This is a genomic window from Kitasatospora sp. NPDC051705 (assembly GCF_044453265.1).
Taxonomy (GTDB): domain Bacteria; phylum Actinomycetota; class Actinomycetes; order Streptomycetales; family Streptomycetaceae; genus Kitasatospora.
In genome coordinates, this window is the sequence record NZ_JBITCO010000041.1 from 1 (window position 1) to 49,417 (window position 49,417).

Consider the following 49,417-nt stretch of genomic DNA (forward strand, 5'->3'; position numbering starts at 1 on the left):
GGCCAACCCCCCCGCGCGCGCGGTGGGCGCCCCCCCCCCCCCGGCGCGGGGCGGCGGGGGGGGCCCCCGCCCGCCGCCCCCCGCGGGGGGCCCGCGGGGGGGGGGGGGGGCCCCGCGGCCGCGCCCCCCCCCCACCGCCGTTGTGCGCGGCGGCTCTCCGCGCGGTTCCTCCTGAAGGACGGCCTTGCCCGCCAGGAGGAACCCTGGGAACCGGACGGGCCTCCAGCCGATCGGCCCGGGAACGTGCAGGGCGCTCATCACGTGCCGGACGCGGACACGTCGCTCGCCCGTCCGGGCACGAGGCGGGGGCACAGCGGCAGGCGGCGACCTACCGGGCACTCCGCCGCGCGCATGATCGATAGCCTGCCGGAGGATCGCCGGGAAGCGGCAGGCTCCTCCACCCGCTCCGCACGAGGCCGTCGTCGAGGCGGAACGCGTCATCGGATCCGCCTTCCCCTCCCGTTTCTGCTGCCGAGGGCGGCTGCTGGCCGCAGGGGATCGATCTCGCCCAGTGGCTGGTGGCCGCGACGGACGGGGAACTGCGCTTCGCCTGAACCCTGGTGGCGTGCTCCAGAAGGCGGCCAGCGCCCGTCCCACCGACCTGCCGGCGGGATCCGTGCGAAGCCGGGCACGGGCCTCTCGCGCTCCGGACCGTCCGGGTCCCAGACCTTCCCGGCTCCGCCAGCGGGCAGGTCCCGGGATGGGTCCCGCGTAGGCACGCCCCGCACCAGAGCGATGCCATGACGCTCAGGGAAGGCGACCGTGGAGCGGTGAAGGCCGGATGGAGGCCGACCCGTCCGCACTCCGGGCACACGCACGCTGCCGGTGCGGGCTCGTTGAGCCGGCCCTTCCGGTGGACGTCGAGCCACGTCGGGATCCTCGTCGGACTGTTTTCGGGTCGCTGCTGTAAGGCCGGCTGGGATGCTCAGAGGATCCGGGCCGGCGATTTTCCGCGGAAAATTCTGTGGCTCCGGACGGTCGGCAGCACCGGTGTCCGGCTCGTCGACTCGGCCAGCCGAGGGGCGGAAGCCGCACTCAGCCCGATCCCCCGGTCGCCGGTTCGGCCGGCCGCCCCGCCGGTGGCGTCGGGTCGCGGCGGAGCCGAATGCGGGGAGAGCAGCCGGGTCAGGAATTCGGATGTCCTGCCGGTGAGGCCGTGCGAGCATCGGCGGGTGATCGACGATGAGGAGTTGTTCGGCGCCGACCTGATCGGGAGGCGACTGCTGAAGGTGACCACGGCCTGGCACCACTACGCGGACGACGATCCGTCGCTGCTGCACCTGTGGCTCCACCTGGAGGGGCTGGGCCCGGTCCTGTTCCGCACGCCCTCGACGGGCTTGTCGCTGCGGGCCTCCCAGCCGTATGAGCCGTACTCGATGGACGAGTACGGAAGCGTCTCGGTGAGCGAGTACGGTTCGCCGGACGTTGCGGTGACCCGCTTCATCGGGCAGTCAATCCGCTCGGTCCGGGAGATCGATTACGACGACGGCCGGGTCCGCTTCACCGCCGGCCTCACGCTCCAGTTCCAGGACGGGAGTGTCCGCCTGCTCGGCCTCGTCGACGAGCTCCTCATCGCGCACGACCAGTACCTCGGCCCGGTCGAGGCCCATCTGCACTAGGACGTGACCATCGCGCGAGTGGTGCGGGCCTGCAGGAGCGGCCCTTCGCAGTGGGACGCCTGGACGACCACGGGCCAGTACCTGTACCTGCGGTACCGGCACGGCGAGGGAAGTGTCGAGCGGCATCCGGACCAGTCCACCGGCACCTGGGACGGCGAGGAGTCGATCCTCTGGGCCAGGTGGGACGACGGAACCGACGGCGACTCGATCGCACTCACCGACTTCCTCGCCATGGCCGGCCTGCGGCTGGCCCCGGACGCCGAGGTCCACACCACACCGCCGATCGACCCGAAGGCCTGAGAACGATGGCCACGAGCCCCAGTCGCGATTACGCGATCACCGCGATGTACTCCGTACCTGACGACGCGTGGTATCTGGAACTGGACCTCGTCCGGGAGCAACGGGCCGTGGTGACCGCGGTCATCCCCGACGAGGATCCGGCATGCGAGCCGACGGTGTGCTTCGATCCCCAAGGACGGCACCTCGACATCCCGTACGAGGTCATGCGTTGGTTCATGGACCAGGTCGCGGAGGAGATCCGGACGGCCCGCGCCTGGATGCGGCTGCGGCCCGAGCTGGTGGAGGTCGTCCACCGCCTGCGTCAGGAGTATCTGGGCTGCGTCGATGACACCGACTTCCCCGATGTCCTGGCGGAGGTACGCGCGGCTGTCCCCGATGCGGATCTCCCCGCTGTCCTCGCGGCCGCCTTCGGGCGAGAGCCCGACGGCTCCTTCATGGACGGCACACAGGTGTTCCAGCTTGTCGATGCGATGGCGGCGGGAAGCGATCACCGCCCCGCCGCTCCCTCATCCGGGGTCGATGTCTCGTGTCAGGCCGGGTGAGTACCCGTTGGCCGGTGGCCCGCCACGCCACGGGTGCTCGTTCCTCCGGTCGACCGGCCAGGGTGACGACCTCGTTCGAGGTCGGTGATGCGGTGGCCACGCTCCAGGGCGTCGGCCGTGGCGTCCTGGAGCGACCCTGGATCCGGCACATGTCGGAGCCGGCTCCGCCTTTCTCCCGGGCCTCTTCGACCTGAACCCGCAGGACCCGGACGTGCCGCCTGCCTCCGGGGCGGGCCGTCGCTGAGCGGGGATCACCGGTATGGCTGAGCAGCGGAGGTACAGCACCGCCGATCCGGCCGGGCGGAGGTGCCAGTGCGCGCTGGCCGGCTGGCTCGCGATTTTCTGCGGAAAATTCATGGCGCGGAGATCCGTGGACGGTGGAGCGTGCCTGAAGTCCGCCGGGTCCCATTGCCGAGGCGTTGCCGGGCTCACCGTGAGCCGCTCGTTCGGCAGTCCTCGCAGACGGTCGGCCGACCTCTCGTCGGCGGTAGCATTCGTCGGACCAGTGATCTGCCCGCAAAGGTTCACCGGGTGCGCTGCACCCCTGGCGGGGAGTACTCCTTGCGCTGGCTCTCGATCTCGGCAGACAGCACGACCATGTCGTGCAGATGCTTGTAGTACTTGGCCGCGTACTCGTCGTCGATCGCCGGAAGGACCTTCCCGAACGCCGACGTCAGCCGCGTCAGGCGCGCGTGGGCCGGCTCGCTGAGCAGGTCTTCGTAGACGCAGGCGGCGTAGGCATAGGCGTCCGAGTCGAGCATCACCATGTCCCGACCCTCGATGTCCAGGCCGCGGAAGCCGGGCGGGAACGGCCTGGCCATGTGCTCTGCCATCATCTGCGCAAGCGCGTCGAGCTTCTCATCCAGCATGGGGAGATCCTGCCAGGCAACCCGGCGAACCTTTGCGGTCACAGCACTGGAGAGCCAGAAACGCCTCGACCTCGCGTGCCAGGGCGGGCGGTATGTCGGCCAGCCCCGAGATGGCCAGGCGGACATCCCGCCTGAGGTCGGGACGCTCGCTCCAGACCTCGGCACTCCTGGTGAGAACGGCGGCCAGGAGATCGCCCTCGTACATGTCACCCTCCGCCAGCGGGCCGACCCGGAGGGCCTCGACCGCCAGGGGGAGGACGTAGGCGAGGCCCACGTCCTGTCTGATCAGCAACCGCATGTCCTCGACCGTCAGGCTGCCGATCGGCTTGCGCCGAAGTTCGCGCACGGTCGCCGTCAGCCGGGTCTCGCCGGCCGATGGGGCCGCCCAGCGGTCGCGCTCAAGATCCTCGAGAGAGCGGTCACGGTTCACGTGTCGTAGCACCGCCCGATAGTTTCACGCCGGATCCCGCACGCGGTCCCGGTACTGCCGACCGTGCGCCGTCGCGCGCCCTCCGGTGCCCGTCCTCGGAGGCGGTTTCCCGGGGCCCGGATTTTCCGCGGAAAATCGAAGCCCGGTGTCTGGGGGTCGCCGGGCGGTGATCCCGGGGCCTGCCGGCTCTCCCTCACCGGCGACCTCGCGGGGCGGAGATCTGCTGTGGGCCGGCCTCCGGCGGGCCCGGATTTTCCGCAGAAGATCCTCTGCGGGGCCGCGGTCAGTCCCGGCAGACCTGAGCCGGCACCGGAGGCACGCCAGCTGCTCCGGCTTCTCCTCGTAGTCCACGGGTGTGTCGCCGAGGTGGTGGGCGCCCTCCGCACGCGCGTCGATGGTGAAGAAGCCACTCCGGTCGTAGTAGCCGACGAAGACGTTCTCGGCGACACTGCCGGGGCAGGTGGTCGGGGGCGTGAGCTTCAGCCGGACGCCGTCGTGGACGTCGTGGAAGCCGACTGTCCAGCCCTGCCCGGTCGGGGATCGGCGGGCCCGCTCCGTCGCCTCGGCGGCCTGTTCGTGGGTGAGCCCGGTGAGCGTGAAGGCGGCGCTGACCGCCGCCGTGCCGGGTTCGTGCGGAGGGGTTGTCCCCCAGGTTGCCGACGAAGTGGGCGAGCCCCCGTCGGTGGCAGTCGGAGGTGTCGGACTGGACACCGGGGTTGTGCAGCAACTCGATCGGCAGCCCGTCGGACAGGCCGAGCGCGTCGTAGACGGCCAGCGTCGGGCCGTTCAGGTGCTCGGCGGTGGCGGCCGGATCGGCGACCGGGAAGAGCTTCCCCCTCCCAGACCCCGGTGACCCTCACCCCGCCGAACACCACCGCACCCGCCGCCGCGTAGCCCGCGAGCATGAGGGCCGCCCTGCGTGTCCGACTGCCCCGCCGACAGCCGATTCCCATGGTTCGTATCGTGTCCCGCGAGGTCCGGCCGTTTCATGAGTACCCGTACTCGACCCGGCGTCCTGTCCTCAGCTCCGCCCTTCCCGCCCACTCCCCCGCAGGCTCCGGTGTCTCCCGGCGGCGTCAGGCGAGCATCCGGAGGGCCGTCTCGCGGAGCTGTTCGTCCAGGTGCCGCTCCTCGACGGGGAACCACGGGTCGTACTCGCGCAGCAGGCGGCGCTCACTGGTCCCGTAGTGCGGCAGGCGCGGTGCCAGGTCTGACGGGTAGGGCGGTCCGATCCGGTGAAGTGCCTGCAGGGCTCGTACCCCCACCGGGAGAGACGGGTCGACCAACGCGGTCAGGACGGGAACCGCGAGAGACGGGTCGCCGGTGATGTGCCAGTGGGCCTCCGCGGAGTGCAACCGGGTCCAGTCCGAGCCGTCGTCGAGATGCCGCTCGATCAGGGGCAGCAGGGGAGCGGCGGCTTCACCCAGGCGGCCCGCCTCCACGATCTGGCGTGCGCTGTCCGCCAGCCCGTGCTCCAGCAGCCGCAGGGCGGCGTCCGGATCGCCGCCGAGGCAGGCGGCGGTGACCGTCGCGGCGGTGGCGAGGCTGTCGTCGCCGGTGGTGCGGGCGAGGGTTTCCAGTCGGTCGAGGAGTTCGGCGTCCCGGATCGCCCAGTCGGCGAAGCGGTGGACGAGGGCCCGGGTGGGATGCCGCAGCAGCAGGCGCGTGAGGTCGGGCAGATGGGCGAGGGCTTCCTCGGGGGAGAGGCCGGCGTAGAGGCCGTCCAGTCCGGTGCCGTCAGGGTGCCGCAGGGCGAGGCGCTGGTGCTCGGGGCTGCGGGTCCGGACGGCGAGTGCGGCCAATGCCTCCGGGCTCGGGTCGGGAACCTCGGTGAGCAGGCGTGGATCACCGAGCTGACCGAGGACCGTCTGGGCCATGCGGGCGGCGAGGAAGTCGCTGCGGGTGTGGGGGAGGAGGCCGTCGGCGAGCGCCGGGTCGGGGTGGCGGACGTAGGGCAGCCACCGGGAGACGGCGCCGATCAGGATGCCGAGGTCCCAGGGGGAGTGCTCGTGCGGCAGGGCGGCGCCGAGCAGGCCGACGGTCTCGTCCTCGCGGTCGCGCCACAGCTCGGACAGCTGACGGGCGCGGCGTATGCCTCGGCCCTGGTGGTCTCCTCGGGCGATCCAACCGCGGGCCACCGCCGCGAGGGCGTCCGCGTCCTCGGTCAGGATCCAGGCGCGTTCGTCGGTGCTTCCGATCCCCGGAACGAACTCGTCGGTGTCGGCGTCGAGCGCGCCTGCTCCCGGTCGTCGGAGTAGAGGGCGCGTGTCCAGCCGGGGACGTCGCCGCCGTCGCCGTAGGCGTGGCCGAGGGACGGCCAGTCGATGGTGTCCAGTTCTTCAGGTGGTCTCACGTTCGCGAACTCTAGGCGCCGGTGCCGACACGCGGGCCGGACGTGAACGTGCTCCCCGGCCAGGCGTCATCCGGCCCGCGCCCTGCCGATCGATTTTCCGCGGAAAATCCCACCGGCCCTGGTGCCTGCGACCGGGCCGGTGACACGGGCGCCGAACGCGAGCGGCGATCCAGGCGGTGCTGAGGCATCGCCTCGCCAGGTCGGACGGGTCACTGCGGGCCGTGAATTTTCTGCGGAAAATTCCGTAGCACGGACTCAGCCGGGCCTCCGTGCGGAGCGTGACCGGTGGGGACAGCTGTCACTCGGAGCGGGCTCAGGCCTGGTTCTTTCAGAAGACTCTGATCGTCGTCGGCACCATCTGGTCGATCGATCTGTCACCGGCGCCGGGCTTCTCGCTGCGTCGTCACCGTGATCAGCTCTCACCTTGGAACGGGATACCGGCCGCCGTGGACCCACCCGGTGCCGAATCCCGTAGCCACCTTTGCGTTCGGTCTCCACAGTCACCGCATGGCCACCGAGGACGAGCAGGCAGGTCAGCCAGACATCTCCGCGATGCTCGGATGATCGAATGTCAAACGTACGGACGCACCGGCTCTGGACCACTGCGGAAGCGCGTCCTGCTGGCCCCGTGACCGTGCCTCGGCCGATCTCGCCTACCGGAGCGCAGAAGACGTGGACCAGCTGGGTAAGGACATGGTCCACTGCGTGCATGAGCTTGTCGGTAGACGTGTTCACCGCTGATGAGAACGGTGAGTCCCGCTTTCTTGACGTCCCCGAAGGGTCGTCTGATCTTGCCGGCTTCGAGAGCTGGCGCACCACGGTGTGGGGATCGGAAACCGTCCGCTCACTCGGTGCGCGGTTCTTCCCTCAGCTGGCTGGAGACGATCTCCGTGTTCCCCCGGAGGACGTTCCGGAGTTCATCGAGGAAGTCCTCCTGCTCCAGGGAAACGTCGAGTCCATCGCCGCTCGCATGGACTCGTCCAAGCCCGTCGCCCAGCGCGTCGGCGAGATCGCCGGTCGGCTGAACAACATCCTCGACGCCGCCCACCGGGCCTCGCGGATCCGCGGCGGAGTCCAGATCTGGTAGGCAACGCGCAGGATTCCGTGAGGCGGCCGATCACTCGCCGCGGACCGACCACAACGGTGCGACCGGAATCGAAATCGGTGAACAAGCCAATCGGCAGCCGATCGTCGTCGACACACCTGAACCACACAGTCCAGCGACCTGCCGAATCCACCGGCTCGTGGAACCGGTGCCGCTGACGGATTCCGGCGGGCTGGTGGCATCCCGCTCGACCAGCCACACGCAGTCGCGTCCACGTCCACGGGCGGGGTGGGATGTCAGTGCCATCGGGGATGCTCGGTGGCTGACGACCTCACGACAGAGGGCCTTCAGGTGTCGATCAATACTGCCAGCCGTCGCCGTGCAACGTCGTCGCTGACCGCCGCGTTCCCCGGTGCGGAGATCATCGACGTGACCTCCAAGGCACCGGACCCGTGGGTGCGGCTGAGCCCGTTCTACCCGCACGGCGGCATTCCCGTCCCGTACAGCGACGGTGTGACCGGTGAATCGGTGGAGGGGATCTGGCAGGCCCTCAAGGTCTTCCAGGACTCCGACGTCGACCCCGCGAAGCTCGGCGTCACCACGATGAAAGGCCTGAAACGGACGGTCCGTCGACACGGCCCCGTCCGGGGACACCGAGCCGGCCTGCACGGCGACCGGCTGCTGTCCTACGAGACGGCCCGCCGTCGGATCTATCTGCCGGCCTACCGCTGGATCCTGGAGCACCGCGCCGCCGATCTGGTCGAGCTGATCGGGAGCAAGGACGACGTCGTACTCCTCGACTACACCACCAACGGGGACGTCACCGACCTCACCAGCCCGCTCTCGCACGCGGCGCTCATCCAGCTCTACATCGAGGGGCGCTGGTCCGACGAGGAGGGGATCGAGGAGTCCGGCGGGATCGCCGGGCGAATGCCATGAGTGCCGCCGGGACGGGGCGCGACGGGTGGGCCGGGGTCCGCGGATGCTCGGTTGTCGCTGGGCGGGATCGGACCCGCTGATTTTCCGCGGAAAATTCCGAAGGACCCCGGAGCACCGACCCAGGGCCGGGATCCGCCTCACGGGGCACCCGGTCCGTGCCGCCAGGATCGGTGCCGCCAGGGTTCATGTCGACCGACTTCCCTCCGTCTCGAATTTTCCGCGGAAAATTCCCGAGGCTGATCCAGGAGCCGTCCGGAGTGTGCTCGGTCCGGGACGGCGCCTCAGGCCTCAGACATCACGGCGCCAGCGATCGCCGGCGAAGCGGGACAACGCGGCCTCCAGGGCCAGCGGCACCACCTCGGTGGAGCCCAGCTCCCACACCCTGACCCAGCCTTGCGAGTCGGTGAGGTGGCGCGGGGTCGCCAGCCCGGTCACCGGCCTCATCACGAGACAGTAGGAGACGTTCACACCGGGGGCGCCGTCCTCCGCGTTCCGGCTGAACCGGATCCGGCGCACCCGGACCTCCGTCACCTGGTCCCACCGCAGCCGCAGGCGGCGGCCCTCGTTGAGCTGCACGCCCTCGCCGTCGATGCGAAGCCGCGTCGCCACCATCCGCAAGGCCAGTCCTCCCAGGACGAGGACGCCGAGCACCGCCGCCAGCAGAGGCCACCAGCGCGCCAGCAGGAGCCAGCTCTGGTGCAGATCGGCACGGAAGTCCGGCCCCGAGGCCATCGGGGAGACCACCAGAAGGAAGACGGCGGTCAGCGCCGACAGGTCGGACGTCAGCGCCCGCAGGGCCCTGACGGTGCCCACGCTGCTCCTGAGGACCACCTCGCGTGGAGCCTCGGCGCTGTCGGCCGTCCCGCCCGGCGCCGCACCCGCAAGCCTGTCCCTGAGCGCGGCGTGCCGGAACTGGTAGACCGTGCCGACCCGCCGGAGCACGCCCAGCCGGCGGCCCTCCTCGAGGAAGCCCAGGACATCCCGTGGCAGACGTCGCCGTCCCGCAAGGAAGAGGCGTGTGGCGTACCAGCGGCCCCATCGGCTGAGAGCCATCAGCACCGCGGCCGAGCACGACCAGGCGATGGCGAGCCCGCCGACGATGAGAAGCGGATCACCGTAGAGCCAGTGGAAGAACGCCACGGACGTCCCTGCGACGGCCGGAGCGACCACCACGGCCTCCACCCGGGCGACCCTGCGCTCGCCGCGCAGCAACTGCGCCGGTCTGGCCGCCAGATCGGACTCGGACGAACGGGTCAGCAGCACACCGGACACCAGGGGGAGGACGAACACGCACAGGTACGCCGATGTGCTGCCGGGCAGGGCGACGCCGACGGCCGCGGTGGTCAGCGCCGACCCTGCCAGTAGCAGCTGTCCACTGGTTCCGGGCGCGGGCCGGCGCGGGCGGTCGTCGAAGCCGCTGAACAGGTGCCTCGTCAGGATCCTCCCGAACGCCGTGGTGACGATGGCGACCGAGGCGACGGCCCCGAGTGCCTGGCCCACTCCCGCGATCCCGAGCCCGGGGCATGGGGGAGAGGCCCCGAGGAGGGCGGCGAGCCCCGCGAACGCGTAGCTCGCCGACGTGCCGCAGACGGCTGCGGCGACGATGACGACGGCGCCCCAGACGCCCGGTTCGGTCGGCAGGCTCCGCAGCTTCCACCACGCGATGGTGTGGGTGCGCCGACGGTGGAGCTCGGCGGCGAGGAAGGCGAAGTAGGCGGGCGCCCTGCTGGGCCTCCAGCGGCGTACCGGTCCGGGGAGGTAGGACGGCCGTGGCCCCTGCGCGCAGACGGCGGGGATCACCCCGTCCAGGAGATGGCCCTCGACGTCGGCCCGCGTGGGCAGCCGCTTCGCGTCGAGCAGCTCACGCGGGTCGGCCTCCTTCGGCGTGTACACCGTCGCCGCGAGCCCGAGCATCAGGGGTGAGGAGAGGGCCTGGGCGACCGGGCCCTCGGGATCGCTCTCCATCGTCTCGAAGACCTGGCGCCAGGATCCGAGGCGTTCTTGATCGCACAGCTGGTCGAGGTAGGTCCGTCCGGCCTCGGGCGGAACCGGCAGGACACGCAGCACCGGAACACCCCGAAGGAGGGGCACCTCGTCGACGGCGTCCTGGTAGGCCTCTGGTCTGGACGTCAGGACCAGCGACTCTCCCGTATCGAACAGAAGGGTGAGCGCTTTGGCGGCATCCCCGCGGGCGAGCGGCAGCAGCTCGTCGAAGCCGTCCAGTACCGGAACGATCCGCCGGTTCTGCACCAGCGCCTTCACCGTGTACGGATCGAGGCCTTTGACGCGCTCCTCGTAGTCCTCGCTCACCCGCCTGACGACCCAGTCCCAGAGGTTGACCTCCGGGTTCCAGTCCGACAGTGACAGGATGACGGGAACGGCCTCCCCGGAGTCCGGCTCCCTGCCCTTCAGCAGTCCGAGGACGAGAAGGACGGCGATGGAGGACTTGCCCGCTCCGGGTGCCCCGGTGATCACCAGTTGGTGCGGCGAGAGCGCGGCGGCACGTGCGACCAGAGCCTCGAGCCCGACCGGCTCAGGGCGCCTCTCGTCCGGCTCGTTTCCGTGCCCCTGCTCCAGCTCGCAGGGAATCCTCATCGGAACGCGCCTCCGCAGGCCGCGAACGCCGGCCTCATCCCGCCATTGATCCAGGACCTCGCGGGCCAGCCCGTCCAACGCATCGCTCTCGGCGTCGGCGGAGGCGGAGCGTGCGCGATGGGAGCCGGGGGAGGAGCCCACGTAGATGTCGCGGGCGCTCCCGGTCTGGATCAAGTTCCGGACCGGACCCTCGTTGCGGTTGTGTACCTCTTCAGTCACCTCGACATGCTGTCAGGCGGGACGGCGGTGGCGAGGGGCTTCGATGGACTGCGCGGGCAGTGCCGCTCTGGCTGACGCGGCTTGATGGAGCTGAGGTCTTCAGCGGAACATCGGAGTCCTGTTCAATCAAGATCTGTGCTCATGCCTTTGAACATAAAAGACATGGATAAACATGTTCCAGTTGTAAGCGATCAAGTCCCAGCCCGGCTCGTCCATCGGATGACCTTCACGATCACCGTCCGACTGGCCTTGGTCACGGTGATGCAGAACCCAAGCAAGCTGGCTGGCGCGAAAGGCATCAGCGGGTACTGCCTCACGCCGACGAATGGTGCTGTCTGGCAAGCCAGCGCGGGCCCAGCTGCTGACACAGGGCTTGTACATGACGGCCTGTCCGCAGTCTCACCGGCGGCCAACGGCTTGCCCCACGGGTGCGGGGCGGACCCTGCCCTCGGGATCGACCTCATGCGGGTTGGCCTCGGAGGAAGGCGTGGCCGGCCTCGTGGAGGGTGTACTCGTGTCGTGGTGTGGCGTGGCCGGTGGGTCCGGCACTCCAGAGCAGCCGTCCGCTCTCGGGGGCGACCGGGGGCGCGCCGATGAGGCCTGCGGCTCGGGTGGTGGCGGTGACGCGTACGTGGGCGCAGACGACGGAGCCTTCGTACTGGTCGCTGGAGAGGACCAGGCACAGGGGCGGTCGGTTGACCGGGTCGTGGATGAGACCGGCCGTGCGGACCATGAGTTGCTCGATTTCGTCCGGGCCGGCCGCGCGGATGGTGAGGGGCCCGAAGCTCTCCAGCAGGTCGACGGCCCTGACCCCGTCGAACCAAACGTCGAGCGTTTCCTGCCCTTCGTGCCAGGCGGCGCTGCGCAGCAGCAGCGTCATGTGGCCAATGCCGTAGCGCCAGATACGAAAACGCCGCCCCGTCGGGAAGCTTGATGATGCCACGTCGAGGGCTCGATCGTTCATCGCTCCATGATCGCCGACCCGGCCGGTCGGCGGAAGCCTCACCGCGGACCTCCGCCGCCTCCGATTGCTGCATCCTGGCCAGCCGTCAGACCTCCCGATGCGGCGGGGACCGGCTCGGGGCGAGCATCGGTGGCCTGTTCGTGCCTGCTCGTCCGGACTCCAGCCGGGTCCGGGTGCCAGCGCAGGTGATGGTCGACGCCGTCGCGCTGCTCCATGATCCGGGCGGCGCGTCCCGTCGGTCGGCCCGCGGCCGCCGGTTGCCGGTCCGCCGTTCCGTCCCGCTGCCGTTCAGTCCCGTCTGCCGCCGGCGGGACGGTGTTGCTGGTGCTGGGTCGCGGCCTGCCGTCCTGCCGTCCGTCGTGGTGCCGTGCTTCCCGCCCGCTATCGGGCCTCGCGGTCCTGGTTGGCTGCCGGGCCCGGTCTGGGGCGGTGTCGAGGACGTGTTCGTCCGCTCGTCGGGCGGCCGCCTGTCGGTCGGTGCCGCTGGCTTTGTTCACGAGTTGCGGTTCTGGCTCAACTTCCGGATGCCGTTGGTGATCTTCATGAGCGACGGGTTCGAGTCCCGTCGCTCAGTTGTTGGCACAGGTGCTGGAAGCGGGTGATCTGGCCTCGTTGGGGGTCGGTTGATCCGCTGTCGTTGCGGTGCTGACTGAGGCGGATGATGTTGGTTCCGGCTGCAGTGAGAACGTGCTGGACGTGGGTCTTCGCTGTGCCGCGGTAGCGGCAGTTGCGCAGGCCATGGGCGTGTACCGTCTCGGAGACGGTGGCCTCGCAGCCCGCTCTCATGGCGTATCGGTCCTGCCAGGCCCTGGTCTTCTGCTCTTTCCTGACACGGTTCTGGATCTCCTGCAGAGGCTGTGGCAGAAGCAGGACGTGGCGGCCTTTGCCGTCGACGTTTCCGGTGCACTTCGGGCGGTCGTCGCAGGCCCGGCAGACAGCGCGTGGGAAGAGAACCGAGAGGCGTGGCTGTCCATCGGCGAGGGTCGGTTTCCAGGGTGGGCTGGTGGCGCCGTTGGGACAAGTAAGCGTTCTTTCCTCCCAGTTGGGATGGAAGTCTTCCTTGTCGAAGCCGGGGAGTGCCCGCGACCTGGGTGGGAGCCGAACGGGGCCGACCAGGTCGATTCCGTACTCGGTCTTGGCCCGGTGGATGGTGGCGGGGCTGGTGTATCCGCCGTCGACCAGGTGCTCGGCCGGCGCCAGATCGCGTGCGGCGAGGTCGGAGTGGATCCGTTCCAGAGTGTCGATGTCCTGCTCAGGTGCCGGGGTGGTGGCGACGTGCACGATCACGTTCGGCAGGCCGGTGTCGCAGGTCTCGGTCCGGTGGTCCTTGTAGCCGACCCACTCGGCCTTGCCGGGCTTGTGACTGAAGCGGGCCTGCGGATCGTGGGGAGAAACGATCTCCACCGACGACCATGGCACCCGGGCAAAGGCGGGGTCGGGTCGTCCGTCGGATGCCTCCGCGGACGTTGAGCGCCGCGGACTGTGGCGTCGGCTCAGTCGGTCGCGGGTCTGCTTGGGCCCGCGCCAGCACAGGTCACCGTGTTCGTCCTACCAGTACTGCTGGACCCAGACCTGCCGCATCACCTCGACCTTGGGCAGCCACCGTAGCCGGGCCGGAGCGTCAGGGGAGAGGAGGGCTTGGAACAGGCGCATGCCGTCCGCACCGACCGTGAGCGCGTACCGCCTGCGCTCGCTCGTCTCCTTGGGCAGTCGGTCGTAGCGGACCGGCCTGCCTAACGCCTGGCCCACCCGTCCGTCATCAGGGCGGATATCCAGTTCTCGTCAGCTGCGGCCAGTTCCTCCAAGGCCGCGCGCAGGGTCTCGCCGACCAGCTCGATCCGGCCCAGACGCCGCACCGCCGCCAGGACGTGCGTGGAGTCGGTCCGCTGTCGCCGGCGCCGTTTGACCAGCCCCGCCTCCGCCAGCCGTTCCACCGTCAACGTCAGCAACCGGTCCGCTCGATCGCCCTCGGCCATCCGGTCACGGAACTCGCTGAGCACCGAGAAATCGAAGCCCGGATCATCCAACTCCAGTCCCAGGCAGTAATTTCCAGTCCAGACGACACCTGACGGCCTCGGCAGCCTGACGGTCGGTGAGGTTCTGCGCGTATTGCAGCACTGACACCAGCGCCAGTCGCGCCGGTGACAGACCACGGCGTCCGTCAGCGGGATACCACTCGGCGAAGTCATCGTCCGTGAATAGCCCGTCCAGATGATCCCGCACCCACATCGCAGCCGTGCCCCGAGGATTGCTCGCTCGTGCCATCCGCGCAGTCAGCGGCGGGATCTCCCGCCCGGACCATGAACCCATCGCGACCGTAGCCCACCCCTCTGACCAGACCGACTTCCAGGGCCAGGACAGCAGACAGACATGGGAACACTCAGCCGAAAGAAAGCTATATCACTCTCGCCAGTGAAGATCACCAACAGCATCAGGAAGTTGAGTCAGAACCGAAACTCGTGAACAGAGCCACGGCTGACCCCCGCGGCTGCGGGGAGAAGATGCGGGAGTCGGGCAGCGTGCCCCTTGCGTACGGCTGACCCCCTCCGGTGCGGGGTGTCCACGAACAGTGGTCTGTCCGGGTGGGCGGACAGCTCGTGGTCCTGGCTGGCGGACAGCTCATCTCCCGTTGCTGTATGACTTTCTTCGCCCAGGTAGGCGTATGTGTAGGAGCGGGTCTTACGATCAAGCCCATGACGAGCACTCCGGAGTCATGGACCATTCGGCACTTCTCCCGGGCCAAACCTGCCGGTCCGGGTTGCGACAGCATGCCGGCGCTGTTGCGGAGGCTGGCCGATTCGATCGAAGAGTTGGGCCCGGTTGAGGTTCAGGACGTCGTCATCGAGTCGGAGATGACCGAGCACGGACCTTGGCGGTCGGGGACGGTCTACTTCCACCTGCCCGAAGACGACTGAGCGCCGTGGTCGGGACGGGCGAGGTCGACGCGGCTTTCGGACTCGCAGCGGCGGCACGCAGGTCACGCGGATGCGGGTCAAGATGGCGGCAGCGGTCGAGCTGGCCGGTCCTGCGGATGGTCGCGGTAGTGTTCGGGCCGGATCAACGGCTTGTCGGCCAGCGAGAGCCGGTGCCTGGCGACCTCCGTCAGCCCGGCCGGACCCTGCAGCCACTCGGGCCGATGCGGCAGCCGGGCCAGATCCACGACAACGACAAGCTCGTCGACGTCCGCGTGCACGAACGCCTCCTGCCCGACCAGGCCGGGAGCTGCCACGGCTGACCCCCGCGGGTGCGGGGAGGAGGGACGGGACCAACTCCCGCGAGGGCGAGCGGACGGCTGACCCCCGCGGGTGCGGGGAGGAGGCGGCCTGCGAGGGCAGTGACACCGATCTGTTCGGCTGACCCCCGCGGGTGCGGGGAGGAGACATCGACACCCCCCCGAGGGGGAGGCAAGACCCGGCTGACCCCCGCGGGTGCGGGGAGGAGTCCTCACTGGCGACAGCGTCCTGCGCGGTCCGCGGCTGACCCCCGCGGGTGCGGGGAGGAGGGGTCGCACACCTTCTGCTTCAGTCGGCGGTGCGGCTGACCCCCGCGGGTGCGGGGAGGAGAGACCTCGCCCCGCCCGGCTCGACCGGCGGGGCGGCTGACCCCCGCGGGTGCGGGGAGGAGTCCGGCAACCACATCCCCCAGGGCATCACCGACGGCTGACCCCCGCGGGTGCGGGGAGGAGGGTCTCCACCGCTTTCCGGTGTTCGGCGCGGGCGGCTGACCCCCGCGGGTGCGGGGAGGAGACTTTGTGACCTGCGGCGTTGTGGAGGCTTTGCGACTTCTTGACCATGCGAGCGGTGCGTCTGATGCCCAGTATCGAGGTGTCAAGGAGCGCTCACATGATGCCACGGGTGCCGGTGACAGGCGGCGGCCCCCCGCAGAGTAGGGGGCCGACCTGATCGCCGGAGGCTCGCCGCTCTCGTGTCGGACCCGCGAGTGGCCAAAAGCTCCAACTTAAAGGGTGCTTGGGGCTGGCTGGAGGTGCCTGAATCGTTACACGAACTACGCCGAACGCTCCTCGGGTCCCAGTGACTTCGGACGATGCGTCGAGGGCCCGTCGGCCAGGCTTTCGCCTGCCCTTGAATCCGATGTGAGGGCCATCAGCATTGTCAGTGACGACTGATAGACCCTCAGGTATGAACGAGAGCCAGCCCGTTGGTGGATTCGAGCCGGTCGATCCCGACTCCCGCCTGTGGGGCAAGAGTGCCGGCCTGCCTGGTCCGTACCCCGTGATCTGCCACCTCCTGGACACCGCCGCGGTCGCAGGCGCGCTGTGGGATGCGGTCCCTAGCGAGCGCGTGCGGGCGCGGGTCGCTGGGGCCGTTGGCGTCAGCGAGTCCGAGGCCCGGGCGATGGTGATGCTGTGGGCTGGGCTCCACGACGTCGGGAAGATCTCACTGCACTTCCAGCAGCAGGTCGCCGGGGAGTTCGCGAAGCTGGTGGGGGACCCGGCGTACGCGGAGGACAATCCGGCGGCGAGGCGTAGCGGAAACCTGAGGCACGAGACGGCCACGCACTGGGGGCTGGTGGAGTTCTTCAAGCAGTGCGGCTACCCGCTCCACAAGCCGGTCAGGAAGTCGCCGGCCCACCAGATCGCCCAGTTGCTCGGCGGGCACCACGGATGCTTCGCCCCCACGCTGCAGGTGAAGGAGATCAATAACCCGTCTGGCTACCAGCCCGCTCTCGGCACCGCCGAGGGCTGGCGGGAGCAACGGCTCGCGCACGCCCACGCGGTCAGGCGGACGGTTGGGGCCGAGAAGCCGCTGGGGTCCGTGCTGCCCGGTGAGCTGGCGGTGGTCGTCGCCGGGCTGGTCGTGGTGGCCGACTGGCTGGTCAGCCAGGTCGACGTCATCGGGCCGCGGATGCCCGGGGAGGGCTGGAAGACCGGGGACTCGGAGCTCGCCGAGCACTTCGATGTGGCAGCCAAGGCCGCGCCGAGGTGGGTGCGGGAGGCGGGCCTCGGGCGGGCGGCGTTTCCGGGGAAGGCGTTCTCCCAGCAGTTCCCGTTTCCCCCGAACATGCTGCAGGCCGACGTCGCGGAGCACCTTCCCGCAGTGGTGGAGGGGCCGGGGCTGCTGCTGGTCACGGCCCCGACCGGGGACGGCAAGACGGAGACCGCCCTGCACGCGGCCTCCGTGATCGCGCGGGCTTCGGGTGCCTCCGGGCTCTATTTCGCGCTGCCGACGATGGCCACGGCGGACGCGATGTTCACCCGCGTCCGCCGGTTCGCGAAGAAGAACGTCGAGGGCGATCGCGCGCTCACGCTGCTGCACAGCATGGCCTGGCTGGGCCCGGACTACGCCCCCGGGCAAGGGGCGACGGACGGGTCGGCGGTCCTCGCGGACACCGAGGCCGGCCAGTGGCTGCGCACGGGGCGGCGGGGCCTGCTGGCGCCGCTCGCCAACGGCACCGTCGACCAGGCACTCACCGGGGTGCTGCCGGTCCGCTACGGCTTCCTGCGGCTGTTCGGCCTGTCGGACAAGGTGCTGGTGGTGGACGAGGCGCACGCCTACGGCCCGTGGATGCACAGCCTGCTGGTGCGGCTGCTGGAGTGGCTCGGCGCGCTCGGCGCCCCGGTCGTGCTGCTGTCGGCGACCCTGACCGGCAGGGCGGCCTCGTCGCTCGTCGACGCCTACCGGCGCGGTGCGGGGTTCCGCGAGCCCTCCGCGGTGGAGCCCCGCTACCCGGGGTGGCTGTTCGTGGACGCGGGCAGCGGGGAGGTGTCCACGCCGCGCCAGGTGGGCAGCAGCCGCACCAGGACCCTGTGTATCGAGACCCGCCGGGTGCACTGGGACGTCCGGGACGAGGAGGTCACCGGGGAGCCCAGACGGCAGGGGCGCCGGGATGCCCTGCGCGAGATCCTCGAACCGGTGACCACCGAGGGCGGCTGCGTCCTCGTCTGCTGTACCACCGTGGACGAGGCCCAGCGCACCTACCGCTACCTGGCGTCGGTCCTGCCCGACCTCGCCGCGCGCGAGGGCGGCCTGCGGCTGCTGCACTCCCGCTATCCCGCCCACGAGCGCCGGCGTATCACCACCGAGTGCGAGGCCGCGTACGGGACGCCCGCGAGCGACACGGCGGCGGCGGCCCCGCGCCAGGGATCGATCCTGGTGGCCACCCAGATCGTCGAACAGTCCCTCGACCTCGACTTCGACCTGATCGTCTCGGACCTCGCCCCGCTCGCGCAGCTCCTGCAGCGCGCCGGCCGTGCCAAGCGCCACGAGCGCGCCGACCGTCCCGCCTGGACCGGTCCGGTGGCCGAGCCGCGCATGGTCGTGCTGGAGCCGACCGACGGGAAGGGCCGCGTGGCCGCACCCCGCTCCTGGGGCACCGTCTACGACGCATCGCTGCTGCGCCGCACCAGCCTGCTGCTCGCCCGGCAGTCCGGCGGCGTCGTCGAGGTGCCGGGCGATGTCCAGCGGCTCGTGGACGAGGTCTACGCGGACGACTTCGGCGCCGACCTGGAGAAGGCCGCCTCGGCCGAGCTCCAGCGTATGGACGTCGAGCGCATCGCCTCGGAGGCCGCCGAGGAACAGCTGGCGGAGGTCACCGTGATCCCGTCACCGGACGACGTGGTCGACGACCTCTCCAAGCTCAGCGAGCGCGGCTTCGCCGTCTCGGAGGATCTGCTGACCACCCGACTCGGGGCGGACAGCGGCCGCGCCGTATGTCTCTTCGAACGGGGGACCGGATGGAGCCTCGATCCCGACCGCGACGTTCCGCTGCCCACGGGTGCGGCGAACCGGGACGAGATCGGGCTGATCATGCGGCACACCGTGCCGCTGCCCGGGCGGTGGACAGCCGGTCGCACGGAGGAGAACGCCGTACCGAAGGCGTGGGGTGACCGGCCCCTGCTCGCCGACCTGGCACTGCTGCGCATGCGCCCTGACGGTGACCGGTGGACGGCCCGGCTGGGGGAGCGGCGACTCATGTACTCGAACGTGGGAATTTCCGAGAACTAGCGTCATAGGCACCGCACTTGACGCTACGTTGGCTATGCCGGTCCCCGAGCGGGATCGTCGTCCGTCAGGGACCGGCGTGACCCCCGCGCGCGCGGGGACAGGTCTGCCGACACGGGCCGTTTCCTAGGCACCGCACGGCTCACCCCCGCTCGCTCGCGGGGACCGCGCAGAGCCTACCCATCCTGTGACCACCCGCACCCGCCTCGCCGGAGGCCGCATGCCATCCGCACCACCTGCCTACGACCTCCTCGACGAACCGTGGATCCCCGTCCGCTGGATCGCCGTCCAGGGGACGAACGACACGGCGGTCTCCGCCACCGTCCGCCCGCCCAGGGTCGGCCTGCGGGAACTCCTCCTGCGCGCCCACGAGATCGCGCAGATCGCGATCGCCGACCCACCGGCGCTCTCCGCCCTGTACCGCGTCCTGTACGCGATCACCGCCCGTGTGGCCGAGCTCGACGAGGCCGGTCCCGGCGACTGGTCCGCGCGCCGGGACGACCTGATCACCGAGGGGCGGTTCGGCGATGAGCGGGTCGACCGGTACCTGACGCCGGTGCGCGGCCGCTTCGACCTCTTCGACCCCGTGCGTCCGTTCCTGCAGGACCCCCGGCTCGCCGAGCAGTGCGACCCCGCGAACACCGCCGGTGTCGACAAGCTCATCACCACCCGCCCCTCGGGCAACAACCACTCCTGGTTCCAGCACGTCAACAGTGCCGCCCCCGAGCTGCCGACCTCGGACCAGGCCGTACTGCACCTGCTCGTCTGGCACTACTACGGCCCCTCCGGACGCTGCTCCAGCCGTACCGTCGGCGGCGTCAAGGCGGCGAGCAGCAAGGCCGGACCGCTGCGAAGCACGCTCTCCTACCACCCGGAGGGCGAGACCCTGTTCGAGACCCTCCTGGCCGGACTGCCCGAGCCCGGCAAGGGCGTCACCCGCGAAGGCGACCTGTGCCCGTGGGAGCGTGCGGAACTGCCCGACCCCGCAGACGCTCCACCGCCGCTGGAAGGGCCGTGCTCCGCCCTCACGGCCCGCTCCCAGCACGCGCTGCTGCTGGTGCCCGACGCCACGGGCCGGTACGTGCGCGACGCGTTCATCACATGGGCGAACCAACTGAAGATCCCCCGTGAGGGCGACCCGTACCTGATCTGGCAGACCAGCAAAGAGGGCAACCTCTACCCCCGCCCCGCCGACTCCCAGCGTGCTCTGTGGCGCGACCTGGACGCCCTGCTGCTCGAGAACCCCGCAGGCAGCACCCGCCCACGGCGCCCCGAGGTGTTCCGTACCGCACTGGACGTCTCGGAAGTCCTGAGGGTCCGCGCGCTGGGATTCGAACAGGACGGCCAGGCCAAGGACATCCAGTTCGTCGACGCGCTCACCCCGCCGGTACTCGGCCTCGCAGAGGGCAAGGAGCCCGCGGTCGCGGTCGCGGTCGAGATCGGCCGTCTGCGCGTCCTGGGGGAGCGGTACGGCAACCGGCTCGACCGGGCCGTCAAGAAGGCGTGGGCGGCCTTCACCTCCGCTCCCAAGATCCGCGACTGCACCTGGGCCGTCGAAGCCGCGGCCCGCTACTGGCCCGCTGCCGAGGCCGAGTTCTGGAAGCGCCTGAACGAACGCGACTTCGACGGAGCGGCCGCGGCGTTCCGCGTCCTCGCCGAGCAGGCCTACGACACCGTCACCTACGGCGCGCTGGGCACCATGCGCGGGGCCAGGGCCTGCACCACCGCCCGCATCGAGCTGTACGGCGGGCCGGTGAAGCGCCCCGCCAAGACCGGCGCGGCCGGCGCTACCGGCCGCAGCGACACCAGTACGGAGGACGCATGAGCACGACCGGCACCATTCCGGGGCCCGCCACACCGGTGGACGACGCGGTCGGCACGCCGAAGGGGCCCTCCCTCATCCCCTCGCTGGGGCGGGCGCGTGCCTTCACCGCCAGGATCGACAAGCGCAGTCACGAGGATCCCGGCGTCCGCGCGGCCCTGCGCCGCGGCGTCGGCAAGGACCTGGACGCGGTGCCCTTCATGCACCGCTACGTGGCGTCCTGGCTCACCGAGGAGCAGACGCGCAGCCGCGACGTCCAGCGCGCCTTCTACACCGTCGCCTCCCTGATCGCCGCGCAGCGCCGCGACCAGTACGCCGCCGCGAAGGCCGAGGCGTCGAAGGAGAGCGGGCCGAAGGGCGAGGAGGCGGCCGACGCGGCCGGCCACCAGGCGGACCGTCCGGAGGACGAGGAGACCGCGACGGCCAGGCGGATCCCGTCGCGCAGCCTCGGCCACGCCTTCGCCGACGGTGTCATCAAGGGCGGCCAGACCGGCGGTCTGCGCGAGAGCTCGGCCGAGACCCGCCTGAACCTGCTGAGCCGGCAGAGCGTCGACGGACTGCACCGTCACCTGCCCGGCGCGGTCCGCCAGCTCCGCGGCTGCGACGTGGAGGTCGACTGGGCCCAGCTCCTCGTCGACCTCTGCCAGTGGCGGCGCCGCTCCGGCACCGTCAAGCGGATCTGGCTCCAGGACTACCACCGGGCCCTGCAGAGCGACGGAGAGCGCCGGGCCCGCGAGCACGACGACCAGAACGACACGACGGAAGCCGCCGACGCCGACACCACGGACGCCGCCGCCCCCGGGGCCTGAGCACTCCGGCCACCGACGGACCGCCACCCGCACCCACTCCAAGGAGCAGAGCATGCCCGGCCCCGACCGCACCACCGCCCGCTTCCTCGACATCCACGTCCTCCAGAGCGTCCCCTTCGCCAACCTCAACCGCGACGACAACAACTCGGTCAAGACCGTCCGCTACGGCGACACCGAGCGCACCCGCGTCAGCAGCCAGTCCTGGAAGCGCGCCGTCCGCGAGTACTTCCAGGACAGCTTCGGCGAACGGGCCCTGCGCACCCGCCGCATCGGCGCCCGCGTCACCCGCCTCCTCGAGGAGCAGCACGGCTGGCCCGCCGAACTCGCCCAGCGCGCCGGGCAGCACGTCGCCGCGGGCAGCAGCATCAAGTTCGAGACCGCGAAGGACTCACCCGTCATCACCACCAACGCCATGGTGTACGTGCCCGAGACCGCCGTCGCCGAACTCGCCGCCCTGGCCGAGGAGCACCGCGCCGAGCTCGAGAGCGCCAAGGACATCAAGAAGGCCGGCGACAAGAGCGTCCTGCCCAGGGACGCCGTCGACGCCGTCCTGCGCGGCCGCAACGGCGTCATCAACCTCTTCGGCCGCATGCTCGCCGAGGTCGACGACGCCGGGGTCGACGGCGCGGTGCAGGTCGCCCACGCCCTGACCACCCACGGTACGGATATCGAATTGGATTACTTTTCGGCGGTCGACGACGTCACCTCCGCCTGGGGGGACACGACCGGCAGCGCCCACATGGGACACGCCGAGTTCAGCGCCGGCGTCTTCTACCGCTACGCCACCGTCGACCTCGCCGACCTGGAGGCCAACCTCGGCGGCGACCGCGAGGCCGCCCGCGAACTCGCCGCCGGGTTCGCCGAGGCGTTCATCCTCTCCCTCCCGCGCGCCAAGAAGACCGCCACCGCCCCGCACACCATCCCCGACCTCGTCCACATCGCCGTCCGCAGCGACCGCCCGCTCTCCTACGCCGCCGCCTTCGAACAGCCCGTCGCCTCCCACGAGAACGGCGGCTACGGCCCCGCCTCCCGCGCCGCCCTCGCCCGCTACGCCGTGGCCGCCAACAGGCTCCTCGGCAGGCGCGGCACCCTCGCCGCCGCCTGGGCCAGCATGGAGGACAAGGACCTCGAGGGCCTCGGCACCCGCGTCGACTCCTTCCCCCAGCTCATCGACACCGCCATCGCCGAGGCCTTCACCGCCGGCCGCGCCGGGGCCGCCGCGTCCGTCACCGCCGGAGCCGGCGCATGAGCACCCCCGCCCCCACCCGAGGACTTCTGCTGCGCCTGGCCGCGCCACTGCAGTCCTGGGGCGAGACCGGTCAGTTCAACGAGCGCGACACCGCGCTCTTCCCAACCCGCTCCGGCGTCATCGGCCTGCTCGCCTCGGCCCTCGGCCGCAAACGGGGCGAGGACATCAACGACCTCGCCGCTCTCTCGCTGACCGTCCGCACCGACCGTCCGGGCGTCATCCTGCGCGACCTGCACACCGTCGGCGGCGGCCTGCCCGCACCCCGCACGGTCACCACCGCCGAGGGCAGGAAGCGAAGCGGCGCCACCGCGACCCTGCTCTCCCACCGCTACTACCTCGCCGACGCCGCCTTCACCGCCGTCGTCACCGCGCCCCCCGACCGCCTCGACGAGTGGGCCCAGGCGCTGCGCGACCCGCACTGGCCCCCCTACCTGGGACGCCGATCCTGCCCGCCCGAAGGCCCCCTGCTGCTCGGCCTCGTCGACGAACCGCTGCACCACCTCGTCCACCTGCCGATCGCCCGACGGGCCCGCGCGGGCACCACGACCGTCGACGTCGTCTTCCACGGCGACCAGCCGCTCGACCGCCTCGGCGACCACCCCCAGCCCGGGGACGACGACGGCAGCACACCCGCCGGCGAGGTCACCGACGACCCGGTCGACTTCCACCCCCGGCGCCGGGCCTACCGCGCCCGCCCCCGCTACCAGCGCACCCTCACCCTGCCCGCCGACCGCTGCAAGGGCCTCGCCGCCGGCTACCTGACCGCCCTCGGCGACCACCTGGCCCGGCACACCACCCGCCCGGAAAGCATCCCCGCATGACCCTGTGGCTCACCCGCATCATCCCCGACCCGCGCAGCCGCGAGGCCCGCCGCGACACCGCCGGCGCCGTCGACCTGCACCACCGCATGATGTCGCTCTTCCCCGACCACGTAGCCACTGATGAACCGCGCCGCCGGCTCGGCGTGCTCTTCCGCACCGAATCCACGCCCGCCGGCGACCAGATCCTCCTCCAGAGCGCCGAACGGCCCGACCTCGACCGCCTTCCCACCAGCTACGGGCAGGCGGTGACCAAGACCCTCACCCCGCTCCTGGACGCCCTGCGGCCCGGCCTCCACATCCGCTACCGCATCGCCGCCAACCCCATCCGCAAGCCCGGCCGCGCCACCCGCGAGCTCTACCGGCTCAAAGCCGTCGTCCCCCTCCAGGGCACGGCCGCCGACGAATGGTGGGCCCGCCAGGCCCGGTCCTGCGGCCTCGACCTCGCCACCCTCCACTCCAGCCCCCTCGACGCCGCCACGGGCCACCGCCGCAGCGACCAGCGCCGCATCAAGCACGACCGCGTCCTGTTCGAAGGCACCGCCGCCATCACCGACGCCGACCTCCTGCGCACCCGCCTCACCGACGGCATCGGCAAGGGCAAGGCCTACGGCTGCGGCCTGCTCAGCATCGCCCCCCACCGGGGGCCCCAGTGACCGCCCGCCGCCCCGACCCCGGCAGCGCCCGGCGCAGACTCGCCGCCCCCACCGTCGCCATGCTGCCCCGCATCGCCGACTCCCTCTCCTTCCTCTACCTCGACATCGTCCGCATCGTCCAGGACGACACCGGCGTCTGCGCCGAGGTCACCAGCCCCCACCGCGGCACCGAAACCGTCTACCTCCCCACCGCAGCCCTCAGCTGCGTCCTCCTCGGCCCCGGCACCTCCATCACCGCCCGCGCCCTGTCCACCCTCGCCCGCCACGGCACCACCGTCGTCATCGCCGGATCCGGCGGCGTCCGCTGCTACGCCGCCACCGTCCCCGAGTCCCTCAGCACCACCTGGCTCGAACGCCAGGCCCGGGCCTGGGCCGACGACACCACCCGCCTGGCCGTCGCCACCGCGATGTACGAACAGCGCTTCGGCCCCGGCACCGCACCGGCCGGCAGCGGCCTCACCCAGCTCCGCGGACTCGAAGGCCAGAGGGTCAAGGCCCACTACCGCCTCCTCGCCCAGCAGCACCGCATCGGCCGCTTCCGCCGCAACTACGACCCCAACTCCTGGGACACGCAGGACCCCGTCAACCTCGCCCTCTCCTCCGCCAACACCTGCCTCTACGGCATCGTCCACGCGGCCGTCCTCGCCCTCGGCTGCTCACCCGCCCTCGGCTTCGTCCACAGCGGCAACCAGCAGGCCTTCGTCTACGACGTCGCCGACCTGTACAAGGCCGAACTGACCATCCCGCTCGCCTTCTCCCTCCACGCCTCCCCGCAGCCCGAAGCCGACGCCCGCCGCGGCTTCCGCGACGGCCTGCGCCTGTTCCGCCTGCTGCCGCGCATCGTCACCGACATCCAGCGCCTCCTCGCCCCGGACCAGGACATCGCCCTCCCGGACCCGGAGGAGCAGCTCGTCGACCTGTGGGACCCGGTCTCCGGCCCGATCCCGGGCGGGGTCAACTACGCGGGGGAGGAACTGCTGTGAGGGCCCGCAGGCCGGCGCGCCGTCGCGGGGGCGGGAGGTACCCGTGGCAGCCATGACCGTCCTGTCCGCCACGGCGGTCCCCGACCACCTCCGCGGCGCCCTCACCCGCTGGCTCATCGAGGTCACGCCCCAGCTCTACGTCGGCACCGTCTCCGCCAAGGTGCGCGAGGAACTCTGGCAGGCCGTCAGCGCCTGCGTCGGCGACGGCGTGGCGGTGCTCATCCACACAGCGGCCAACGAGCAGGGCTTCGAACTGCGGACTGCCGGCGAGCAGCGCCGCCAGCCCGTGGACTTCGACGGGCTGACTCTGGTCGCGATGAGGGGTATCCAGTCCATGAACGGTCGCGCCATGGTCGAAACGTAGGGACGATGCTGTCCGAACGGATCGATCCGGCATCATCGCCGGTCTTCCTTGTGCCAAGGGTGCAGCCGAGCAGTGGCGGCTGCACCTGGTCAAGGCCTTCTGACTTACCGGCGGTGCTGTCGCAGGCCAATCAGACAGCACCGGGACAAGGATCCTCGAGCGACCCCCGACGCTCGTCCAAGTCGTCGCCAGCGCATCGCAGCTGAAGGAACACGGTCGAACGCTCTCGTGGGCTTGACGACATGGACCGTTGAGAGCTTCTGCTTGCTCGCACGTATTGTCCAGCGCCTACTCCTGCTGTGGGGGCGGATTGCCAGGACCACCGAGCCGGACGTGATCAGGCCCGTGTCGACCCTTCAGCGCTTTACACGGCGGCTTCCGCAGCAGAGCCGCCGTTCACGTTCGGAGCCCTTCTGCGGCGGGCGCGTGCGGCCCGCTGGTCGGCGGATTCCTGTACGACCGCGGCCTTGAAATCGGCTCCCGGCGCGAGGCCGGCCCTGCTGCCGTGATTTGCGGTCCTGCAGGCGCCGGATGAGAGCTCCGAGCGCCTTGGCGATGAGAGCCGAGAGCAGGCTCGCCATGAACTTCTCCAGTGACCATGGAAGCGATACGTGGTTGGCGTGCACCTATTTTCCTTTAAATGAGAAAAAAGATTATCGGAAAATTACTGCGGGTCATCGTGGGCGTGAATTGGACCTGCAGTGGTTCGGCGGCGATCCTAGCGCAGGCGTGCCGTTCGCCGCTCACGGGAGGTCGAGTTATGCATCACCGTCTCTCCTCAAGGTCCCAGCCAGAGGCTTAGATGGAGCGCGTTGAGTGTGGGGTATTGAGGAACGCTCCAGTGAAGAGTGGCATTGGTGATATTGATACTTCTAAAGTGCTTGTGACTATTAAAGATTTTTCTCTGGAATCGGCGCCTGGTACTCTCGCACTGGTGCGCCCCTGCTATTCCCCGGAGTCCGGGGGTCAGCCGCCTCTCGCCGGCACCTTGGAGAGTCGATGTGCACCCTCCCCGCACCCGCGGGGGTCTATCCAGATCTGACCGGCATTCACGCGGCCGTGACAGTTGCCAAGCGGATGTCGCGCATGTCGGTCGCCTTCGAGGACAGGTACATAACCTCCCGCCAGGGGGGGCGCCTGGCTCTGTGAGTTGGCTGAGGACGGCGTTGCCGTCGTAGGCCTGCTGAGCCCCGTTGGTATGTGGGGAAGTACGCAGCCGGCTGACGCAGCAGCCGCTCTCGGGGCGACCCTGCGGGTGCGGGGGAGGACCTCTTGAACTCGGTGGTGCGGTGGCGTCGGTGCAGGGAGCCGATGACGTTGACGGTGGCCGCGTGGCCGGGGGCCGCGGCGCGTCGCTGACCTCAGCCCCGAAGCTCCCCGCGCAGCGCCGGGTAGCGCAGCTCCAGGCCGAGGACGGCGGCCGGGGGCCGCTGGTGGTAGCGGACCCAGAACGGTGCCGCGCCCTGTTCCGCCTGGGGGCGGCAGCGGTGGCAGAGCAGGCCGCGGGTGAGACCGGTCTGCGGGTCGTGGTCCTCGGTGTGGGCGGGGCGCCCGGCGCCGGGGAGCGAGCCGCAAACGGCGCAGCGGCCGCGGTGGTAGGCGAGGAGGCGTTCGGCGGGGCGCTGGCGGTGGTCGTAGGGCGGCAGGGGCCAGGCGAGGTAGGCCGGGTCGGAGGTGTTCCAGCGTTCCTCCCACCGCGCCCAGAGCCGACGGCGGACGCCGCAGCGCTCGCAGTCGGCCGGGCAGCCGCCGGAGGCCGGCGGGCAGAGCGGGGCGGTGTCGAGGGCGTGGCGCAGGTCGAGGCGCAGGCGTTCGAGGGGCGGGGCGTCGGGTGGGGCCCAGCCGTCGGGGGCGGGCGCGGGGAGCGGGTGGTCGAGGAGGATGGCGGGGGCCATGGCGAGACGGTCGGGGGTGACGGTGTTGGGCTCGAAGATGAGCTCGGGCACCCGCGCGGCGACGGCTTTGACGATGCGTCCGGGCATGGTGTTGGAGTCCAGGCGCCGGCCGTTGCGGCTGGTCAGCAGCGGTCGGCGGCCGGTGTCCGGGTCGCGGCCGTCCACGCGGTGCGGCAGGTAGCCGGCGATGGCCTGCCAGACCTCGCGGGAGGGCTGGTGGGTGATGGTGCCGTCGCCCTTGGGCGCGGGGCAGGAGAGGGTGCGGATCCGGCGGTGGGGGTCCTCCTCGTGCAGGTCCTCCAGGTCGATGCCGACGGCCTGCCGGGGGCGCAGGCCGTCCAGGAGGAGGTGGACGAGGAGGCGGTCGCGGTGCGGGGCGGTGTCGTAGGGGCCTCGCCGGTGGCGCCCGGGCAGGAGGTCGTCGGCCGCGTACTGCATCGCGGCGGCCTGTTCGAGGGTGAGCGGCGCGGTGCGGGGCAGCGCGCTGGGGGCGGGGCGCAGCGCGGCGGCGTTGAACGGGGGCTCGGGGATGTGGCCGGCGCCGGCGGCGTAGGCGTAGAACGCGGCGAGGGCGGCCAGGCGGCGGGCGGGGTTGTGGAGGGAGACGCGCGGCGCGAGCGGGCGGCGCGAGGGCCGGTCGGGGTTGGGGCGGCGCAGCGCGGGGGCGTAGGCCCAGGTGGTGGCGGTCGACGCGTCGGCGTTCCAGGCGCCGATGCCGGTGGTCTCCTCGGTGAAGTACAGCCAGTCCCGCAGGTCGGCCTCGTAGCGGGTGGGCGTGGTGCCCTGCAGGGCGCGGCCGTGCTTGCCGAGGCCGGCAGCGAGCCACTGGGCGAGGACGTCGTACGGGTCGGGCCTGGTCACCCGGAAACTCTATGCGCGGGGCGGCCGGGGACGGGCGGGTCCCCGGACGCCGGTCCCGCCGGACCCCGGCCGACCGGGCCGTGGTGCGCGGGGGACGGGCGGCTCCGGCCGGGCCGACGGCCCTCTTTTCGCCTACGCACGGGACGGACGGGCGACCTCGAGTAGTCTCTGCGAATCGGATTGCGAACATCGCACGAAAGCCGCCGCGAACGGGGATCAGGGGTGGACCGTCAGGCACTGGTGGTCGGCGTGGTGGGGACGGCCGGGAGCCTCGAGGACGAGTCGCCGCCGAAGTGGCAGCCCCTCCCGTACGCGGCCCCGTACGCGCAACGCCTGCGCGAGGTTCTGGGCGAGCAGTACTCCTTCGTCCTGCTCGACCCCGATCCGGACCCCGCGTCCACCGCGGCCGCGCTCGGTGACGCGCTGACCGGAGCCGTCGAGGCGGGTGCCGCGTTCACCGTCGTCCACCTGCTCGGCCATGGGGAGCCCACCCGCAACAGTCACGGCCTGCAGGCCGTGGGAGGGGACGGCCGGCTCACCGAGGCCCTCTCCCGCTGGGTCGACATGGCCGAGAACCTGGCCACGGAGGGAGACCGAGAACCGGCCGTCCTGCTCGTGCTCGACCTCTGCCACTCAGGTGCCGTCGTTACCGAGCACCTGCGGTCGCTGATCCGTCCGGAGCGTCGGCGGGTGTGGGTGCTGGCGGCCTGTCAGTCGGACCAGTCCGCCTACGACGGCCGTCTGAGCCTGGCGGTCGACGACGTGCTCCGCGGCTTCGCCTCCGGCGCGCTGCGGCTCGACGAGTCGCACGAGTACATCCCGATCGACCGCTTCTGCCGCGAGGTGGCCCTCAACCTCGAGAGCCGAAGCGCGGGTTCCTACCCGCAGACCGTGGAACGTCCGCTCGTCGCCCTCGGCACCGATCTGTCGCACCTGCGCTTCTTCCCCAACCCGCGCCACGATCCGAGCAGGCTGAGCCTGCCCGGCGGGCCGGGCGGCCGCGCCGGCGTCGATCCGGCGGTGTTCGCCTTCCTCGACGACGTGGCCGACGCCCGCCACTTCGTCGGACGGGCCCACGGCGGCAGCGGCGCCGCCACCGAGAGCGGTCTGCCGACCTTCACCGGCCGAAACGCCGAGCTCCGCGAACTCACGGCGTGGGCCGAGGGCCAGGGCGCACCGGTGCGGATCGTCACAGGGGTCCCCGGGGCGGGCAAGTCCTCCCTGGTCGGCATCCTCGCCTGCGCCGCACACCCCTCGCTGCGCGAGGCCACCGAGCACCTGTGGCGGCCGTCGGCCGGCGACCTCCCCGACGTCGTCCAAGGCCTCGCGGTCGTCCACGCGCGACGACGGACCGTCGCCGAGGTCCTCTCCTCCCTCGCCGCCCAGTGGAACCTGGACTCGCCCGGCGCCACCGCCACGACCACCTGGACCACCGACCGCCTGGTCGCCGCCCTGCGCACCAGGGCCGAACCGCCCCACCTGATCGTGGACGCCGTGGACGAGGCCGAGTACCCGGCGGACCTCGTCACCGCCCTGCTGCTGCCCCTGCTGTCGGGCGAACGGCCGGACACGAAGCCACTGTGCCGGGTACTGATCGCCACCCGCCGCGAGGAGGGCCTGCGGCACCTCTTCGAAGCCGCCAACCGCCACGGCGCCCCGATCGATCTCGACCACGTCCCCGCTGCCCGGCTCCGCAAGGACCTCGTGAACTTCGTCAGCCGCGTGCTGCGCCCCGAGACGGACACGCTCGGCTGGTGCTCGCTGTCCGAGGCCGAGGGCCTCGGCCGGGCGATGGCGGGCGCGCTGCTCGGCGGCGCCCGGCAGTGGGGGGAGTTCCTCGTCGCCGGCCTCTACCTCCGCCTGCTGCGGGAACAGGCTACGCCCCCGGCCGACGCCGCGGCAGCCGAGGCCCTCGGCCGAAGCGTCCCCCGCACGCTCGGCGCGGTCCTCGACCTCGACCTCGCGTTCCTCGCCCGGCCCGGACTGCGCGAACTCCTGATCGCGCTGGCGTGGGCCGAAGGCGACGGCATGCCCGAACGACTGCTGGCCCGCGTCGCGGACCTCGCGTCGGCGATGGGCCACGAGCCGGCGGACGCGGCGGAGCTCCTCCAGGCCGCCCGCTTCTACGTGCGGCGCAACGTCGACCGCGACGGCACGCCGCTGTACCGCCTCTTCCACGAGGGACTCGCCGACGAACTGCGCTCCCGGCCCGGCCTCGACGCGGCCATCGTGTGGGAACGGCTCCTGGCGACGGTTCGCGAGCCCGGCGCCCGCCGCGGCCGCTGGGCGAGTGCCGAACCGTACCTGCTGCGCCACGCCGCCCGCCACAGCGCGGCCGCCGGCAGGCTCGAGGAGTTGCTCGAGGACTCCGGGTTCCTCGTGCACGCGGATCCGGCTCCGCTGGTGGAGGAGCTCTACCACAGCGCGCCCACCCCGCGTGGCGCCGTCTACCTGACGTCCTACGGGGCCCACCACGACGGCCCTCCGGACCAGCGGCGCGCCGTCCTCGCCGTCGACGCGGCCCGGCACCAGCAGTGGCAGCTGAGCGCCGAGCTGGCGTGCGGGACGGGGTGGCGGATCGGCTGGACGGCCGGGCGCGACCTGCACCCCGGCCTGCTCAGGACGCTCACCGGGCACCGCGGCGGGATCTCGGACATGACGACGCTCGTCCTCCAGGGCCGACCGCACGTGCTGACGGCAGGACGGGACGGCACGGCACGCCTGTGGGACGTGAACTCGGCCGGCACGACGCACGAACTGACGGGCCACGGTTCCCCGGTGAACTGCGTCGCGACCACCGAGGTGGACGGCGCCCTCCTCGCCGCCACGGCATGTGAGGACGGCGTCCTGCGGGGGTGGGACCTGGCGACGGGGCGGTGTCTGTGGACGGAGCGGGCGCATACGGGCCCGATCCGGTCGATGGTGGCCATGCCCTGCGACGGGGTTCCGGCGTTCGCCACCGCGGGGACGGACAAGGTCGTCCGCTTCTGGCACCCCGCCACGGGCGAGCCGCTGTCCACCCTGCCGCTGCAGTCACACCCCGTCCACGGCGAGGTGTGGCAGCTCTCCCACGTGGTCGTCCCCGGCTTCGGCGACTGCGTCGTCGCCTGCTACGACGATTGGCTCTCGGTGCTCACCGTGCGAGGGGAGGAACCGGGAGACGAGGACCTGTCGCGCACCTGGCCTGAGTGGGCGACCCGGGTGCGGTACGTCGACCGCCGGGGTGACCTCGAACCCGTTTCGGGTGATCGCGAGGGCACGGTGTGGATCGGCTACGAGGTCCTGGACGACGGACACGCGGCCGCTGTCACGGATCTCGTCTGCGTGGCCTTGGAGGGCTCCGACCTCGTCGTCAGCGCGAGTGAGGACGGGACGGCCAGACTGATCGAGACAGGCCCGCCGTGGCGCGCCCGGCAGGTCGCCAGCCACACGACGAAGATCACGCGCGCGGCCGTCGTCCACGACGGCGACGGCGCTCGTCTGCTCACCGCGAGCGAGGGCGGCACCGTCCGGATCTGGGACCTGACGGCCGAAGCCGTGCCGCAGCGGCATCCCGGGCACGTCCACACCGTCACCGGCCTGCTGGCGCTGTCCGGGAACCGACTGGTGTCGTGCAGCGATGACGGAACGCTGGCGCTGTGGGACACCGTCACGGGCGAAAGACGGCAGGTCAACCTGCTCGCGGACCACGACGGGCGTCCCGTCCAGGACACGGCCACCGGCATCGCGGTGCTGGAGGACGGCGAGCGTCCGCGGATCGTCGCATCCTGCTCCGTGGAAGGCCTCGCTCTCTGGGACACGAGCGCGGCGGAGCAGGTGCTCCTGGAACGGGTCGACGGCTCCCTGTTCCGTACCGCCGCCGTCGTCCCGGCCGTGATCGACGGCGTTCCCCACATCGTCTGTGCGGGTCGTCAGGTCGAACTCTTCAGCGTCGACCGTGTGGACTACCTGGCCCGTTGGCCCCACGAGCACCCCGACCGGTCGGAAGCACCCGCGCGGGAACGCGACCTGGGACTGCCCGGAGACGTCTTCTGTCTGGCCGCCTCGGCCACGCACGTCTTCGCCGGGTACCGCTCGGGCGCCGTGCGGTCGGCACCGCTGCAGGGCCCGCCCACGGTTCGCGAACTCACCCGGCACCAGGCCCCCGTCTGGGTGGTCACCGCCGTGGAGTTCGACGGACGCCTCCACGTCGTCAGCGGTGACCACGCGGGCGGGCTCCGCGTGACGGCCTTCGACGGCGGCTCGCGGATCGACCTCGTCGGGCACACCCGGGCGGTCCTCGCCGTCGCACCGGCCGCGCTCGACGGCCGGCCGCACCTCCTCACCGGCGGAATGGACCGCTCGATGCGCCTGTGGGACCTGACGACCGGCCAGCAGCGCGACGTCTTCTGGTTCCCCGACACGGTGGGAGCCCTCGCCGTCGCCGGCGACGGAACCGTCTTCGCCGGCGTGGGCCCCGACATCATCCGCCTGGAACGCCACGACCACCGCCACCGCTGAGGCCCTGACGGGCCCCGGCCCGAGGAACGAGGACCACCACATGACCCCCATCGTCGGAGTGCACGGCGTCGGACACCACGCCGCCGGCCATTCCCCCGCCGACGTCGTCACCACCCGCTCGATGACCTGGGCCGGTGACCTCGCCGCCGGACTCGGCGTCGCCCCCGACCGGATATCCCTGACCTACGCCTACTACGCCCACCACCTGCACCGCGGCAGGCCGGTCGCACAGGCAGCGGCGGACGATCTCGACCGGCTGGAGCGCGAACACCCCGAGGCGATGGCCAGGGTCGCCGACTGGGCGCGGTCGCTGGACGAATCCCTGGGCCTGGGGCTGCCGTCAGCCACGGCGCAGGGACGCCTCGCCGTCCCCCTGCGGCAGCTCGTGACGGTCGTCGCCGAACGCCTCAGCCTCGACGGCCGACTGACGCGGGCCTTCATCGCGCTGTTCTTCCGCGACGTCGCGCTCTACCTCGGGCAGCAGGATGGCGGAGCGCGGGTCGCCGCCCGTGACGAGGTCGCCGCCGTCATCGCGTCGACGGGCGCGCGCGTGGTGATCGCCCACTCGCTCGGCAGCGTCGTCGCCTACGAGGCCCTGCACGCCCACCCGGAACTCGAGGTCGACCTGCTCCTGACCCTCGGCTCGCCCCTGGCACTACCCCACGGGGTCTTCGACCGTCTGTCGCCGGCCCCCGCCGACGGCACCGGACAGCGGCCCCCGGGCGTCCGCCGCTGGGTCAACCTCTGCGACCACGGCGACATCGTCGCGATCCCGCGTCCGCTCACCCGGCGCTTCCCCGCCGTGGACCTCGACCTGGTCGAGAGCATCGCCCCCTTCGACTTCCACAAGGTGGCCCCCTACCTCCGGTCTCCCGTCGTGGCCGCCACCCTCGCCCCGTTCCTGAGGGGAACCGGCTGACCGATGTCGCCGGCGCACCTGCCGTGAAGGGGCGCCGCCGGTGTCTTGTGGCAGGGCTCGGCGCGGCAGGCCGCGACGGTTCACCGCCGCCGCCGTGTGGGCTCGGCGGGCACGCCCACACGGCACCGGGGCCAGGCGCCTTCGGCCAGGGCCGTGTTCTCGTATAGCCGCCGCCACCCGACAAGCGTCAGAGAGTGGCTGACCGTCACTTCTCGTGATGGGGCTGGACGAGGGCGACGAAGTCGGCGTGTGCCTGTTCGACGGCTTCCGGGTACGCCTGGCGCTTCTCGTGCTCGGCCAGCGCCCGGTGGATGCTGGCCAGGCCCGGGTTCTGGCCCTTGCGCTTGCCGGGTGGAGGGGCAGCCGGATGCCATAGGCTCGGCGCGTGGCCGATGAGATACAGAAGATCGTGGCGGGGTTGCCGGAGCTGACGGACGTCACCGGCGTGTGGGCGGTGGCCGATCGTCGGGCCGCGCAGGGGGATGCGGCCTTTGCTGCTGATCTTGGCATCGCTCTCGCCACGACGTACGGTACCGCGGGGCAGATGTGGCAGTACCGAAGTGTCTTCGACCATCTGCTTCGGCTGTTGGCCACCACCTCTGGCCCCGAGAATGTCATCCAGGCGCTGCGGCTGGTCTCCTCGGCTGAGGTCACCAGCAGGAAGCTGGATCGCTACACGGCCTCGTTGCTGGCTTCCAGCCATGAGGCGGCGGACCTGGCTGCGGCGTTCACCGGCCGGGCTTCGGAGGAGCTTCGGGCCTGTCTGGTCCATGAGCTGGTTCTCAGGGGTGTGGTCGTCGGGGAGGTGCCGGGGATCGCGGGTTGGGCGACGTCGCCGCATTGGAGTCACCACCCGCTGGGCTGGCTGCCCCTGATGCCGTCCGGTATGGAGGAGGGCGCGGATCTGCCGAGCTACGGCATCCGCGGCAGTAGTCACGCGGTGCCGTACGGGCCATCGGAGAGTCGCGAACTGGCGGTGGACACCGACGCGCGTGTGCCGGCGGCGGAGGAGACGACCACCCCGGCCACCGCCACCGCGATGGGCACGGCTGTGGCGAACTGGGCCGAGGAGTCCAACGGGCGCATCGAGGCGCGCGCGTTCGAGCTCGCCGAACCGCTGGACGCCGAGTCCGTCCCGGCCGTGCTCCTGGCACTGGGGCTGGAGTGTCTGCGCGGGGCGGGGAAGAAGACCCCTCTGTCAGTCGCTGTCCGTCCGCCGGCCCAGGCATGGCGGCTGCTCTTCGCCGCGGCGTCGACGGGAGGGGCGTACAACTCGGGCTCCTACGGCGCCTACGGGCGTCTGGCGGCCTGGCGGTCGCTGGCCGCGCTGGCCGGAAGCCCGGGAGGAGCCAGCGCTGCCGAGGTCGAGGCGCACGCGCTGGACTGCGTCTGGCACGGTCTCGGCGCCGACACCGAATGGTTCGAACAGGTGGCCTGGGACATCGGCCTGGCCGTGCTCTCCCCGGGCCGACGGCGCCTGGCCGTGCTCGCTGCGACCGACACTGACTGAGTCGGCAGCTGTTCGTGCGTCGAGAAGCCGGGCCACGTGAACTGCGCGAACCCTGCCGGGTTCAATGGGTCTCCAGCGGGTCAGCCTGGCCGAGCAGCTCGGCGAGCGGGGCGCCGGAGCGAGCAGCGACGATGCGGCGAGCACGCAGCTGGGCACGGGTACGGGGGCGGAACTTCGGGTCCCGTCCGCAACCGCATGGCCCGAAGCCCTCGTAGCGCAGCCCGGCGTTCAGGACCACGGCGACGACCGGCCATGCCTCCCGATTGCTGCGTCGGAGTGCCGCGAAGTCGTGGCCGGCCGACAGCAGCGGCCCGGTGCAGCGCGGGCAAGTGTGTCCGGCTTCGCTGGGATGGCGTTTGAAGCTGATCCGGCACGACACGCACGCGTAGTGCAGCTCGTAGTGGACGAAAGCGTGGGTGCACACGGACTGACCGGTCCAGTCCTCGACCACCTGCAGGCCCTCGCCGATCTCCTGGCGCATTTCGGCGTCGGCCAGGTAGTCGCAGATTCTGGGGAATCTGGCTTGTCAGGTTTGCGGTCGCCGTGGACCGTGGGGTTTGGCCGGCTCCCAGGCACCCCAGCAACGAGGAACGCCACGTGCCACCTGCGCCGTCCTCCGGTACTCATGAGGTTCTGGTCGTGGATCGGAGTGTCCCGAGCGCGGCCATGCGGCGTATGACGGGGATGGGGATGACGGGGTTGTGGGCAGCGTGCTCGGCGCTGTGGGCATCGAGCAGCAGCGTCACCAGCGCATCCGGCGGTATGGAGGGGTTGAGCCATGCCCGTCGGCGCACGCTCTGGTCGGTGTCGGCCGCCAGTCGTCGGAGCGATTCCGGCAAGAGGCGTCGGTCCTGGCCGGTGGCTCTGCGCACGATCGGATCGGGGTCGTGGCTGAGCTGCTCGACGAGTGAGCTCGTTGAGGCCGGGTCGTCGAGGGCGAGGGCCCGCAGGCGCGGGTTCGGGTCTGTCGCGTAGCGCAGCAGGCCGTCGCGGGGGAAGTTGGGGTGACTGTGCGGCCGGCCGGGGAAGGACAGGCTCCCTTCCCACCATGCGGCCACCTCCAGGAGCATCTCCGGTGGAGCGTCGTCGCATGACTCGGCGAGAAAGAGCCGCACGACGCGATCCTGGTCGCGGGCGAGCGCGGCCACCACGTCTGTGGGCAGGCGTGGCGCTCTTGCGACGCTGCGGCGGATCAGCAGTTTCGGCGAGGCCGCGAGCTGACGCATGGCTTCGGCGTTCCCGTGCAGGGCGCCGATCCACCACAGCGCGGTCGTCTGGCCGTCCGGGTCGATGTCCGGCACTTCGGCGGCCATCGCCGTGATCTCCTCCGGTGTCCTGGGCGGCGTGGCGTCGGGGTGCGGAGCACGGCCGACGCCACGGCCGCCGCGGGAGAGTCGCCTGGCGGCCAGCTGCTCTCCCGCGAGCTCCGCGAAGAGCGCGCGCAGCCCCGGATTCGGCGTGGCGGCGACGAGCCGGTCCCACTGTCTGGCCGAGAGGCGGCCGGACTCCGCGGCAATGACGCGCACGCGCCTGGCATCGTGGACGACCGCGGCATCCATGATCTCTGGCGGAAGGTCCTCCCGCCAGAGGAACCCAGCCTCGTCGGCATCCAGGAGGGTAAGGAGCACGTCGACAGGCGCCGAGCGGTTGAAACCGAGCCCGGAGAGCCAGGAGAGGGCTACTCGCCGATCGAGGTCGGTAGCTGCAGTCAGCCTGGTCCAGGCCCCGTCAGACACGTCGGCAGCAGGTATACCGGTCATTGGCCAAAGGCTAGAGCACTGGACCATCAGCCGACCCGAGGGCGCTGCCGACCAGATCACCAGACATGCAGTGGTGGGAACGGACCGCGCCGCGCTGGCGCGGCGCGGATGACAGGACTCGCGTCCGGATCGGTGCCGGCTCAGGTGTGTCGCTGGCGGACATCGACGATCGGCAGCAGCGCTGCAGTGGCGGGGATGCCGATCCGACGGGGCGTCGGTCCCGCCGGGGTGGGAACGTCGGTCAGTCGCACCAGGGGTTGGTCGAGCGCGGCCTGGCCTTCGTCGACCGCGGCCTGCTCGTCATCGGTGAGCGGGACGCTGGCCAGCATCCGCTGGAGGTTGTCCTTGGCGCTCCCAGTCCTGACGCACGCTCGATCCCTTCTCAGCCGCACCGAACGCGACCAAGGTGACGCGCGCACATCAGGGCGCGGGTGAAAACGCTCGAACCCGGGACAGCCAACCCCCGATCGGCTACAGAGAGCTACCTGTCAGGCAACGGCGGCTATACGAGCACACGGTCGGCCAGGGCCGCCACGCGAGGCCTGGGGGCACGCCACCGCCGCCTCCGCGAGCACGCGAGACGGCGGGCAGTGAACCATATGGTGCGGTGCCCTTCCCGCGAGCGCGTGGTCTGCGCCCACCAGATCCGGTAGGAGGGGCGACGAGCACGCGAAGGGGGTGGATCGGTGCGGCCTGCAGGGCCACCGGATGCCGCGCCCGGTCCTCGGACGTCGACCGTAGCTCGTCGATGCCGGAAGGACCAGGACCCGGCTACCGGAAGGAAGCGTCCACGGGGGACACTGGTACCGGTCCCGCCCGCACCAGATGCCTGGAGGACACGGTGAGCGCAGCGCCCCTGCACGGCCATCACGACGGCCGGCAGCCCATCCCTCGTACCCAGGACGCCGTCGCCAACGCCCTGCCGCCCGCGCAGCGGATGGAGTTCTACCGGGAGATGGGCGAGGCCGACGTCGACACGATCGGGGGTGTGCTGAAGCGGTGGTGGCTGCGCGCCGAGCTCTACCGCGATCCCGAGGGCGACCGGATCCACGACGACATCCAGGCCGGCACTGCCCCCGGTACCCCCGCATCCGCGGTCCTGCGCCGGCTCGGGGCCCAGTGACGGACTTCAGCGACTCTCCGGACGACGAGCACGACCCGCTCACCCTCTCCCCGGCCGTCGAGGAGTTCCTCGGCGACCCGGGCACGCCGGCCGACGTGTTCTCCGCCCTGGTGGCGTTCCTCGTCGACCTGCGCGAGAACCCCTTCCCGCACCTGAGCATGCCGGTGCCGGGCCGCCCCGGGATGCACTCGGCGCCGCTGCGCCGGGATCTGGGGCTGGTGGAGTACGCGGTGAACGAGGCCTCCGACCCTCCCCGGATCTACGTTTCGCGAATCCTGCGAGCGGACTGAGCGGCAGGCCCGCCTCCGCGGAAATGGGGATGTGCCTCCTCGTCGGCCCGCGAGGCCAGGGCGGAACGGATCGTTACTGGGCTGTTGCGGGGTGTGGCGGTCTGGTCCGCCGCCCCGCCGCCGGCCGACGATCCCCGCCAGCGCCGGCCGGTCCATTACCGGGGTCGGGCAGCCTTCCGTATTGACGCCGTTGGCCCGGCTACCCCCGTGGGTGAGGGGAGGACACCTACGACCCCGACGGCATCAGCGGCGACTGCGGCGCTGACCTCCGCGGGTGGCGGGGAGGGCCAGCAGGCCGTCTGTGGGGTCCAGCCAAGGTGAGTCCAAAAGCCGCCACGGGATGATCTTGAAGCTCTGAGTCGCACTCCGCGTCTACCCCCGGGGGCTTGGCCCTGTCCTGGGTTCCACTGCTCTGATCCTGGCCTGGCGCGGACGACGCGACGATCCCGTAGGTGTGCACGGCGTTCCTGGCAGGGGCTGGGCATCGGGTGGGGTGGGGATGACTTCGATCGGGCGGACCGCGTATCCGCGGTTCAAGCGGCTTTGATCACCTCGCGTGAGCTGCACGTGTTCTTCACCCCGTCCGAGGAGGAACGGGCCTGGGCGGAGGAGACCGCTGATTTTGTCGGGTCATATGGGGGTCTGGCCCAGGTTCTGTGATCGGTGACACTGGGTGACGGATCCTGGGTGGTGGCGGGGTCTGGAGATCGTCCGGAACTGGTCGGCCGAGTCGCCTGGACGGCTGACAGTCGGCGGCTGTGTCGCAATCGTGGTCGTGGCTCGGTGAGTTGTTGTTCCCGTCGCTGCCCCAGGTGGCGGTCGTCGGTGTAGAAGTGTCCGGTGCGGTGGTGCGGGTCGCTGCCCGCGTGGCTGTTCCGGGTGCGTCCTGCCCGGACTGCGGGGCGTGGTCGGAGCGGGTGCATGGCTCCTACCTGCGCTATCCGTCGGATCTGCCCAGTTGCGGGCGGCCCGTGATCGTTGCCTTGCGGGTGCGCCGCTTCGCCTGCCAGGCCCTGGTGTGTCGGCGGCGGACGTTCGTCGAACAGGTCGACGGGCTGACACGTCGCCACGGGCAGGTCACCGAGCGGCAGCGTTCGTCGGTCACCGGACTGGGTCTGGCGCTTGCTGGGCGGGCCGGAGCGCGGATGGCCGCGCTGCTGGGCATCCGGGCGAGCCGGAACACGCTGCTGCGGCGGGTGATGGACCTGCCCGACCCGGCCGTCGGGGCCCCGGTGGCGGTCGGGGTCGACGACTTCGCACTGCGCAAGGGCCAGACCTACGGCACGGTGATCACGAACGCGGTCACCCACAAGGTCCTGGACCTGCTGCCCGAGCGCGACGCGGCGACGCTCGCCCCGTGGCTGGCCGGGCACCAGCGGATCGAGGTGATCGCACGTGACCGTGCCAGCGCCTACGCGGAGGCGGCTGACCGTGCGGCACCGCAGGCCCGGCAAGTGGCAGACCGCTATCACCTGTGGGCGAACCTGGTCCGCGCCGTGGAGCGGGTCGTCACCGATCACCGCGCCTGCCTGCGCGTTCCCGAGTCCGAGCCGGAGCCCGAACCCCGGTGGGAGAACCCGTTACCCGCCGAGGCCGGCAACGCCGATGATGCCCAGCCGGTGAACCCGGCCGGGCGCGTTGCCGAACGGCGGCGCGCCAACCACACCCTCGCCCACGGGCTCCTGAACAGCGGCATGAGCCAGCGCGCCGTCGCGAAGCACCTGGGCTGGAGCCGCAACACCGTGCGCCGCTACGCGGAGGCCGGGAAGTGGCAGGACATGATGAAGGGCCCGCAGGCCCCGCGCACCGTCAAGCTCGACCCCTACAAGCCGTACCTGCTGCGGCGCTGGGAGGAGACGAGCGGCAATATCAGCGGCATGGCGTTGCTCGGTGAGATCACCGCCCGGGGTTACCGCGGTGGATACACCCAGCTCGCCACATGGAAGCAGCGCGAACTGCTCCCGGACGGCCCGCCGCCACCGCGCCCGCCCACGGTCCGCGAGGCCACGGACTGGCTCACCCGCCACCTCGACGGCCTCACCGCCGACGATGCCATCCGGCGCAAGGCCCTCCTGGTCCACTGCCCCGAACTGGACACCACCGCTCACCTGGTCACCGCGTTCGCCGAGATTCTCACCCTCCTCGACGGGGACCGTCTGCCCGAGTGGATCAGCGAGGCCAAGGTTGCCGGCCTTCCCGGGATCAGCACCTTCGCCAACGGCCTGAACAGCGACTACGCCGCCGTCCATGCCGGACTGACCACGCAGTGGAACTCCGGCCACGTCGAGGGTGCCGTGAACAGGATCAAGATGCTGAAACGACAAATGTTCGGACGCGCCAGCTTCCCTCTCCTACGCAAGCGAGTGCTTCTCGCCTGACCGTCCGTAGCGGAGGGCCAGGGCCACCGGTCGGTCGTCCTTAGGTTCTGTCCGTCCGATCTTGGGTTGTGGGAGGATGTCGTCCATGATTTGCATCCGAAGGGGCCGTGCCTCGTAGAACACCAGCTTCGCTTCGGTCGCGGGAACGCGGCTGGGGAGGACCTTGGGTGCGGTATCGCGATGTCCCAGGTCTGTCGGGAGCGGCGAATGCCGCCGTCCGTGTGCTCGAACGGGAGCGGTTGTCTCCGGGCATCGTGGCGGTGGCGCTGAGCGTGTGGTCTGTGCGCGTCCACGGCACCAAGCGCCGATGGAGGCGGTGGGAGGCTGAGTTCACCTGCCCCTGCTGTGGTGAGGGCTGGGCCCGGGACAAACTGCAAGACGTTCTGTTCATGCTTCCGCCAAGGGCCGCCGGAGAACTCCGGGTGCAGGTGGAGCGCCTGGACGTGGTGTTACTCGGGCGAACGCATCACGAGCCGATGGCAGACCCGGAGTTGGCGTGGTGGCATCGCAGATCCTGACTGTACCCATGTCGCCGACCGATTCGTTGGCTCTTGCACGACTGGTCGGGGAGTTCAGTGGCGCCGAGGCAATCGGAGGGCCGGTCGCCGATCACCCGCCGAGGCTACAGGGACCTCTCCGACACCGAGCCCTATGTGTCCCACTCGGCCCGATGTTCAGCATGCCGAGACCGGAACCTCTTGTTGTCCTGCGGTAGCTGTCAGCCCCGGCGCCTACGGACCGTCACTGGTCACACAACCTGGGCCAGAACCTCATATGGGAGCCACTGCTCCGGTGTGAATGAGAGCCGGGTCTAGGCCGTTCGTGGCGATGGTGTACTCCACCGTGGCGGGTGTTCTTCGGTGAGTGCGGGAGCCACTGATTCCCAATGAGGTTGTCAAGTAGCGGTGGTGACGCATTGTGGTTGGATCACGTCGCTGCGGTGCTTGCGCGGACAGCAGCGGTCTCGAAGGGCCTGTGGTCGCGCAGGAGGGCTCAGAGCCCGTTCAGGCGACGCCTGGCGAGGGCCAGGACGGCCTGCTTGTGGGACTTTCCCTCCGCGCGTTTGCGCTGGTAGTACCGCTTCGATTCGGGACAGTACACGGTGGCGACCTGGGCGGAGAGATAGAACATCCGCAGCAGTCGCCTGTTGTAGCGCCGAGGTCGGCGGAGGTTGCCGCTGACCTTGCCCGAGGCGCGGGGAACCGGGGCCAAACCGGCAACGCCGGCGAGCCGGCTAGCCGTCCACGGCTCCCAGCGCAAGTACACCCTGGTCGCCCTGCGGTCGCTGTTCACCCGGGCCAAGAAAAGCGGCACGATCTTCAAGAACCCGACCAGCCGCATGCGGGTCGGCCAGCAGGCGAACGGCATCATCCAGCCCCTGGGACCCGAGGACGTCCAGTCCTCGGTTGCCTCGGTTACCCGCCTGGCGGACCGGCTGATCCTCGCCCTCGCGGCCGTCCACGCCGCCCGACCCGGTGCGATCCGCCACATCCAGCTCGACGACCTCGACATCGGCAACCGCCGGCTCGTCATCAACAGCCGCGTCCGCCCCCTGGACGAGCTCACCCTGCAGACGGCCCTGGCCTGGCTGGAGCACCGGTGACGGTGCTGGCCCGACACCGCCAACCCACACCTGCTGATCAACAGGCAGACCGCACTGGAGACCGGCCCCATCAGCGGCGTCTCGGTCTCCGCCGCGCTTCGCTGCCAGACCGCCACCCTCGAACGGCTCCGCGTTGACCGCCAGCTCGAAGAAGCCCTCGTTCACGGCCCCGACCCGCTCCACCTCGCTGAGGTCTTCGGCCTGGCCGAGAAGACCGCGATTCGCTACCCGGACTCGGCCAGGCGCCTCCTGGAATCCAGTGCCGAGTCGTTGAACGCTGTGACAGCATCGGTGGATGATCAACGCTGAGGACCTGGTCGACAGACGCCTGTTGAAAGTGACGACGTCCTGGCACCACTACCAGGAGACCGAGCCCTCCCTCCTCCACATGTGGTTGCACATGGACGGGCTCGGCCCCGTTCGGTTTCACACTCCGGGCGACGGGTTGTCCCTGGAGATCGATCAGCCTCACGGCCCCTACGACATGGACGAGTACGGCCACACCACGGTCGAGGACGACCTGCCCGACTTCCCCATGACCCGGTTCATCGGGCAGCGGATTCTCTCCGTTCGGAAGATCCGCTACCAGCGCGGCGACTACGACATCGCCGTCGGCATCACCGTCCAGTTTCCCGACGGCACGATCCGTATCCTCAACCTCGCAGACGAGATCGTCCTGGCCCATGGCCAGCACCTGGGTCCTGTTGAGAAGCATCTCCACGAGGTGACGACGCCCACGAGCCAGGACGTCTCGCCGTGAGTCGGCACGAACTCACGGGTCGATCCCGGCAGAGCACACCACCATTCGACCCGCGGGTTCCCACTGAAGAGCCTTCGGTTTCCCTGAACCCACGGAGCTCCTGGGGTCCAGCCAAGGTGAGCCAAAAAGCCGCCATGGGATGATCTTGGTGAGTCGGCAGTGCGGTCCCGGGGAGGAGTCTTCGGCAGGGTCGGGCTCGTCGTCCCGGCCGTCGTGATCGGCCCAGGTTCCGAAGGGTCCGGGTAGGCCGGGCTCGTCGGCGCCGGGCTGGAGGGCGCCGCTCTCGGTCCGGTGTTCGCCGGGGGTCACCGGTTGCCCGCTTCGAGTTGGGCGGGGATGCGGCTGACACGGAGTTCTTGCAGGTCGGGGATGTGGTTGTAGAGGGTGCCGGGGCTGACGCCGAGGATTGGCGATCGAGGTGATCGGGTGCTCGGGGTTGGGGAGCATGTCGTGGGCGGCCCGGATGATGTCCGCGTTGACGACAGTCGGCCGGCCGCCGACCTTGCCGCGGGCTCGGGCGGCGGCGAGGCCATCGCGGGTGCCGGAGACGATCAGCTCGCGGATGAACTCCGCGAGGGGCGGCGAAGACGTGGAACACCAGGCGGTCGCCAGGGATGGTGGTGTCGAGCCGTTCCTGCAGAGAGGTGAGGCCGATCTCGCGCTTGCGCAGTTCGCCGACCTTGGAGATCAGGTCCTGGAGGGAACGGCCGTACCGGTCGAGGGCGGGGACCACCAGGGTGTCGCCGGCGGCGAGGAACGCGTGGCACTCCTTCAGTTCGGCCGGGCGTCGTTCTTCCCCGACTTCTTGTCCGCGAAGATCCGGCGACAGCCGACCGCGTTGAGGGCGTCGAGCTGGCGGTCGAGCGTCTGTCTACCAGTGGACATCCGTGCGTATTTGACGCGGATCTCGGTACGGACGGCGGGCTCGGCGACCAGGAGTTCGAACTGGGCGTCTTCAAATGGCTTGCTCACATCCGGAATTCCTGCCAGGAGTCTTTGAAGGTCCTGGGGTGCTTCCGGCGGTCCGCCCGGCGATTTTCAGAAGACAATGGTTTGTTGAAGCCTGGCGGAAGGTCGGTGCCCTCGCCCGAACGCTTCAGCGGCGGCGGCGGTTGAGCACCCCGATGAGAGTGGCAAGGTCGGCGGCACCGGCCGGGTCATCCGCGTAGCGGGTGGTCTGGAGGGGGCCGACCTCAGGAAGGACGATGTCCTCCCGCGCCAGGACATAGACCAAGGTCAACAGTGCGGCGCGGGCATTGCCGTCGGCGAAGGGGTGGAAGAACGCCACGTCGAGGTAGGCGCGGGCCGCGCGGGCCGCCAGCGGGATGTCCGGGTCGGTCGTCTCGTCCAGGCAGGAATCGAAGTCGGCCTGCGTGTGACGGGTCAGACCGTAGCGCTCGCGGCCGGCCTTCGCATAGGCGTCGCTCACGCGGAACGGTGCCCCTGTTGCAGCGAGGACTTCGCGTTGCCAACGGGCCAGCAGGGCGAAGTTCAGCGGGGTCTGGCGTGCGGCGTCCTCCCGGGCCAGGGTGTGCGCGGCGAGCAGACGCTCAGCGCGAATCGGGTCGCGCCGACGCACCGGTCCCTCGCACCAGGACCTGAACCCGTCGCGGCCGGCCGGGACCCGTCGCAGAGCCGGTGAATGCCGCCAGTTGACCTCGCGGCGCACGCGCAGCCAGACCGAGAGGCTGTCAATAGCGGTCATGGAGCTTCTCCAGCGCTTCCCACTCGCGGTGGTCCCGGTACGGGGCGTGGCCGGTGAGGCCGACGGCGAGGTCCTCGCCTACCGACTCGATCAGACTCCGCTCCGGGTGGACCCAGCTCTTGAACCGGCCGCCGATCGCGCGCTCCACCGCTTGTGCGGCTTCGGCCCGGTCCATGCCGGTGCTGGTGAGGAACCAGCCCAGGACGATCGAGGTCTGGCCCCGCCAGGCGTTGTCCGCGCCCGAGTCCATGGTGTGGGTCACGAGCCGGACGCAGGCCCGTTCCAGGTGCCAGCTGCGGTCCTCGGGCGAGGCGTCCGGCGGCGGCGTCAGTTCGGCGAAGCGCTGGGCCGTCCGCTCCAGCCACTCCCGCCACTCCAGCAGCGCGGCTACGGCCCGGTCCGCGGTCTCGTCGGGGGTCGTCACCGAGCTCGGTCCGCCGGTCCAGTTGCCGATGGGCCCGCCGCTGTAGTGGTACCAGTTCCATCCCCAGGCCCAGGTGCCGTATCGCTCCCGGATGATCGCGTCCACCTGGCTCTCGCACCAGCGTTCTCCCTGCCACCAGCCGGCCATACCGGAGAGCACAGGTGGTACCCACTCGCGGACCAGCGAGCGGAGGTGCTCCTCCTCGTCCTCGTCCCAGGCGAACGAGTGGCGGGCAGGGTCGAACTCTTCCCAGTCCCGAATGCCCTCGTGGGTGATGGGGGGCACGCGGTTGTCGGGGAAGGGCAGGGTGTCACGGTTGTACGTCAGGGCTGGCCACTCTTCCTGTCCGATGTGATCGACCGATCAGTCTCGGCTCAATGCCCTGGGAACGCCAACGGTTTTCGGACCGCGTCGGCTTGTCCGTCATGCCGCTGCTGCCTTGTCGTCGCCGCCGAGCACGCTGAGGTCGACGTCCAGGCGGACGTCGTAGGCGTCGGGGGTGATGCCGAGTTCGTGGGTGGAGTACTCGCCGAACCGCTTGATGTGCTCGGTCAGGTACGGGAAGTCCAGGGCGAGGTCGAGTGGGTCGACCGGGCGCCCGTCGGCCTGCAGCTCGCGGACCACGTCGGCGATGTCCAGGGCGTTATGGAAGATCACCAGGTTGGCCAGCAGCGACGTGAACATCACGTCCTTCCACACCTTTCATCTTGGGATGTTCGGATCATCTGCAAGACCGGGACACCCACGGGATCTGGAGTCGATGACGTTGCGCCCGGCCTCGCCGAACAGGGCGTCGATGTGGTCGTACTGGGCGGTGCGTGAGGGGCGGAAGAACAGCAGGTCCTTCCAGTTGCGGATGCGGGGCATCAGGTCGATGCCGAGCAGGTCGGCGATGGCAAAGACCGGGTAGCTCTTTATGTGGATAGCTCGAGTTGCTCATTTTTTGGTTTGCTCCGTGGGTGGAGAACTTGCCCGGCAGCTCTCAGCCGGCCAGTACGGGGATTCGCACGGGTCAGGGTCCAGTCCGACAGCCCCGCTGGGTATGCGGCGGTCGCACCACCCGCAGACCAGGACAGCGCGGGCGCCTGCTGCCTCCAACCGCTTCGCGACCTTGTCTGCGGCTTCGAACCAGGCGTCCTCCACGACCACGACCGGGGCGGCCTCCAGCAAAAGCTTGCTGTGCCAGAGACTCAGGCCCGATATCGCTCGGACTGCCTGGATGACGTCCAACTTCGTAGTGCCGACCTCAGTCAGCAGCACGCTGAACTCCGGTTCCTCCACGACCACCCCTCGTCGACGCGAGACGAACGACTGGACGAGTAAACCGCGACTGACCAGCTGAAGCGCGAGGTTAAGAGGTCGCTTCCTTCGGTGCTTCGGAGTCGTTCGGCCGCTCGTGGAGAGTCTTGTTGAGCGCCTGGTCCCGGACGAGCTATGGGATGTGTTTCGGAGGGTGGTGCCGCCGACGGTCGTGCACCGGCCGCAGGGCGGGGGCCGACGGCGAGCCGGGGACCGGGAAGTACTCGCTGCGATCGTTTTCGTGGCGACCTCGGGCTGCACGTGGCGCCAGCTCCCGCCGATCTTCCGGGCCTGCTGGCAGACGGTCTACCGGCGCTGCGCGAAGTGGCGCCGGAACCGCGTCTGGGCTCGGCTCTACCGGGTCGTCCTGGACGAGCTCGGCGCCCAGGGAACGCTGGACTCGTCGCGATGCGCCATCGACTCGGAGAGCATCCGCGCCCTCAAAGGGGGCCTCTGACCGGACCGAATCCGACCGGCCGCGGCAAGAACGGATCGAAGATCCACCTGATCTGCGACCGCAACGGCCTGCCGATCTCGCTCGCCATCTCCGGAGCCAGCCTCCACGACAGCCAAGCCCTCGAACCGCTCGTGCGCGGCGTCCCGCCCATCCGTTCTCGGCGCGGACCGCGCCGACACCGGCCCGCCAAGCTCCGCGGCGACAAGGGCTACGACTACGCCCACCTGCGGCAACGGCCGCGCGGACGCGGCATCGTCCAGCGCATCGCCCGCCGCGGCGTCGAGTCTTCCCACCGACTGGGCCGCCACCGCTGGGTCGTCGAACGCACCATGGCCTGGCTATCCGGATGCCGCCGCCTGCACCGCCGCTACGAGCGCAAGGCCGAGCACTTCCTCGCCTTCGCCGGCATCGCGGCGATGTTCATCTGCTTCCGCCGCCTGCTGGTCTGATCGGTGTTCACCAGGCCATAGCGCTGGCTCGGATTTTCGGCAGGGCCCACGGTTCCAGTGCGCCGCTGACCAGGTCGGTCAGGAACTGAACGGCGCCACCGGTGTAGTGCCACCACGCGGAGCTCCGAGAGGCGACGGTGACCGTCCAGTCCTGGGGCCCTGCCGGGCTGGTGGTCCACAGGAAGAAGTCCCCCTGATTCGATCCAGCCCATGGGAGCAAACCGCCCGGGGCGGGATAGATGTGGAGCGGCACAGCCAGGTCGGCTTCCTCGCACCACTCCTCGATGGTCTCCAGCGTCTCGCGTGTCCCCTGCACCCACGCGTGCTCACCACCCGGATCCGGACCACCGACGCCAAGGAAGTCGCCGAGTACGAAAGGCGGGTAGAGCTCGCACAGGAGCCTGAAGTCGGCTGGCAAGGGCAAGCCCAGACCGGCTTCCACGACCTGCCAGCTGATGCTGCTGGGCTTCGGACGGCGCAAGGCGGCCAGACTCGGTACCACGCGTTCAAGCTCCCCGACCAGCTCTACGGGGTCGGTCATACGCCGGACCGGTGCCTGGGTACCAGCAAAATCGTCCATGCGATCAGACTGTCAGAGCGACGTCCCACCATCCGGAGCGGCCCCACCTGAAGCCAAAGGAAACGCCCAGTTACTGGGCGTTTCGTCCCTGACTCCTGAGGTCAGGTTCCGCGCCAGGTCGGGGTGGTCTCGCCGGTGAGTCGTCGGGTCATGAGGTTGATCATCGCGACGTGGACCATGGCTTCGGAGCGGGTGGGAAGGGCTTCGTAGTCGCGGGCGAGGCGGCGGTGGTTCATGAGCCAGCCGAAGGTCCGCTCGACGACCCAGCGGCGGGGTTGGACGACGAACCCTTTGGTGGCGGGGTCGCGGCGGACGATTTCGACGTCGATGCCGAGCGTGGCGCCGTGCTCGACGACGGCGTTCTTGTAGCCCATGTCGGCCCAGGCCTTGCCGACGGTCGGGTGGTCGGCTGCGAGCGCGGTCAGCAGCTGCCGGCCGGCGGTGCCGTCCTGCACGCTCGCGGCGGTGACCAGCACTACCAGCAGCAGGCCGATCGTGTCGGTGACGATGTTCCGCTTCCTGCCCACGATCTTCTTCCCGACGTCGGGGCCCTGCGTGGCGGCGGGAACATTCGTGGAGGTCTTCACGCTCTGGGAGTCGATGATGCACGCCGTCGGCTCCGAGGCACGCCCCTCGCGGGCGCGGACAAGTCGGCGCAGGAGGCCGTTGAGCTGCTCGAACACGCCCTCCTTCTGCCACCGGGCGAAGTAGGCGTAGACGGTTTCCCAGGGCGGGTAGTCGTGGGGGAGGTAGCGCCAGGGGATACCGGTCCGGTCGACGTACAGGATCGCGTCCAGGAGATCCCGCAGGTCGTGCTCGGGAGGCCGGCCGAATGCGAGGGCTCGCTCGGTCCGGGCCTGGCGCCAGGCGCTCAGGGTCGGCTCGATCAGCGCCCAGCGGGCATCGGACAGGTCGCTCGGATACGGTCGACGATCCGTCATGATGACGGCATACCGCGGGATCGCCGCTCTGCCCAGCGCGCGCGGCTCTCGAGAGACAAACAGGAACAGGCCCGGCTTCCAGGGATGAGACAGGAGGAAGTGCACAGTTCCGGCGGACATGCGCGCAACAGCAGCACTCCTGTCACGAGAGCCCCAAGCGCCACCGAATGCCGGCAGCCCAGGCGGACCGAAAACCAGGATCAATCCACCTGTTCGCGGCTGAAACGCCCAGTGAGAGGTCGTTTTCATCTTTTTGGCCCGGATACAGGGCGATTCTCGAAGTGCGCGGGCATGGTGCGGAAGTGACTGTAGATGCGGCTGAGGTCTGCGGGTCGGACGGGGGTGCAGGTGGGGCGGGGTGCGGTTTGTACCTGTCTCATCCCAGGATGTCCGGTCTTCGCGGCTGTCTGCTTCCCGGCGCCGGT

The 49,417-nt window shown here is 70.7% G+C and carries 46 protein-coding genes, 3 pseudogenes and 1 CRISPR repeat array; of the genes and pseudogenes, 24 read left to right on the top strand and 25 right to left on the bottom strand.

Annotated features, from left to right (window positions below; genetic code table 11):
* The first annotated feature begins 1,172 nt into the window (after positions 1–1,172).
* From ACIA8Q_RS31940 to ACIA8Q_RS31950, 3 genes are read left to right on the top strand one after another with little or no spacing between them, the layout of a single operon-like run.
* On the top strand, positions 1,173–1,619 hold the full coding sequence (locus ACIA8Q_RS31940; protein WP_396318141.1) for a hypothetical protein: 447 nt from the start codon (positions 1,173–1,175) through the stop codon (positions 1,617–1,619).
* A gap of 3 nt (positions 1,620–1,622) precedes the next feature.
* The gene (locus ACIA8Q_RS31945) at positions 1,623–1,919 is read left to right on the top strand and encodes a hypothetical protein (RefSeq protein WP_396318142.1); all 297 of its coding nucleotides are present in this window, start codon (positions 1,623–1,625) and stop codon (positions 1,917–1,919) included.
* A 5-nt stretch (positions 1,920–1,924) separates the two neighbouring features.
* Positions 1,925–2,461 (top strand): hypothetical protein, encoded by a 537-nt coding sequence (locus ACIA8Q_RS31950; RefSeq protein WP_387906630.1) that lies wholly within the window; start codon positions 1,925–1,927, stop codon positions 2,459–2,461.
* A gap of 524 nt (positions 2,462–2,985) precedes the next feature.
* Here ACIA8Q_RS31950 and ACIA8Q_RS31955 read toward each other — a convergent pair.
* From ACIA8Q_RS31955 to ACIA8Q_RS31975, 5 genes are all read right to left on the bottom strand, one after another.
* The gene (locus ACIA8Q_RS31955; protein WP_396318143.1) at positions 2,986–3,330 is read right to left on the bottom strand and encodes a hypothetical protein; all 345 of its coding nucleotides are present in this window, start codon (positions 3,328–3,330) and stop codon (positions 2,986–2,988) included.
* On the bottom strand, positions 3,320–3,760 hold the full coding sequence (locus tag ACIA8Q_RS31960) for a contact-dependent growth inhibition system immunity protein (RefSeq protein ID WP_396318144.1): 441 nt from the start codon (positions 3,758–3,760) through the stop codon (positions 3,320–3,322). The genes ACIA8Q_RS31955 and ACIA8Q_RS31960 overlap by 11 nt, the downstream gene beginning before the upstream one ends.
* Positions 3,761–3,784: 24 nt before the next feature.
* Positions 3,785–4,471 (bottom strand): hypothetical protein, encoded by a 687-nt coding sequence (locus ACIA8Q_RS31965; protein ID WP_396318145.1) that lies wholly within the window; start codon positions 4,469–4,471, stop codon positions 3,785–3,787.
* A gap of 365 nt (positions 4,472–4,836) precedes the next feature.
* Positions 4,837–5,898, bottom strand: coding sequence for a hypothetical protein (locus ACIA8Q_RS31970; RefSeq protein ID WP_396318146.1), 1,062 nt, complete (start codon positions 5,896–5,898; stop codon positions 4,837–4,839).
* Between the two features lie 26 nt (positions 5,899–5,924).
* Complete coding sequence (locus tag ACIA8Q_RS31975; protein WP_396318147.1) at positions 5,925–6,113, bottom strand: hypothetical protein; 189 nt, start codon at positions 6,111–6,113, stop codon at positions 5,925–5,927.
* Between the two features lie 709 nt (positions 6,114–6,822).
* Here ACIA8Q_RS31975 and ACIA8Q_RS31980 point away from each other — a divergent pair.
* Both ACIA8Q_RS31980 and ACIA8Q_RS31985 read left to right on the top strand, forming a co-directional pair.
* Complete coding sequence (locus ACIA8Q_RS31980; RefSeq protein ID WP_396318148.1) at positions 6,823–7,200, top strand: hypothetical protein; 378 nt, start codon at positions 6,823–6,825, stop codon at positions 7,198–7,200.
* Between the two features lie 276 nt (positions 7,201–7,476).
* Positions 7,477–8,097 (top strand): DUF6939 family protein, encoded by a 621-nt coding sequence (locus ACIA8Q_RS31985; protein ID WP_396318149.1) that lies wholly within the window; start codon positions 7,477–7,479, stop codon positions 8,095–8,097.
* A gap of 288 nt (positions 8,098–8,385) precedes the next feature.
* Here the strand turns inward: ACIA8Q_RS31985 and ACIA8Q_RS31990 are convergent, their stop codons facing one another.
* The 6 genes from ACIA8Q_RS31990 to ACIA8Q_RS32015 form a co-directional block, all read right to left on the bottom strand.
* Positions 8,386–10,770: an NACHT domain-containing protein gene (locus ACIA8Q_RS31990; protein WP_396318150.1), complete on the bottom strand. Its 2,385-nt coding sequence runs from the start codon at positions 10,768–10,770 to the stop codon at positions 8,386–8,388.
* 601 nt (positions 10,771–11,371) lie between these two features.
* The gene (locus ACIA8Q_RS31995) at positions 11,372–11,875 is read right to left on the bottom strand and encodes a hypothetical protein (protein ID WP_387906647.1); all 504 of its coding nucleotides are present in this window, start codon (positions 11,873–11,875) and stop codon (positions 11,372–11,374) included.
* Between the two features lie 540 nt (positions 11,876–12,415).
* Positions 12,416–13,279, bottom strand: a complete 864-nt coding sequence (locus ACIA8Q_RS32000) for a transposase (RefSeq protein ID WP_396318151.1) — start codon at positions 13,277–13,279, stop codon at positions 12,416–12,418.
* A gap of 144 nt (positions 13,280–13,423) precedes the next feature.
* Complete coding sequence (locus ACIA8Q_RS32005) at positions 13,424–13,624, bottom strand: hypothetical protein (protein ID WP_396318152.1); 201 nt, start codon at positions 13,622–13,624, stop codon at positions 13,424–13,426.
* On the bottom strand, positions 13,609–13,875 hold the full coding sequence (locus ACIA8Q_RS32010; protein WP_396318153.1) for a hypothetical protein: 267 nt from the start codon (positions 13,873–13,875) through the stop codon (positions 13,609–13,611). Before ACIA8Q_RS32010 ends, ACIA8Q_RS32005 begins: the two co-directional genes overlap by 16 nt.
* Before the next feature lie 19 nt (positions 13,876–13,894).
* Positions 13,895–14,185 carry a transposase gene (locus ACIA8Q_RS32015; RefSeq protein ID WP_396318154.1) on the bottom strand — a complete coding sequence of 97 codons (291 nt, stop codon included), beginning with the start codon at positions 14,183–14,185 and terminating at the stop codon, positions 13,895–13,897.
* Positions 14,186–14,568: 383 nt separating this feature from the next.
* Here ACIA8Q_RS32015 and ACIA8Q_RS32020 point away from each other — a divergent pair, with 383 nt between their 5' ends.
* A complete protein-coding gene (locus ACIA8Q_RS32020) occupies positions 14,569–14,790 on the top strand; it encodes a hypothetical protein (protein WP_396318155.1) in 222 nt (73 codons plus the stop codon).
* 77 nt (positions 14,791–14,867) lie between these two features.
* Here the strand turns inward: ACIA8Q_RS32020 and ACIA8Q_RS32025 are convergent, their stop codons facing one another.
* On the bottom strand, positions 14,868–15,068 hold the full coding sequence (locus tag ACIA8Q_RS32025; protein ID WP_396318156.1) for a hypothetical protein: 201 nt from the start codon (positions 15,066–15,068) through the stop codon (positions 14,868–14,870).
* Positions 15,069–15,103: 35 nt separating this feature from the next.
* Positions 15,104–15,621: direct repeats of the CRISPR family, unit length 29 nt; unit sequence CGGCTGACCCCCGCGGGTGCGGGGAGGAG.
* A 393-nt stretch (positions 15,622–16,014) separates the two neighbouring features.
* On the opposite strand from ACIA8Q_RS32025, the gene cas3 reads away from it, so the two are divergent.
* The 8 genes from cas3 to cas2e all read left to right on the top strand — a co-directional run bounded on the left by cas3 (position 16,015) and on the right by cas2e (position 25,538).
* On the top strand, positions 16,015–18,840 hold the full coding sequence (gene cas3, locus ACIA8Q_RS32030) for a CRISPR-associated helicase Cas3' (RefSeq protein ID WP_396318157.1): 2,826 nt from the start codon (positions 16,015–16,017) through the stop codon (positions 18,838–18,840).
* 217 nt (positions 18,841–19,057) lie between these two features.
* A complete protein-coding gene (gene casA, locus ACIA8Q_RS32035) occupies positions 19,058–20,662 on the top strand; it encodes a type I-E CRISPR-associated protein Cse1/CasA (RefSeq protein ID WP_396318158.1) in 1,605 nt (534 codons plus the stop codon).
* Positions 20,659–21,468, top strand: a complete 810-nt coding sequence (casB, locus tag ACIA8Q_RS32040) for a type I-E CRISPR-associated protein Cse2/CasB (RefSeq protein WP_396318159.1) — start codon at positions 20,659–20,661, stop codon at positions 21,466–21,468. The genes casA and casB overlap by 4 nt, the downstream gene beginning before the upstream one ends.
* A 52-nt stretch (positions 21,469–21,520) precedes the next feature.
* Entirely contained in the window at positions 21,521–22,717 is a 1,197-nt protein-coding gene (cas7e, locus tag ACIA8Q_RS32045; protein WP_396318160.1) for a type I-E CRISPR-associated protein Cas7/Cse4/CasC, read from the top strand.
* On the top strand, positions 22,714–23,538 hold the full coding sequence (gene cas5e, locus ACIA8Q_RS32050; protein WP_396318161.1) for a type I-E CRISPR-associated protein Cas5/CasD: 825 nt from the start codon (positions 22,714–22,716) through the stop codon (positions 23,536–23,538). The genes cas7e and cas5e overlap by 4 nt, the downstream gene beginning before the upstream one ends.
* Positions 23,535–24,191, top strand: coding sequence for a type I-E CRISPR-associated protein Cas6/Cse3/CasE (gene cas6e, locus ACIA8Q_RS32055; protein WP_396318162.1), 657 nt, complete (start codon positions 23,535–23,537; stop codon positions 24,189–24,191). The genes cas5e and cas6e overlap by 4 nt, the downstream gene beginning before the upstream one ends.
* 59 nt (positions 24,192–24,250) lie before the next feature.
* A complete protein-coding gene (gene cas1e, locus ACIA8Q_RS32060; RefSeq protein ID WP_396318179.1) occupies positions 24,251–25,174 on the top strand; it encodes a type I-E CRISPR-associated endonuclease Cas1e in 924 nt (307 codons plus the stop codon).
* 43 nt (positions 25,175–25,217) lie between these two features.
* Positions 25,218–25,538 carry a type I-E CRISPR-associated endoribonuclease Cas2e gene (cas2e, locus tag ACIA8Q_RS32065; RefSeq protein ID WP_387906673.1) on the top strand — a complete coding sequence of 107 codons (321 nt, stop codon included), beginning with the start codon at positions 25,218–25,220 and terminating at the stop codon, positions 25,536–25,538.
* Between the two features lie 1,361 nt (positions 25,539–26,899).
* Here cas2e and ACIA8Q_RS32070 read toward each other — a convergent pair.
* On the bottom strand, positions 26,900–28,294 hold the full coding sequence (locus ACIA8Q_RS32070) for an endonuclease domain-containing protein (RefSeq protein WP_396318163.1): 1,395 nt from the start codon (positions 28,292–28,294) through the stop codon (positions 26,900–26,902).
* Between the two features lie 222 nt (positions 28,295–28,516).
* Here ACIA8Q_RS32070 and ACIA8Q_RS32075 point away from each other — a divergent pair, with 222 nt between their 5' ends.
* The 4 genes from ACIA8Q_RS32075 (at position 28,517) to ACIA8Q_RS32090 (ending at position 35,223) form a co-directional block, all read left to right on the top strand.
* Positions 28,517–32,794, top strand: a complete 4,278-nt coding sequence (locus ACIA8Q_RS32075; protein WP_396318164.1) for a hypothetical protein — start codon at positions 28,517–28,519, stop codon at positions 32,792–32,794.
* Between the two features lie 40 nt (positions 32,795–32,834).
* A complete protein-coding gene (locus tag ACIA8Q_RS32080; RefSeq protein WP_396318165.1) occupies positions 32,835–33,713 on the top strand; it encodes a hypothetical protein in 879 nt (292 codons plus the stop codon).
* 217 nt (positions 33,714–33,930) lie between these two features.
* Positions 33,931–34,089, top strand: coding sequence for a hypothetical protein (locus ACIA8Q_RS32085; protein ID WP_396318166.1), 159 nt, complete (start codon positions 33,931–33,933; stop codon positions 34,087–34,089).
* Positions 34,090–34,098: 9 nt separating this feature from the next.
* Entirely contained in the window at positions 34,099–35,223 is a 1,125-nt protein-coding gene (locus tag ACIA8Q_RS32090) for a DUF6183 family protein (protein WP_396318167.1), read from the top strand.
* Positions 35,224–35,284: 61 nt separating this feature from the next.
* Here the strand turns inward: ACIA8Q_RS32090 and ACIA8Q_RS32095 are convergent, their stop codons facing one another.
* The 3 genes from ACIA8Q_RS32095 to ACIA8Q_RS32105 form a co-directional block, all read right to left on the bottom strand.
* Positions 35,285–35,704 (bottom strand): hypothetical protein, encoded by a 420-nt coding sequence (locus tag ACIA8Q_RS32095; RefSeq protein ID WP_396318168.1) that lies wholly within the window; start codon positions 35,702–35,704, stop codon positions 35,285–35,287.
* 142 nt (positions 35,705–35,846) lie between these two features.
* Entirely contained in the window at positions 35,847–36,983 is a 1,137-nt protein-coding gene (locus ACIA8Q_RS32100; protein WP_396318169.1) for a hypothetical protein, read from the bottom strand.
* Positions 36,984–37,123: 140 nt separating this feature from the next.
* On the bottom strand, positions 37,124–37,312 hold the full coding sequence (locus ACIA8Q_RS32105) for a hypothetical protein (RefSeq protein ID WP_396318170.1): 189 nt from the start codon (positions 37,310–37,312) through the stop codon (positions 37,124–37,126).
* A gap of 512 nt (positions 37,313–37,824) precedes the next feature.
* Between ACIA8Q_RS32105 and ACIA8Q_RS32110 the strand changes: the two genes are divergently transcribed.
* The 3 genes from ACIA8Q_RS32110 to ACIA8Q_RS32120 all read left to right on the top strand — a co-directional run bounded on the left by ACIA8Q_RS32110 (position 37,825) and on the right by ACIA8Q_RS32120 (position 40,774).
* Positions 37,825–38,106, top strand: a complete 282-nt coding sequence (locus ACIA8Q_RS32110) for a hypothetical protein (RefSeq protein ID WP_387906684.1) — start codon at positions 37,825–37,827, stop codon at positions 38,104–38,106.
* The gene (locus ACIA8Q_RS32115) at positions 38,103–38,396 is read left to right on the top strand and encodes a hypothetical protein (protein WP_396318171.1); all 294 of its coding nucleotides are present in this window, start codon (positions 38,103–38,105) and stop codon (positions 38,394–38,396) included. Before ACIA8Q_RS32110 ends, ACIA8Q_RS32115 begins: the two co-directional genes overlap by 4 nt.
* 758 nt (positions 38,397–39,154) lie before the next feature.
* Positions 39,155–40,774: an ISL3 family transposase gene (locus ACIA8Q_RS32120; RefSeq protein ID WP_396318172.1), complete on the top strand. Its 1,620-nt coding sequence runs from the start codon at positions 39,155–39,157 to the stop codon at positions 40,772–40,774.
* 993 nt (positions 40,775–41,767) lie between these two features.
* On the opposite strand, the pseudogene ACIA8Q_RS32125 reads toward ACIA8Q_RS32120, so the two are convergent.
* Positions 41,768–42,016: pseudogene (locus ACIA8Q_RS32125) on the bottom strand (transposase); the annotation flags it as partial.
* Here ACIA8Q_RS32125 and ACIA8Q_RS32130 point away from each other — a divergent pair.
* Together ACIA8Q_RS32130 and ACIA8Q_RS32135 are read left to right on the top strand one after the other, a co-directional pair.
* Positions 41,946–42,377 carry a hypothetical protein gene (locus ACIA8Q_RS32130; protein WP_396318180.1) on the top strand — a complete coding sequence of 144 codons (432 nt, stop codon included), beginning with the start codon at positions 41,946–41,948 and terminating at the stop codon, positions 42,375–42,377. The pseudogene ACIA8Q_RS32125 and the gene ACIA8Q_RS32130 overlap by 71 nt on opposite strands.
* Positions 42,378–42,672: 295 nt before the next feature.
* A complete protein-coding gene (locus tag ACIA8Q_RS32135) occupies positions 42,673–43,137 on the top strand; it encodes a hypothetical protein (protein WP_387906691.1) in 465 nt (154 codons plus the stop codon).
* Here the strand turns inward: ACIA8Q_RS32135 and ACIA8Q_RS32140 are convergent.
* The 6 genes and pseudogenes from ACIA8Q_RS32140 to ACIA8Q_RS32165 all read right to left on the bottom strand — a co-directional run bounded on the left by ACIA8Q_RS32140 (position 43,031) and on the right by ACIA8Q_RS32165 (position 46,553).
* Positions 43,031–44,022, bottom strand: a pseudogene (locus tag ACIA8Q_RS32140) (recombinase family protein). The gene ACIA8Q_RS32135 and the pseudogene ACIA8Q_RS32140 sit on opposite strands and share 107 nt — an antisense overlap.
* A gap of 211 nt (positions 44,023–44,233) precedes the next feature.
* Positions 44,234–44,842 (bottom strand): Fic family protein, encoded by a 609-nt coding sequence (locus ACIA8Q_RS32145; RefSeq protein ID WP_396318173.1) that lies wholly within the window; start codon positions 44,840–44,842, stop codon positions 44,234–44,236.
* Entirely contained in the window at positions 44,829–45,551 is a 723-nt protein-coding gene (locus tag ACIA8Q_RS32150) for a hypothetical protein (protein ID WP_396318174.1), read from the bottom strand. The genes ACIA8Q_RS32145 and ACIA8Q_RS32150 overlap by 14 nt, the downstream gene beginning before the upstream one ends.
* A 138-nt stretch (positions 45,552–45,689) precedes the next feature.
* Entirely contained in the window at positions 45,690–45,950 is a 261-nt protein-coding gene (locus ACIA8Q_RS32155) for a Tn3 family transposase (protein WP_387906827.1), read from the bottom strand.
* Positions 45,951–46,049: 99 nt separating this feature from the next.
* Positions 46,050–46,181: pseudogene (locus ACIA8Q_RS32160) on the bottom strand (Tn3 family transposase); the annotation flags it as partial.
* A 21-nt stretch (positions 46,182–46,202) separates the two neighbouring features.
* A complete protein-coding gene (locus tag ACIA8Q_RS32165; protein ID WP_396318175.1) occupies positions 46,203–46,553 on the bottom strand; it encodes a ribosomal protein L7/L12 in 351 nt (116 codons plus the stop codon).
* A gap of 109 nt (positions 46,554–46,662) precedes the next feature.
* Here ACIA8Q_RS32165 and ACIA8Q_RS32170 point away from each other — a divergent pair.
* Positions 46,663–47,471, top strand: a protein-coding gene (locus tag ACIA8Q_RS32170) for an IS5 family transposase (RefSeq protein WP_396318176.1) whose coding sequence is annotated in 2 segments (ribosomal slippage) — positions 46,663–47,017 and positions 47,017–47,471 — 810 coding nt in all. Because the reading frame shifts where the segments join, the coding sequence is not laid out codon by codon here.
* 7 nt (positions 47,472–47,478) lie between these two features.
* On the opposite strand, the gene ACIA8Q_RS32175 is transcribed toward ACIA8Q_RS32170, so the two are convergent.
* A complete protein-coding gene (locus ACIA8Q_RS32175) occupies positions 47,479–48,051 on the bottom strand; it encodes an SMI1/KNR4 family protein (protein ID WP_396318177.1) in 573 nt (190 codons plus the stop codon).
* Positions 48,052–48,152: 101 nt separating this feature from the next.
* A complete protein-coding gene (locus ACIA8Q_RS32180; protein ID WP_396318178.1) occupies positions 48,153–48,992 on the bottom strand; it encodes an IS5 family transposase in 840 nt (279 codons plus the stop codon).
* Positions 48,993–49,417: the final 425 nt, after the last annotated feature.

Bases quoted from the DNA above. Each gene is read 5' to 3' on its own strand.
- ACIA8Q_RS32020 (WP_396318155.1), top strand. From the start codon at position 14,569: ATGACGAGCACTCCGGAGTCATGGACCATTCGGCACTTCTCCCGGGCC.
- ACIA8Q_RS32135 (WP_387906691.1), top strand. From the start codon at position 42,673: ATGATCAACGCTGAGGACCTGGTCGACAGACGCCTGTTGAAAGTGACG.
- cas3 (WP_396318157.1), top strand. From the start codon at position 16,015: ATGAACGAGAGCCAGCCCGTTGGTGGATTCGAGCCGGTCGATCCCGAC.
- ACIA8Q_RS32095 (WP_396318168.1), bottom strand. From the start codon at position 35,704: ATGCGCCAGGAGATCGGCGAGGGCCTGCAGGTGGTCGAGGACTGGACC.
- ACIA8Q_RS31995 (WP_387906647.1), bottom strand. From the start codon at position 11,875: ATGAACGATCGAGCCCTCGACGTGGCATCATCAAGCTTCCCGACGGGG.
- ACIA8Q_RS31955 (WP_396318143.1), bottom strand. From the start codon at position 3,330: ATGCTGGATGAGAAGCTCGACGCGCTTGCGCAGATGATGGCAGAGCAC.
- ACIA8Q_RS31950 (WP_387906630.1), top strand. From the start codon at position 1,925: ATGGCCACGAGCCCCAGTCGCGATTACGCGATCACCGCGATGTACTCC.
- cas6e (WP_396318162.1), top strand. From the start codon at position 23,535: ATGACCCTGTGGCTCACCCGCATCATCCCCGACCCGCGCAGCCGCGAG.
- ACIA8Q_RS32180 (WP_396318178.1), bottom strand. From the start codon at position 48,992: ATGACGGATCGTCGACCGTATCCGAGCGACCTGTCCGATGCCCGCTGG.
- casB (WP_396318159.1), top strand. From the start codon at position 20,659: ATGAGCACGACCGGCACCATTCCGGGGCCCGCCACACCGGTGGACGAC.
- ACIA8Q_RS32015 (WP_396318154.1), bottom strand. From the start codon at position 14,185: ATGGGTTCATGGTCCGGGCGGGAGATCCCGCCGCTGACTGCGCGGATG.
- casA (WP_396318158.1), top strand. From the start codon at position 19,058: ATGCCATCCGCACCACCTGCCTACGACCTCCTCGACGAACCGTGGATC.
- ACIA8Q_RS32085 (WP_396318166.1), top strand. From the start codon at position 33,931: ATGGGGCTGGACGAGGGCGACGAAGTCGGCGTGTGCCTGTTCGACGGC.
- ACIA8Q_RS31980 (WP_396318148.1), top strand. From the start codon at position 6,823: ATGAGCTTGTCGGTAGACGTGTTCACCGCTGATGAGAACGGTGAGTCC.
- cas7e (WP_396318160.1), top strand. From the start codon at position 21,521: ATGCCCGGCCCCGACCGCACCACCGCCCGCTTCCTCGACATCCACGTC.
- ACIA8Q_RS32105 (WP_396318170.1), bottom strand. From the start codon at position 37,312: ATGCTGGCCAGCGTCCCGCTCACCGATGACGAGCAGGCCGCGGTCGAC.
- cas5e (WP_396318161.1), top strand. From the start codon at position 22,714: ATGAGCACCCCCGCCCCCACCCGAGGACTTCTGCTGCGCCTGGCCGCG.
- ACIA8Q_RS32175 (WP_396318177.1), bottom strand. From the start codon at position 48,051: ATGGACGATTTTGCTGGTACCCAGGCACCGGTCCGGCGTATGACCGAC.
- ACIA8Q_RS32080 (WP_396318165.1), top strand. From the start codon at position 32,835: ATGACCCCCATCGTCGGAGTGCACGGCGTCGGACACCACGCCGCCGGC.
- ACIA8Q_RS32100 (WP_396318169.1), bottom strand. From the start codon at position 36,983: ATGACCGGTATACCTGCTGCCGACGTGTCTGACGGGGCCTGGACCAGG.
- ACIA8Q_RS32155 (WP_387906827.1), bottom strand. From the start codon at position 45,950: ATGTTCACGTCGCTGCTGGCCAACCTGGTGATCTTCCATAACGCCCTG.
- ACIA8Q_RS32145 (WP_396318173.1), bottom strand. From the start codon at position 44,842: ATGACCGCTATTGACAGCCTCTCGGTCTGGCTGCGCGTGCGCCGCGAG.
- cas1e (WP_396318179.1), top strand. From the start codon at position 24,251: ATGCTGCCCCGCATCGCCGACTCCCTCTCCTTCCTCTACCTCGACATC.